Origin of the sequence: Halogeometricum rufum (genome assembly GCF_900112175.1) — an archaeon.
Classification (GTDB): domain Archaea; phylum Halobacteriota; class Halobacteria; order Halobacteriales; family Haloferacaceae; genus Halogeometricum; species Halogeometricum rufum.
Window position 1 is genome coordinate 1,376,924 of sequence record NZ_FOYT01000001.1, and the last position, 57,509, is coordinate 1,434,432.

Sequence of the window (57,509 nt, forward strand, 5' to 3'; positions counted from 1 at the left end):
CGTCAGTAACGGGGGGTCTCGCGTGACGCGCGTCAGACATTCCCGCGTTCGGACAGGTTTTCCGGGGGATGCGCGCCTCGCGCGCGGACTAGTCGAGCAGGCGCGTCCCGACGGCGGCGACGGGCGCGAGCAACGCGGCGGCGACGGTGACGAGGGGAAGCGGTCCCGCGCCGACCCACGCGGCGAGTGCGCCGTGCCACGCCATCCACCCGGCGAACGCGGCGACGAGGACGAGCGAGAACTCCAGGCCGAAGACGAAGGCGCGGCGAACCGACGGGGCGACGACGCCGAGGAGGACGCCGGCGGCGACGATGCCGGTCCAGTGGACCGCACTCGCGGCGAGTCCGACGACGAACACGACGCCGACGGCCGCCTCCCCGGTCCGGCCGGACCTGAGCGCGTCTCTCACGCCGCGGCACCTCCGGACTCGAAGACGATGTCGGGGTCGCCGCCGGGCGAGGAGAGCGTCAGCGGCTTGTACTCGCCCGCCGCCCACTCGTCCAGTTGGTCGTGGTAGTGGTCAGACCAGAAGACGCCGCTCTGGCCGCCGGGGATGACGCCCCGCGCGGTGTCCTCGGCGGGCGTCTCCCCGAAGGCGACGACCATCCGCCAACTGCTGCCGAACTGCTCTCCCTCGCCGCCGCGGAAGTTCGACACCGTGAACGCCGACCCGTCCATCGGTCGCTCCGGCCAGCCGAGGAACTCGCGGTCGAACGGGTGGTTCAGGTCGAGGCGGTTCAGGTCGCCGTACGTCTCGTAGCCGCGTCTGTCGATGCGGTCGGCGGTCCGTTCGAGTGCCTCGCGGGCCACGTCCCCGCGCGTCTCCGTCGCCGCCGTCTCCCTGTCGTCGAACCACCGCGAGTCCGCCGGAAGCGTCTGCGTGACGTACGGGTTCGGGTAGTACGCCGCGTCCAGTCCCGCGTCGGCGAACTCGTCTTCGAACGTCGCCGCGCGGAACTCGTCTCTGAACAGGCGAGCGACGAGGGCGCCGCGGGAGTCCGCGCGCATCTCGCCGTCCCACGATTCGAGCGTCGCGGCGAGTTCGCGGGCGTCGGGCGACAGGTCGCCCGTCGCGTCGCGAGCGATGTCGGCGTACGCGACGCCGGCCCGCGAGCGCACGTCTCGTTGGACGGCCAGCACGTCCGCCACCGTCGCGCCGTCCGACGCGCGCGCGTCGAGCATCTCGTAGATGCGCGCGCCGCGGTAGGGTTCCGAGTAGGTCGCACTCGTCCCCACGTAGAACGGCGGGTCGTCGACGGTGCGCTGGTTCGCCGTGGCGAGGACGGCCGGGTCGTCGACGTGCGGAATCGACGCGTACGGGACGAACCCGGACCACGACGAGGTGCCGTACGGCGTGTAGCCGGGCCACTCGCCCTCGCCCGCCGACCCGTCGAATATCCGGTCGCCGCGGACGACTTCCCCGTCGGTCACGCGGAGCGGATACCGACCGGCCGGGTAGTACAGCGTCTCGCCCGCGCGCGTGGCGGCGACGAAGTTCTGCGCGGGCACGTCCCAGATTCGGAGGGCCGACCGCACGTCGGCCATCGACTCGGCGCGGTTGAGGCGGTAGACGCCGAGCGACTCGTTCGTCGCGGAGAACCCCGGCCACGCGACGCCGACGGTGCGCCCGCCGCGTTCGACGACCGGACCGTGGACCGTCTTCCGCACGGTCACGGTCACGTCCGGCGCGTCGGCGACGGGGATGGTCTCCTGCGTCGTCTCGAAGTCGCGGTACTCGCCGTCGTACAGGTACTGGCCGTCGCGCGTCTCGTACGTGTACTCGTCGGTGAAGTCGCCGCCGACGTTCGTCACGCCCCACGCCACGTCCGCCGTCCGGCCGATGATGACGAACGGGATGCCCGGGAACGTGACGCCGCGGGCGTCCACCGACTCGCCGACGGCGGTGTGCATCTCGTACCAGACGCCCGGCACCGTCAGCGAGAGGTGCGGGTCGTTGGCCAGCACGGGCTTGCCGCTCTCGGTGGCCTCGCCCGACAGCACCCAGTTGTTCGACCCGACGACGCGCTTCGTCTCGAACGGCGCGACGGCGTCGTACACCGCGGCGAAGTCGCCGGAGGCGTTCGCGCCGCCGGCCGCGGCACTCCCCGAGTCGTTCGCCGCCGCCGACGCGGCCACGCCCGCGGCCGTCGCGGGGTCGAACGGCGCGGCGTCGGACGCCCCGCGGACGATGGGCACGTCGTGCGCCATCGCGTCGGGGTAGAGTTCGGCCGTCGCCTCGGGGCCGAGGCGCGCCCGGACCGTCGCGCGGCGCAGGTCGGCGAAGTTGCCCGAGAGGCGCCACGCGATGAGTTTGCCGACGAGCAGCGTGTCCGTCGGCTCCCACCGCGTCGGTTCGTAGCCGAGGAGGGCGAACTCCGGCGGCCGTTCGCCGGCGTCGATGTAGCGGTTCACGCCGGCCGAGTAGGCTTCGAGGGCGGGGCCGGCGTCGGTGTCGCGGAGTTCGGCCCACGACGCCTCGGCGGCAGCCTGAAAGTCCATCTTCCGGTAGAAGCGGTCCGACTCGACGGCGCGTTCGCCGAACGCGGCCGAGAGGTTGCCGCCGACGAGTCGGCGCTGGAGGTCCATCTGGAACAGTCGGTCCCGGGCCTGCACGTAGCCGACGGCGTAGTAGAGGGCCTCTTCGTTCTCGGCGGAGACGTGCGGCACGCCCGCCTCGTCGTACCGGACGGTCGCATGCCCGTACGGACTCTCGACCCGTTCCGCGCCGACGGCCGGTTCCTGTGCGACGCTCTCGAAGGCGTCGCCCGAGAGGGGGGCCGCGAGTCCGAGGAACGACCCGCCGGCGACGGTGGCGGCGACGACGAGGGCGGCGCACGCGACGGCCCCGGCGACGCGAAGAGACGCGTTCATCGTCGTACAGTCGGAACAGCCGCGAATAAATATTGCGTCGGTTGTTCGTTTTCGCGGGCCGCTCAGCGCCCCAGCACCGTCAGGACGGCGAGGAAGGCGAGGTAGGTGAGGAGTCCCGCGGCGAGAACCGTCGCGGCCGCCGGGCCGACGAGGGCGACGCCGACGGCGGCGAGGGCGAGTCCGGCGACGACGGCGACGAGTTGGACGGCCGGCCGTTCCCACACGGCCCGCACGCGGACCGCACGCGCGGACAGGACCGCTTCGACCGCGAGTGCGCCCGCCGCCCCCGCGACGACGGCGACGGGCGTCACGGGCGCGTCGAGGGCGAGGACGGCGGCGACGGCGGGGAGAGCGACGGCGAGTGCGAGGAGTGCGTCGCGACGGCGGCCCATGCGTGACCGAGGGACGGCGACCTTTTATCCCTCGGGGGTCCACCGGGAGGACGTATGGTCGATGGGCCTGCCGAAACGCTCTCCGATGCGAAACGTCGGTTGCTGCTGTTCCTCGTCGGAGTGGCCGCCCTGATGCTCGCGTACGCGGCGCTGTATCGGTGGGGGATGGCGACGTTCGAGGGTATCTCCGTCTCCTACGTCGACGCACTGCACGTCGTCGTCGAGACGTTCACCACCACGGGGTACGGCGAGGACGCCGCCCAGTGGACGACGGACGCGATGAAACTCATCACCATCCCGATGATGCTGTCGGGCGTGACGGCCATCTTCCTCACGCTCCCTCTGTTCGTCGTCCCGTTGGTGGAGGAGGCGTTGCGGACCGCGCCGCCGACGGCGACGGCGCGGACGGACCACGTCATCATCTGCTCGTTCACCTCGCGGGGCGACACGCTGGTGGAGGAACTGGAGTCCCGCGGCGTCCCCTACGTCGTCGTCGAGTCGGACCGCGAGACGGCCCAGCGACTCGACGCCGAGGCGTACGAAGTCGTCCACGGCAACCCCGAGTCGGTGGACACGCTGGAGGCCGCGAACGCGGGGGAGGCGATGGCGCTGGTCGCCGACGCCGACGACGAGACGAACGCCTCCATCATCCTCTCGGCGAAGCAGGCGGCGCCGGACCTGCGCGTCATCAGCCTCATCGAGGACGCCACGCTGTCGGACTACCACCGGTACGCCGGCGCCGACCAGGTGGTCTCGCCCCGCCGCATCCTCGGGAAGAGCCTCGCGCGCAAGGCCGCCTCACCCATCGCCGCCGACATCGACGACGCCGTCGAAATCGGCGACGACTTCGAAGTCGCGGAAGTGCTGGTCCAGCGCGGGTCGGCGCTCGAAGGCGACACCATCGCGGAGAGCGACATCGGTCGGCGGACGGGCGTGAACATCATCGGCGCGTGGTTCCGCGGCGAGTTCGTCACGCCGCCGGACCCCGAAGCCGTCGTCGACGAACACACCACCCTCCTCGTCACCGGCCGAGAGGAGCAGTTGGAGCGACTGAAGGAACTCACGCGCTCGGAGACGCGGCGGTTCCGCCGGGGGAAAGTCGTCGTCGCGGGCTACGGCGAGGTGGGCACGACGGCCGCCGACGCCCTCGTCTCGGGCAACGTGCCCAGCGTCGTCCTCGACCGAGAGGACAAGCCGGGCGTGGACGTCGTCGGCGACGCGACGAACAAGCAGTCGTTCCTGTCGGCCGACATCGACGACGCGCAGAGCGTCATCCTCGCCCTCGACAACGACACCACGGCCATCTTCGCCACCCTCGTCGTCAAGCAACTGGCGCCGGAGACGGAGGTCATCGCCCGCGCCAACGACGCCGAGAGCATCACCAAACTGTACCGCGCGGGCGCGGAGTACGTCCTCGCGCTCTCGACGGTCAGCGGTCGCATCCTCGCGTCGAACCTGACCGAGGAGGAGGTCATCGCCCCGCAGTCGCAGGTCGAAATCGTCCGGACCACCGCCCCGCAGCTAGCGGGCCAGTCGCTCGCCGAGGCGGACGTGCGCGCCCGGACGAACTGTACCGTCATCGCCGTCGAACGCGACGGCGAACTGCTGACCGAAATCGGTCCCGACTTCGTCGTCCGCTCGAACGACGTGCTCGTCGTCGCCGGCACCGACGAGGACATCAACCGGTTCAACGTCCTCTGCGGCTGACTCGCCGCGCGCCCGACCTGATTCTCCGGCCGTCGCCCGCGTTCACTCCCGCGCCCGCATCGGGGCCGGGGGCGCGAGCGCCACCACCCACGTCGCGAGCGAGAGCGCGCCGATCAGTTCGGGGACGGCGACGCCCGGCCCGATGTCCGCGAGGAACCAGAGCGGCCACGCCGCCACCGAGACGGCGGCGAGGAGGAGCGACGCCCGCCCCGTCGTCGTCGCCCGCCGACGGACGCCGTCGAGTGCGAGCGTCGCGGCGAGGAGGACGAAGAAGGCGACGGCGACGGGGACGTGCGCCGCCGTGTCCGACGGGAAGGCCCCGACGCCGACCAGCGAGCACGCACAGAGCGCGTAGACGACGGCGACGGGGCGCGCCGAGCGCCGGAGCGCGCCCGCGTACCCGAGTGCGAGCAGTCCGCCGAGGACGAGGCCACCGTTGAACAGAAGCGCCGTCGGAGCCGCGACGCCGAGGTCCGAGAGCGCGCTCTCGCTCCACGAGAACGTCGGGGACACGGCGGTGGCGAGCAGGATGCCGCCGAGTGCGACGGCCGACCCGACGGCTCCGGCGAGGCGAGCGAGCGGCGAGGGGGCGGACTGATCAGTCACGGGTCGAGGCGGAGAGAAGCGACGAATCGTGACGAGAACGTCGGTCGGGGCGCGTTCAGAACGCGCCGGTGCCGAGTTCCGCGCCGACGTAGAGGACGACGACGAGGAAGATCCACACCACGTCCACGAAGTGCCAGTACATCGAAGCCGTCGTGACCGAGACGTGGCGTTCGGCGGAGTACTGCCCGGCCAGCGCGCGGACGAAGACGATGCCGAGGAGGACCGCGCCGAGGCTGACGTGCAGGCCGTGCAGGCCCGTCAGGCCGAAGAACGCCGAGCCGAACAGCCCGGAGGTGAACGTGAACTCCGAGTGGACGATGAACTCGTAGTACTCGTACACCTGTCCGCCGATGAACACCACGCCGAGCAGGAGCGTCAGCGCGAGTCCGCCGAGGAACTTCTTCCGGTCGTTCTTGCGGATTGCGACGTGCGCCCAGTGGAGCGTGAACGACGAGGCGATCAGGAGCGCGGTGTTGATGAGCACCAGCGACCCGACGAGTTCGGGGACGCCGACGAAGATGTCGGACCACTCGCCCGCCCTGATGTAGAAGTAGTAGCCGAACAGCGCGCCGAAGGTGCTGAGTTCGGAGCCGAGGAACGCGAGCATCCCCCAGCGGAGCTTGTTCGCGCCCTTCTCGGAGGCGTCGCGCGACCAGAAGTGACTCACGAACGCGTGGTACGTCCAGCCGTACAGTCCGGCGAGGAAGATGGCGATGCTCCCGACGAGGGCCCCCGGACCGACCATCGGACCGACGATGGCGTTGTCCCCGCGACTGAGGATGTAGAGACCCGCACCGGCGTAGATGCCGGCCGCGCCGACCGCAGTGACGAACGGCCACCAACTCGCCTCACCGAATCCGCGAGGCCAGTCCTCCACGGCGGGGAGGTGGTGCCCGTGGTCGTCGTGTGCTTCTTCGGTACCCATGGACGGGAGTAACCAGCGAACTACTAAAAATCCTCCCAAGTCGTGCCCGCCGGGGCGCGTCGCCCGTGGGGCACTCGGTGTCGTCGCCGGGGGTCGATTCGCGCACGACCGGCAGGCCGCCCCGGTCGCGTCAGTCCGCGCTCGTCGGGGCGCGGTGGTACGGTTGTGCGGCTATCTGCTCTCGCATCTCCCCGAGGGCCTCGCGCCCGCCGTCGCCGGACATCTCCGAGACGACGGCGAACACCTCCTTCCGGGAGACTTTCACGCCCGTCTTCGAGAGGGCGTCCTCGGGACGCGCCAGCAGTTCGCGGAGCGTTCCGACCGACAGCAGGAACGGCACGGCCCACGCCGCCAGCGTGTTGCCGTCCGTGGCGGGCACCGTCTCCAGGTACGTCTGCGCGTCGTCGAGGAACGACGAAGCGTGTTCGGCCGTCCGGCGAACGACCGAGGAGGCCGCCTCCTCGTGTTCGGGGGCGAGGACGTCCTCCTGCGGGACGCCCTCCGCGCGCAACCACTCCGCGGGCAGGTAGACGTTGTTCTCTGCGGTGTAGTCGTCGTACACGTCCTTCGAGATGTTGACGAGTTGCAGCAGGAGACCGAACTGCTCGGCGGTGTCGTAGAGGCGCCGGCGGCGGTCCGGGGCGATGTCGCCGCGGGTGACGAGGTTCGTGATGAGGTTGCCGACGGTGCCGGCGGCGTAGTAGCAGTACTCCTCGAGTTCCTCGCGCGACTGGATGCGCAGGCCGCCGGTGTCGTCGTAGCGTTCGACGAACTTCGCCATCCCTTGGACGAGTTCGCGCGCCGGCGGGAGAACCGCCTCGCGGACGTCGGCCGGGAGGCCTTCGAGGGTGCGAAGCGTTCGCGGGGCGTCGCGGACGACGCGCCAGTCTTCGTTCATCTCCTCGGGGAGGTGCGGTTCGACGTCGGTCACGAACTCCTCGACGTCGGTGTCGTCGTCGGGGTCGAGGACCGCGTCGTACGTGCGGAGGAGGTCCGCCTGCGCCGACGGCGAGATGTGCGAGGCGTCCTCGACGGTGTCTGCGATTCGGCAGACGAGGTACCCGACGCAGATGTAAGACGACATGGGTTCGTCGAGGACGTCCACGGTCAGTGCGAAAGTGCGAGAGACCCCCTGAACCGCCTCGTGACACCATTCGAGGTCGGTGCGGTCGACCTGGGGACGTTCATCCTGCTGAGACATTCGGAGTGTAACTCTCTACGGAATGGGGATTAAAAAGTCTCGTGGGGCAGTTCTCGCCGACGGAGAGACAACGTAAAGTGACGACGATGACAGACTCACGTATGGACTTCGCGCTCTCCGCAGAGCAGAGGCAGATTCGCGACATGGTGGCCGAGTTCGTCGACGAGGAGATTCGGCCCCGCGCCGCGGAGATAGACGAGACCGACGAGTTCCCCGCCGACCTGGTCGACGAGATGGCCGAGTTGGGGCTCATGGGGATGCCGTTCCCCGAGGAGTACGGCGGGGCCGGACTCGACTACCACTCCTACGCCATCGGTCTGGAGGAGATTTCCCGCGGGAGCGGCGGACTCGGCACCGTCGTCGCCGCCCACACCTCGCTGGCGGGCAACATGGTGTACGAGTTCGGGAACGAGGAGCAGAAGCGGGAGTACCTGACGCCCCTGAACACCGGCGAGGACGTCGGCGCGTTCGCCCTCTCGGAGGCGGGCGCCGGCAGCGACGTGCCCGCGATGGACACGACGGCGCGGAAGGAGGGCGACGAGTACGTCGTGAACGGCGGCAAACTGTGGATATCGAACGGCTCCGTCGCCGACACGGTGACGCTGTTCGCGAAGACGGACCCCGACGCCGACAACAAGGGTATCTCCTCGTTCGTCGTGCGCCCCGAGGAGGACGACGGGTTCGTCGTCGAGGGGACGGAGGACAAACTCGGCGACAAGGGCTGTCCGACCGCGGAACTCCGCTTCGACGAGATGCGCATCCCCGAAGACCGTCTCCTCGGCGAGGAGGGCGAGGGGTTCGTGCAGGCGCTGAAGACGCTGAACGGCGGGCGCATCACTATCGCCGCGCGCTCCATCGGCATCGCCCGCGCGGCCCTCGAAGACGCCGTCGATTACGCCGACGACCGAGAGCAGTTCGACCAGCCCATCGCGGAGTTCCAGTCGATAAAGCACAAACTCGCCGACATGGACACGAAGGTGCAGGCGGCGAAGCTGCTGATGCACAAGGCGGCCGACCTGAAGATTCGCGACGAGTCGTACATCAAGGAGGCCGCGCAGGCGAAACTCTACGCCTCCGAAATCAGCCGCGAGGTGGCCAACGAGGGCATCCAGATTCACGGCGGCTACGGCTACACGAAGGACTTCCCCGCCGAACGCTACTACCGCGACGCCAAACTCAACGAGATATACGAGGGGACGAGCGAGATTCTGCGCAACACCATCGGCGACCGACTGCGCAGCGAACGGTAACTACTCCGTTGCGTCGGCGTTCGCGTCGGCGCCGGCGCTCTCACCGTCGCGCCGCCGTTCGCCCCCTTCGACCCGTTCGGTCAACCAGTCGTAGTGCGCCTCGACGCCCGCCGCGCCGGGGTCGGTGAGTTCGTACACGTCGGCGATTCCCTCCGTTCTGCGGGCCAGATAGCCCTTCGAGACGAGGGCGTCGAGCGTCCCGTAGAACGACTGGGGGTCGAGTCGCGTCTCGTAGTGCGCCTCCAGTCGCGTCTTCAGTTTCTGCCCGCGGAGTTCGCCGGCGTCGTAGAGGATTGCGCAGAGGTCGCGGCGGCGACCGCTCTGGAACCACATACCGGGAGGTCGGCCGACGGGGTCACGTCACTTTCGTTCGCGGTCGGACGCGCCGGTCGGCGAACGCCCCCGCCGTCGGGACGGGCGCCGGCGACCGGCCCGTCGACGGTGTGGGGTCCTTCGTCCTCGCCGACTCCGCCCGTCTCCGAACCGATAGTTTCGATTACCGGCCCTCCCTAGAGGCCGTCATGACCGACAGCGAGGTGACGGCGAACGACATCACCGCCCGCTACTACGAGACCGGGACCGAACGCGTCCTCACGTTTGACAAGGGCGGGACCACCGCCGCCGTCGCGCAGAACCGCGAGGGCTACGCGATGCTGAAGGTGCGGCCGACCGCCGACGGCGACGAACTCGAACGCTACTACGGGTTCGACATGGCCTTGGACCACGCGGCCGAACTCCTCGGCGTCTCGCCGCACGACCTCCCGGTGCCCGAGGACGCCGAAGACATGGGGATGTAGGGGTCTCGAATCGCGCGGTACCTCCCCGGTGCAGGCGGTCCTCGGTCGACGGACGACAGATGCCATATCGGCCGTCTCGAGGGTGTGATACTCTTAATTACCGGCGATGCTAATACCGATGACATGAACGCATCGACGACCGGCACCGAAGCGGTTCAGGGACGGCACCGATGACCGAACACCCGGTGTTGCCCGCCGACGAGTCCGTACTGACCACCGTCGACGAAGCGGACCTGTACAAGGACAGCGGCAAGATCAAGAAGAAGCACTACAGGCGGGAACTCGAACGGCTTCAGGAAGAACTCGTCAAGCTCCAAATGTGGGTCAAAGACCAAGGTCTGCGGGTCGTCGTGCTGTTCGACGGCCGGGACGCGGCGGGCAAGGGCGGGACGATACACCGAATCACTCGCCGGACGAGTTCCCGGGTGGTGAAAGTCGTCGCACTCGGCAAACCCACCGAACGCGAGCAGAGCCAGTGGTACTTCCAGCGATACGTCGAACACCTCCCGGCGGCCGGTGAGATGGTGCTGTTCGACCGGAGTTGGTACAACCGCGCGACGGTCGAGCGCGTGATGGACTTCTGTACCGACGAAGAGTACCGCGAGTTCCTCCGCTCTGCGCCCGAGTTCGAGCGCATGCTGACTCGCTCGGGCATCATCCTCGTCAAGTACTGGTTCTCCATCAGCGACGAGGAACAGGAACGGCGCTTCCAGAAGCGCAGCAACGACCCGAAACGTCGCTGGAAGCTCAGCCCGATAGACCTCGAGGCCCGAGAGCGGTGGGTCGAGTACTCGCGGGCCAAGGACGCGATGTTCACCTACACGGACACGGACGGGTCGCCGTGGCACGTCATCAACGCCGACGTGAAGAAGCACGCCCGACTCAACTGCATCAGTCACCTCCTCACGCAGATCGAGTACGAGGACACCATGCCCGAACCGACCGAGTTGCCCGACAGACAGACGGACCCGAACTACGAGCGCCCGTCGATCGACAGCCAGAAGTGGGTCCCCGCGCTGTACGGGTCGAATCCTTCGGCGGCGGACGTCGAGCGGTCCTGAACCCGTCTCGACTACGTCCGGCACAGACGCGGCGACCGTCTCCCCTGTTCGACACGGGGTGCCCGCCGACTGTCGAGGGGGTCTGCGGAACCGACGTTTCAGTCGCGCCGCCAGTAGAACATCGGCCCGAGGAACAGGTACGCGAGGGCGAGAAACAGCAGTCCGAACGCGAATCCGCGGCCGAGGTCACCGACGAGGCGGCGACCGACCGGGCCGGTCAGGAGCACCGCGAGGGCCTGCACCACGCCCATCACGAGTGCGTCCTGCGCGTGCAGGTCGGGGTACGTTATCGTCGTCACCATCAGGGCCGCGAGGAGGTAGACGAGGGACACGAGGATCACGGGGTCGGTGAACCCCGCGAGGACGCCCGCCGAGAGGATGGTGGCCGCCAGCGTCGTCTGGACGCCCTCCGTCTCCGCGAGGTCGCTGTCGTAGGCGGTGTAGAGTCCGAGTCTGGTGACCGCCGCGGCGACGAACAGCGCCGACCCGAAGAGCGCGACGCCGACCCCGAGCGCGTCGAACGCCCGCGCCTCCCTGACCGCGACGGCGACGAGGAGGGCGGGGGCGACGCCGAAGGAGGCCACGTCGGCCAGCGAGTCGAGGTACTCGCCGACGGCCGTCCCGCCGCGCCGGCGGGCGACGACGCCGTCGAGGGCGTCGGCGATGGCCGCCAGCAGGATGAGACGCGCCGCGAGGGCGACGTCGACCGTCGCCGCGACGGCCGCGAGGAAGCCGAGGGCGGCGTTGGCGACGGTCACCGCGTCGGCCAGACCCATCTCGCCGACGAAGCGGGGCTTCATACTCTCGGCGTGGACGACCGACGCTTTACGTGTTTATATTCTGCCGCCGCCGACCGACCCGCGGTCGCACGGACCGCGACGAGTCCGCCCGTCGGTTTCGACGCGCCGACCGCGGCGCATTTAGCTCTCGACCCCCGAGGTTCGACCATGCAGGAACGGCAACGCGCCGACGGGCCGTCGCGGCGTCGGTTTCTCGCCGGTCTCGGCTCCGTCGCCACCGCGGGACTCGCCGGATGTGCCTCGGCCGCACAGGACGACTACGACGTGGGGATGACCGCAGTCGCGTTCACGCCGCCCTCGCTCACCGTCTCGGTGGGCGACACGGTCGTCTGGCGGAACACGAGTTCGCGCGGTCACACGGTCACCGCGTACGACGACGGCATCCCGGACGACGCCGAGTTCTTCGCGACCGGCGGGTACGAGGACACCCAGACGGCCCGCGACGCCTACCACAACGAACTCGGCGGCCTCATCGACAGCGGTGAGTCGTTCTCGCACACGTTCGAGGTGCCCGGCGAGTATCAGTACCTCTGCGTCCCCCACGAACCGCAGGGGATGGTCGGCACCGTCGTCGTCGAGGACGGCGGGAGCGAGACGGGAACCGAGTCGTAGCGAACCCGCCCCGCGTCTGTTCCGGGCCGGTCTCGCCTCTTCGCGCCTGTTTCGACTCTCGGTGCATCGGTTTCGACTCTCGGTGCACCGGCTTCGGCTCTCGGCTCGTCGGCTTCGACTCTCGGCGCGTCGGCTTCGACTCTTCTGGCCGACGCCGTCGCTACCGACGGTGAGAAATGGGAGAATCGGGTGTTCGAGCGTCGCGTCGATTACGCGTCGTCGACGGCGACGTCCTCTTCGTCCACGTCCACGGCGGCCTCCTCCTCGGCGGCGACCTCTTCGGGGCGCGCTTCGAGGGTGAACTTCTGGACCTCGACCCGGCGGAGCGGGTAGATGGTCTTGGCCTCGCCGTAGATGGCCGACGAGAGGTTCCCGCCGACGACGGCGCTGTCGACGAGTTCCTCGAACGTGCGGTCCTCGGCGGCGTCTTCGACGAAGTCGATCATGACTCGGCGAATCGCCTGTTCCTGGCTGCGGTCGGCCTTCTTCGTCGTGAACGCCACGGGCTGAATCTGGACGCGGTAGTCGTCCTTCGTCAGCACCGTGATGCTGGCCGAAATCTTCGACGCGCCGCGGCGGACGAGACTACGGAGGTAGTCCCGTGCGAGTTCGTGCTTGACGAACTCGGTGTACGCCGAGTCGCTGGCCACGTCGTTCACCTTGAAGGTGAGCTTCGTGTTGTTCGCGCCCTGGTCGCCGGTGAGGTCACCCAGCGTGACCTCGATGGTGCGACCGTCGACTTTCTCCGGTTCGTCAGCCATGGTCTCACCCAGTTCCTGCCGGTCGAACTGCTCCGGCGCGATAAGGGTGTACCATCGCTTGCCGCGTTTCTGCTTCGAGACTTGTCGTTCGCTCATATGTTGTGGGTTCGTGCTGTGTCGATGACGGCGTCGGCCACCGTCAGGTTGACCACGGTGTCGTCCACCGTGGACTGCAGCCCGCCGGTCGTCTCCCGTCCGATGGTCGTCACGAGGGTGTCGCCCTCGACGACCATCTCGATGGAGTCGGTGTTGTCCGGACGAAGCGCCGCCGCCACCCCGTCGGCGTCGGCGTGCGTCGTCCGCAGGCGGGCCGTGCGAGAGGGGGACGCGTCGGTCCCGGTGCCGTCTCGCTCGTTGTCGTCCGTCACGTCGATACCTCCCTGACAGCCGCGATTAGCTCGGCCTCCGGTGCGTCCGCGTCGAACCTGACGACCGCTCGCTCGGCGTCGCCCGTCCACGCGCCGTCGTCACCGCCGAAGTCGTCGGCGAGGGCCGACGCCGCGTCCGCCGCGCCGCGTTCGACCGCCGCGACGGCCGCCACGCCCTCGCCGACGACGAGCGTCGTCGGTTCCGGCGCGCGGAAGTCCCGGCAGAGTCGGGCGACGGTGTCGAGACGTCCCGGGTGCGTCGCCACCTCGTCGGCGGCGCGGACCACGTACACGCCGTCGTAGCGTCCCGTGTGGCCCTCGCGGAGCGTGCGGTGCGCGGCGGCGGCGTGGTCGCGCCACGCCGCCAGCGCGGGCGTCCGCGCGTCGTGGCCGAGTGCGAGTGCGACGCCGGTTCCGGGTCGCTCCCGAGCGACGGCGTCCAGCACGTCGGCGTAGCCGCCGAGCGTCGCGAACGGCGCGTCGGGCGTCGCGTACGGCCTGAGCGCGCGTTCGACCGACTCCGCGGCGCGCGCGGTGGCGTCGTCGTCGCCGGCCACGTCCAGTGCGACCAGCGACGCGAGCGTCCGGTGCGCCGCCGCGTCGAGTTCGGCGGGCAGGTCGAGTTCCGCGACGGCGGCGGTGGCCGCCTCCCGGTCGCCCGAGAACGACGCGTGCGCGAGCGTCGTGTGCGCGAGCCCGTCGGCCACGTCGGCGACGGGTGCGGCGACGCCGGGGCGTCGGTCGACCGCGCCCGTCTCCTCGGCGACGGCGAGCAGGCCGCCGTCCGTCGCGCCCGGGTGGTCGCCGGCGGCGACGACGCCCGCGAGTGCGAGCACCGGATCCGGTCCCGGTTCGCCCGCCGGCGTCAACGCCTCGGCGACGTCGTACGCGCGGCGACTCGTCGGCCCGTCGGTCGCGCGGAGCGTCGCGTCCGCGCCCGGGACGTCGCTTCCGACCGCGAGGACGACCCCGTCGTCGTCCGGCGCGCCTCCCGTCGCGGGGAAGGCGCCGGCGCGAACGTGGAACGGAACGCCCGCGCGTCGGAGTGCGCGAGCGAGCAGTCCCCCGGCGGCGAGTGCGTCGCCGTCGGCGCGACAGACGACGCGAACGAACGCGGCGTCGGCGAGCGCGGACGCGACGCTCTCGGCGGGGGCGTCCGGGGTCTGCGTCGGGTCGGGTCGTGCGGACATTCGGATTCGAGTCGGCGGCTTATTCGAGGAGTTCGACGGCGACGTCGTAGCTGTAGGTGAAGTCCTCGTCGAGTTCGTCGCCGCGGTAGTAGTTCACCAGACGGCGAATCTTCGACTCGGTGTTCTGGAGCGCCCGCTTGTTCTGCTTGTCCTGCGGGTTCTCCTCCATGTGCTCGCGGAGTCGGATGGCGCGCTCCATCAGGTTCCGGAGGTCCTCCGGCAGTTCGGGCGCGGCGTCGTTCTCCTCGAGGATGGTGGTGACTTTCTTCCCGGTCGCCAGTTTGACGTCCGGGACGGGCGTCCCCTTGACGCCCTCGTCACGGAGCTTCAGACCGATCTGACTGGGCTCGTGGCCCTGCTCCGCGAGTTCGACGACGCGGGACTCGATGTCGTCTGCGTCGACGTCGCTCCACTCCGGGGGTTCGTCTGCCACGGGCCTGTCCGAACCGGACTGGCCGCGGCGGCGGGTGTGCATTCGTGCCATTGGTAGAGATTGGAACGGCACAGACCGCAGAAAGGCGTGACTGGCGACCACGGTGGTCGCGCACTTCCGCAATCCCAAGCCGCCCGAGGCGGCGAGTCAGATTTGCGGCCGTGCTGTTCCCGTGTGTATCCACCCCCGACCGAGTGAAAAGGGTTGCGACACTGGCCGTGAGAAAACCGAGTCGAAGGCCTTAATACCGACACCGCGGAACGATTGGATGCGTTCGCGGGCTCGTAGATCAGTGGTAGATCACTCCCTTGGCATGGGAGAGGCCCCGGGTTCAAATCCCGGCGAGTCCACTCCGATTCTTCCGCCGTACCCAGGGAACACGACCGCACGGTACGTTCTCTGAGGCGGCTGGATTCGCCATTTCTGGCTTAGAGATTACTCCCTCACAGAAGGGAGTTCAACAGAATTTCAAGTGCGGGCCGCCGCCTGCTTGCGATTTTGTGAGGGAACGGAGGTGGTCGACGTGACCGTCCACGAGGACGCGAGCTACTGCCTGCGTCCCATCTGTGAGTTCTGCGGCTGTGAATTCGACCGTCCGGAGAAGCGCTGCGCGGCGCTCGAGGATGGGAGGTGTCAGCCGTGATTCGAAGGCCCCCAAAGAGGGTCCGTCACTGTTCCAAGGCAGTGACCCTCTTTGGCGCGCCGCTCCCGGCCTCGGGAGCTCCCAGACCACCAGAGGTGGTCCGGCGTGTGTGACCACTCGGTTAGACGCATTGAGCGTTACGACGCCGAGATGAGTTCGGCTAGGGACTCTGTCAACGAGACTTTGGAACATCTCGGTCACCAACAGAGTCGAAACCGCTTCAGGAACTACCGTAGGGTAGCAGTCGGAATCCTCTTGGCACGGTTCATCACCTCGAAGGAAACTGGAGGTGCTCAGCGGTGAGCCAGATCGATGTCGATGAACGACTTGCTGAGCTCACCGAGCGCCTTGATGCCCTCGAAGAGGAAAACGCGGAGCTTCGCGAAGAGCTGCACGAGAAAGACCAGCGCATAGAGCGTATTGAGGAGAACAATCAATGGCTCACGCAGTATGTCGCCGGTCTCGAAGAGGAAGTATTCGGTGACTGGACTGCTGGAACACTTCTCGCTGAACTGGGAGGTGATTCACTCGGTGACGTCGTTGCCGACCTAGTCGATGATGTCGAGGCCGTTCACGATACCGCCACACAAGAGACTCTCGAACGTAAGGTCGGACTGCTCCGGTCTGAGCACGGGGCCATGTTACGGAAGCTCGCCGAAGAGAGCGGCGTTGACCTCGGAATTACTCACGGGGACATCATCACAAAGGTCCGCGAGGAAGGTATCGATTCGGCTGGCATCGGACATCGGGTCTACAAGAAGCACCGTCGCGCCGAGATCGTCCTCTCGAACATCGAAGACTGGGGGAAGACACGGACTGTCAACGGCATAACCACGTACCGACTCGAACGGCCAGACGTCCGTCGGTTCCTCAATTCCCAGCCCGACGTCGACATCACCCTTCAGTCGAAGAACGTCGGTGATGTCTTCGACGCAATTGAGGAACTCGCTGAGGGCTCACCTCGATACGTCTCACGGAGAAAGGAAGACGGCACCGACACGCTGTACGTCGGTTGGATCACCAACCGAGGCGAGTCCCAATGACTGTAATGTATATTACGCCCGTCGTAAGGTCGGCTCAACGGAGTCCAGTAAGCCGCACCGTTCTCGCTCATCCTAAACCACCACCAAACTAAATCTCACCCCTACTGCACCGCAACCGCACTTGTACTAGCTCCTTTCGTTAGCTGTAAGGCTGCCGACTAACTCGCCGCTAACTCGCTTGTCGCGGCGAGTTAGCTGTTCGACTATCTTACGACGGGTGTAAGATGAGAACCCTATCCCATTTCGTCGTTATCGAGTTGTATGCTGGTTTTATGTATCTCGAATAGAAGTTCCCCTCAATGACCACCCTCAAGCAGATCACGAAAGATGATATTGCGGGATGGGAGACCCTCAAGGATGTCGCATCTACCTTCGAGAAGCGCGGGCTGAAAGTTCGTGAGACCCTCGGCGAGGACAACGAACTCGTCCTCCAGCTCACCGACCGTGAGTTCATCGTTCTCGTCGAAGCGGGGCCAGGGGAATCAGCCTCAGACTTCAAACCCGACGACCGGCGGCGCCGAACCAACCTCGTCGCTACCAACGACTACGAGGAGTTCACGTTCCTCACCCGCATTCGAGCGCTCGACGGACAACAACACGGGCGCATCAAACACCAAAAGCTCTCGTTCACGAAGGAGCAGATGACCAGCAAGGGAGGCGAGAAGAACACCATCCTCCAGAAGCTCAACAGCCTCGAGTACGGATCTGCGGCAGCGATCTACGACGACCTCTACGATACCAAGCAGGTCGTCAAAGAGTTCTACCAGCAGTTCGAGACGCTTCGCACCGACCTCGTCCAGGAGGTCGCCGGCATCCCCGACGACCGCGGTGACGCGAAGCAACGGTACGTGCAGGTGACGCTCGACCGGATGATCTTCCTCTACTTCATCCAAGAGAAGCGCCTGCTCGACCGCGACCCGAACTACCTCCACGACCACCACAAACAACGCGTGGATGACGGCGAGGACGTCTACGAAGAATTCTACGAGCCGCTGTTCTTCGACTTCCTCGCCGAGAACAAGAAGAGCACCGAGTTCGGCGCACTCCCGTACCTCAACGGTGGGTTGTTCTCGAAGAACCCTATCGAGGAGGAGTTCGAAGACGCTCGCCTCGGTGAGACGACCAAGCAGACCAACGAGCTGTTCGGAGACATCCTCGACTTCCTCTCGGACTGGAACTGGAACGTGGACGAGCGGCTCGACATCGTCGATCCGAAGAACCTCTCGCCGGCCATCCTCGGGCACATCTTCGAGCAGACGGTCAACCAGAAGGAGATGGGGGCGTACTACACTCCTGAGGAGATCACCGGGTTCATGTCCCGCCGGACGATTCACCCGTACCTCCTCGACCAGCTGAACGAGGAAGTCGGTGCCAACTACGAGGAGATTGACGACGTCTTCGGGTTCCCCGCTCCGGACGCTGAGAGCGGTGTGGAGGCGCTAGCCGACGGCGGGGCAGTCACGGCACAAGTCCCGACAGAAAACGTCGAGACACGGCATGTGGAGACGTTATACCACGACTTCCTGAAGGAGGTTCGCGTCCTCGACCCTGCCGTTGGTAGCGGGGCATTTCTGCTCGCCGCTCAGGAAGTGTTGCTGGACATCTACATGCAGTGCATCGAGTTCTTCCAGCAGGTTGAAGACGAGGGGAGAGCGTGGAAACTGGAGGAGCGCACAGTTGAGGAACTGGAACGAATCGAAGAAGGGCGAGGGAATCCCTCGTTATACGCCAAGCAGTCAATTATACTGAACAATCTTTACGGAGTAGACATCGACGAAGGAGCCGTTGAGATTTGTAAGCTCAGATTGTGGCTGTCGATGGTCGCAGACATAGAGGACGAACCGAACGAAGTCGAGCCTCTACCAAACATCGATTTCAACATAAGGGAAGGCAACTCATTGATGGGGTTCACAGACCTCGTCGAAGTCAACGATGATGGCGACGCTCCACTCTCAAACTGGGGGGGTGGCGTTGGTGAAGGCGTACGTGAGATGTATGATGATGTTATTGATGCTGTGAAGTCTCATCGGAGTGCGTCCTCATCAACTGAGGCATCAGAGGCCCGAAGACGGGCTGAAGCACTGATTGATGAGCACCAGAAAAAGCTGAACGAAAAGATACTGGAAAGGTTCAAGGATGCCAATATCAGTGAGATCAGTGCAGACAACTTGGAGCAATTCAAGCCATTCCACTGGGTTCTTGAATTCGCTGTGGTTTACGAGTCTGGTGGGTTTGATATCCTTATAGGTAACCCACCGTGGCGAGCGTTAACCCCCGACAGAAATCGATACTTCACTCAATTCGATCCAGGGTTTCGAACACTCCCTGCGAGCCAAAAAGAAGACCGTATAGAAGAGCTCTGCGAGGACGAAACAATCGCTGAAGGATGGCAGCAGCACGAGGAAGATATTGACCGTCTCAGAGCCTATTATGGTGAGAACCCAGACTACCAACTCCAGAGTCCGGAAGTTGGAGGGCAAGGGACAACAGACCTTTCAATGCTCTTTTTAGAAAGAGCATTCCAGCTGAACTCAAACGAGGGGTACACCACATTCGTACTCCCCGGGAAGCTCTTTACCGGAATGTCTTCTGGAGACATCCGTGAACACCTGCTAACCAAGACACGGCTAGACTACATCATTGGATTCGAAAACAAGGGTATCTTTGACATTGACGACAGGTACAAGTTTGGTATTGTCTCATTCAAAAACTCTGGAACTACCGAACAACTGCGAGCAAAGTTCCTACAACGAGACCTTTCGGTTCTTGAAGACACGGACAGCTTGCTAAGTATCCCAGCCGAGGTTTTAAGAGATTACTCCCCTCGAGCGACCATTTTCCCACAAATTTCGAATGGCCGCGAGTTGTCTGTCATGAATACGATTGTCGATCACGCCCCAATTAGTCAAAAGCTGGATGACAAATGGGATATAGACATCTACGGTGAAGAACTCCATCGGACACGCGATTCGGAATACTTTGTGGAGTCTCCTGAAGAAGGCGATTACCCCGTTTACGGTGGCGGGAACTTCTGGTTGTTCGCGTACGACAATACGTTCGTAGACGATCTTGCAGACATCGAATATTGGGGTGTTGATGAAACACGAACAGACCACCCAAGTGCCAAATCCCGTGTCAGAGGCAAGAACGAAAAGCGTCTCAAGAAAGCAATCTTCGAGGCCTTCAATGGGACAGGTTCTCAGATTGGGTTTGTAAATGACCTGCTGGAACGCCACAGGGGAGATGGGCTCAAAGAGGACGATGTCCTACTAGACTGTACTACCCATCGGATCGCTTTCCGAGACGTTTCAAATAACACCAACGAGCGGAGTATGGTCGCTGCAATACTTCCAAAGGGAGCTGTTTGTCACAACAAAGCACCTACCATTCGGCCATACAGCATCGAGCCAAAGAAGGAGGATTTGTCTAAAGAAAATCTGCACGACATGTATGCCAGGAAATTCACTAACTCTGAACTATTCGCCGCTCTGGGCCTTCTTAATAGTATCCCATTCGACTATATTGTTCGGACAAAGCTGGATACCACAATGAGTGTCAATGCTATTGAAGAGTCTCAAGCTCCACGATTGTCTGAAGGGAACGACTGGTTCAATTACATCGCAGAACGGTCGGCTAGACTGAACGCGTATGGTGAGGAGTTCACTGATGCTAGAAAAGAAATGGGGGGTATTGAGCCTGCAACTCAAGAAGAGACTCGAGACGAGATTCAGGCGGAGGTTGATGCTGCTGCATTCCACGCCTACGGTTTCGAAAGGCGAGATGTAGAGTTCGTTCTTGAGAACTTCCATAGGGTTTCGAGTCCACGCATCATGACTGAGGAGTACTTCGACATGGTGTTTGAGAAGTTCGACCTGTTAGAGGCGGAAGGGCCCTTCAATTAACACCGGAATCATCCTGTCCACAAGCAATGGTGTACCACGTCAACGACAAAGGTGTCACCGCACTCGAACCCACCAGCTTCGATGCCCTCGACCTGACCGAGGCTGACATCGAAGAGTGGATCATCGAGACACCCTCGATACTCGACGAAGACCTACTCGTGGTCGCCTCCTAGTACGCCAAGTTCGACCGAACTGCCGAACGTCCCGACGTGTTGGCACTCGACCCCGATGGGAAGCTCGTGGTCATCGAACTGAAACGGGATAGCGCCGACAAGACGACCGACCTCCAGGCCATCAAGTACGCGAGCTACTGCTCGACTATCAGTGCCGAGGAACTCCAGCAGGACTACCGAGCGTTCTGGAACAACCGCCGCGACGAGGATGACCAGCTCACACCCGAAGCGGTCGGCGAGCAGTTCAGCGAGTTCCTCGGCGAGGACGTCGCCACTACTGAGGACGGCTACGCCGATTTCGTCCTAGACGACCGGCCACGGATCTTGCTCGCCGCAGGAAGCTTCGCCCCGGAGATTACCACGCCCGTCGTCTGGCTGGAACGCGAGTACGGGATGGACATCACATGCATCGAACTAGACGTCCACCAACGCGACGAGGAGGTGTTCGTCAGTGCGCGGCAGGTGCTTCCGATTCCAGAGGCCGAGGAATACATGGCCAAACGGCGGCAGAAGGAACGACAACAGAGTCGGTCGTCGAGCCGGGCAGATCGGGCGATCACTGTCTTGTTAGAGGCGGGACTCGTCGCGGAGGGGGACATAGTCCTCTTCGACGACGAAAGCCTACCAGACGACGCTGAGCGCGAGTACGGCCCGGACGACGACTTCTGGCGTGGTCGAATCACGGGGAAGACTGGTCGGAGTGACAACGTCGAGTGGTTGGAGAACGGTGCAGAGTACTCATTCACCGCCCTTGCCCAAGAGGTGCTTGAACGGGCGACTGGTCGTGAGTTCAACGTCAATGGCTATCCCTACTGGATACACCCTGAGCATGAGATGAGCCTGTCCGATCTCCGACGGTCGAAGGTTGGTGACATCGATTGGTGAGGTTGTGAATGAAGAGCGTTGAGCCTGGAGATAGAGCCCGCATCGACATCCCCCAATTGAGATGACCCAGACTTCCAGTATCGCGGCGAGTTATCGAAGTACTCGGGTGTGATGGGGCGCAACCACTGGTGACGAGCAAGACTCGTTTATCTACCGAATTCGGCTAGATTCAGGTGGCCAAGTGGATGTGAGGTGGCGTGACCTACGTCCCTGACCCGAGAAATTCGCGAGCTTCTGCAGAGAGTCTCAAAGCACAAGGCAGCGGTTTGCTGTGATGTTGGAGTTAGTGTATGATCCCGCCAGAGCTATCGATTACACTTTCCTCCAACAACGAGCGCAATCTTCATCATGTAGGAAGAAGAGAATATATCATGGTAGAGGTAGTGAAGGAGGGGTTCTTGAATGAAGATATTCGGGAACGCAAGTCATCTCGGATGTTCCCTGAGGACGAATATGAACGAATACTCTCAGCTGTCGAGGATGCGCCAGATAGTGTATTTGAGACAGATCAACGGACTCTGGACAGCCACGTAGCAGATGCAATCCCCGACTATTACTTCGAAGAAGATGCGGCGTCAGGCCGGAATTCGAAGTGCAAATTGTGGACTCCAGACTTCGACCATAGTGTAGACCTATATCACCCAGAAGAACGGATTGCCATTGAGATTGAAAAGAGCCAACAGAAACGCGTGAGCGATGACATACTAAAGTTCGTCAAGGGGGGGAAGACGCAACGGAACAACCGTAAGAAGGTCGAGTTTGGATGTCTGATTGTCCCTGTGAATTGGGGGAGCAAAAATAACAATCTCTACAACGAAGCCATGCAGTGTATGCGGTTCATCAGGAGCGTGCTACACGTTGAGGATATCGCAGTAATCGGATATCGAATTCAATAAGTGTGAATCACTGGCCGATAACGCCCCAACAGATGAGGCGAGCCTGCACAGCACTCTCGCCCACCAGCGTCGTCTGGTACTCGGCAGATGCTTCGATGTTGTTCTCAATGAACGCTTCCAGTTCGACAAGGAACTCCTCAACGGGCCAGTCACCAAGTGATGTGTAATCAGGGTGTTCGCGGAACGTCTCTCGCAACACGCGGTCTTCGTCCGAGTGTTCGAGTTTCACCTTATCCAGTTGGTCGAACAGTGCGTTCGTCCAATCACTAACCGTATCGTATCCGTCTACAGGTGCTGGCTGGTTTCCATATTGTGGAAGGATCCGCATCTGCATCATGTCGAGCAGCATTTCCTGTGTGGCTGACTGCCCTCCACCACTGAATACCTCCTCAACCTGCCCTTCACGTATCTCCTCTAACCGCTCGGAGAGATGCTCCTCGATAGACTCTCTGTTCGCAACCACTCTGTCTGTATTCCCCGAGAGCTGCTCCCCCTGGGTATCGGGGGTGATGGATAGGGCACCGACTGGTCGCTCTTTGAGGTCACCGCTAAATGGTTTGTAGTAGAATGCCCGCCGTACCCGTCCAAGCGGTGCATCCTCAGGTTCACCCGTCTCTTCGTTCTCGAACCACAGATGTACAAGGCCGAACACACCCGGACGCGGGCCACTATCGTGGCCAACGGCGTTCGTATAGAGGAAGTCACGTTCGTCGGTCGGCTCCTCGAAGTAGTCCTCCGCGAACTCGAAGTCGTCCGAAGACAAGCCGTAGTCGTCGTTCAGTTCCTCCTTGAGCAGCACGCGCTCGAACGCTGCGTTCTCGTCGCTCCCTGCGTTCCGTAGTAGTGGATTCTTCGAGGTGTCGTCCAGCTCGTTGTAGTCCGTCACCTCACGAGATTCCCGAATCGACGACTCGATCTCCTCGATCTCGAGTTCTCCGATGGTCTTCTCAGTCTCAACACCAGCCTTCTCAAGCACCGCATCCTCGTTCGGGTCGAGGATGTTGTTCTCCTTGCCGACGATGAGCGCGATGTCGTTGATCTTCGCCTGCAAGCGCTGGAGGAGCTTGATCGCCGCCTCAATGTCACCGTCGGGATAGAAGTTGTGTACGTACTTGTCCGCTGTCGAACCGATGCGGTCGATGCGACCGACACGCTGGACAATCCGCATGGGATTCCACGGCAGGTCGTAGTTGACGACGACAGAGATGTCTTGGAGGTTCACACCTTCACTGAGAGTGTCCGTCGCGACGACGTACTGCAACTCTGTCTCGTCACTCTCGGCTAGCGTCTGCTGGTATCCCGACGCCTCTGGAGCGAACCGTTTGATGACGTCTTGCTTGTTCTCGTCGCCACCTTTGACGACCGCACTGTTCTCCATCGTCATGGGTGACGACTCGTTCTCGACGAGTGTCCGATGGACGTAGTCCGCAGTCGCGCGGTACTGCGTGAAGATGAGCACCTTCTGGTCGTACCCGTTCAGAACGTCGGCTAACCGGTCGATCTTGGGGTCACGGAACTCGCGGAGAGCAAACACTGCTTGGTAGAAGTCCAAGGTAGCGGTGTCGGCTTCACTCAGATCATGTCGGGGATAGAGGGTGGGGTTGGGGTCGTCTTCAGGCACGTCTGGGAGAACTGCTGCACCGTGATCGGCGAGCCACTGCTCCAGTTCGACCTCCATGTCCGCTATCGCCCCCGAGTCTCGAGCCACACGCCCGATGAATCGTGAGAGGAAGTACGCGAGGAGGGTGAGGTCTTCGCGAATGTACGTCTTCACCTCTCCGACCGTGGCATCGGCTAGCTCGTCGTCCGCATCACCCCCATCGGCTCGAAGCGCACCACTGTCGAAGCCGAACTCCTCGAGTGTTTGTTCCAGGTCTTCAACTGCGTCTGCTCCCTCGACGAAGTCATCCAGTGTCGAACCAGCCTCGTCGGTGTCGAATGTGCGTAGGACGTCGATGTCTTCGTCCTCTGGTAACCCCTCAAGGAACCCAAGGAGCGCCCGTTCACTCTCGTGGAGGGTCTGCACCGACTGGACGAATGCATAGGTAGACGACTCTAGCCGTTTCAGCAGGTTGAGTTTGTAAAGCGCTTTCAGTGTGCTCCCTGCTTTGGGATTCTTGATTGTGATGTGTGGGAGGTGGAGGGCGTCCATCACGTCAGGCAGCATCCGATAGATTGGCTGGTATGCAGGGGGGAGCGAGTACTGCTCCTTGTTGAGCTCTGGCGGCTTGAAGCTCATCTCGAACTCGTCCTGATCGGTCAGGGTGTCCTTGACGTGCTTCCGAGTCCGAAGCACCATCACCTCGTTGAGGATTTTGGAAATCTCCTGTGAGTGGCGCTTGAGTTGCTCGGTGATTTGGCGTTGGTCTTCCTCGGAGGCTTCCTCTTTACCAGCGGCAATTCGCTTGCGCTCGGCTGCGAGGTCAATGTAGTCGTCGAAGGCGCTGAACTTCAGCGACGCCTTGTTCATGAGTTCGTTTTCGTCGGTAAACAACCCGATGAGGTTCTTGAGGTCGCTCGCCGAGTTGTTGATCGGCGTCGCAGTCAGCATGATCATCGTGTTGTTCCGGAGAAGCCGAACGTTCGCGTGTCGTCGAGTTCCCTTGTAATCGTCGTCGTCAACCGGGTTCGGTCGCCACTTTCCGTGGTTCCGGAACCGATGTGCCTCGTCGATGAGCACAACCTCGAATCGGTTATCGAGGGCGTTCACCTCCTCATACGTGAGGTTCTGGAACTTGCTGATACTCATCACCTGCAAGTGTTCACCGTCAACTTCGAGACCAAAGAATGGTTCTCCGTCTTCGTCAGTAGCGTCTTGGAGGAGATCACGCCACTGATCAGTTAGGTTGGCTGGGACGAGGAGAAGGCAGCGGTCACCTTGCTCACGGTAGTCGTAGAGGAGTTCGCCCCCGATGAACGACTTGCCAAGGCCGACGGAGTCTGAGATGATACAACCGTTATACTGTGAGAGTTTTGTTTTTGCACTCTCATACCCGAGCGTCTGGAAGTAGTAGAGAGGACTATCTCGAACACTGACGTTGCCGTTCAGCTCGTCATAGGCTAGGAGCTTGTACATCTCGAAAGGCTCCAGGTATGTACCGTACTCCTCGTCAACGTCGTCATCATCATCCTGCTTCCCTTTCCAATCTTGGTACCGTCCACTGTTTTCAATGACCGTAACAATCTCTTCGCTAAACTCCTCAGCCTTCGACCACTGATCGTCGAACCATCGCTCGAACTCCCTTGCGTCACCCTGTTCTTGACTGGTCAGGTTGAGCTCGACGTTGTGACGGTGACCACTCTGTGAGAAGTTAGATGACCCAACAATGGTCGCAGCCGCGCGACGGTCTTTTTCACCCTCACGTGTCTTTGGATCCTCCGGAACAGCCCGGAAACAAGCTCCCTTCGCGTGGAAGTATCCTTGCTCTGGGTTCCGAACCCGAACGTCAACCTGGCCACTTGCGATATAATCCTTGAGATTGTCCAAGCGTTCCACCTGAGCGTTATTTAGACCCGAGATGTCTTCCTTTAGCTCCTCACGAAACTGTTCACGGAGCGTCTGGCCCTCTTCTATCTCGTCAGAGGTACGCTGGTCTGTTTGCCGTCCCATGAGGATGCGGAAGGGAGCTCGCTCCATCTGCTCTGGATCACGGAGATTTGCAAGGTCTTCCTTGACAAGGTCGAATCCAGAGAGGTAGAAGTACCCAGTTGCGACACGAATTTCTTCGCACTGAGGGATGACCTTCTTGTAGACGTCCTCCAGCGTCGAGTCAGTGTTGTCGACGAGTGGATCGAGAGAAAGCATTGGATGATCTCGCATCAGCATACTGACTAAAGAAAATATCCATTGAATTCGCCATCCACGACCGCGTATTCATCTAGTTGCGAGGCGGTACTACTCAGCAGTCCCTCCCGCTCTCATTGCTTCACCAATTCTCGTTTCTGTTGGTTCCGCAAGATACGGCTCAATTGCTGAGTAGTCAGACCAACCCCCGATACTCATCATCGTCCGCACATCGACTTGGCGCTCTACGAGGTGATAGGTTGCCCACGAGCGGCGGAGGTCGTGGGACGATACTGATTGCCAGCGCGGTTCACTGAGGTCGTTGAAAACTTCGTGAGCAGCTTCCTTCACCCAACGTCGTACTGATGGAGTGCTTACGTCCACCCAAGAGTCAGAGGAGTTCATTCCCTTTTCTCGGCTGTATTTGTGGATATCCTCGGCGACGTGATCGGGCATCCAGGCATCACGGATCTTTCGGTGACCTCCTTTGGTATTCTTCCCGCGAATCTCGAATAACCATATATCTCCCTCTTCAGAGTATCTAAGATGTCTGTCGCTGGGATAGCTCACCTCAGATGCTCGCAGGCCACATCTTCCCATCAGCTGTAATGCAATCTCTCGCTTCCACCCGTCTTCGCCGGCTGCACTCTCAAGAAGATTCAATTCATTCGGAGAGAGCCAGCATTTCGTTATGTCGTCGGCATCGTCGACGCGAACCATAATCGAGTATTGCAGACAACTCGACTAGTTCTTTCGGTGGACCCACTTCGATTGGAGCTGAAACAGGGCTAATTTCCAACCACGTAATCGGGTTTTACAATAAAGCGTTCACACAATGACGAGCGATCTCACCGGCGGATTCTAGTGAATCTCTCCATCCACCTTCCTAGCAGTCCACAACTGAATACAGTTAGCGGTTCGAATAGGGGGTACGGATTATCTGAAGGGGGCACAGAGAGAGGAATAGTTCGCGTCGAGGAGTTCACGATTTCGTCCGCCATCTCCTTTCCCTGCTAATCTCCAATGCTCACTCCCGTTCTTATCTTGGACGGGCATATAGAAGTCACCGCTGTGGAGTTCCTTGTCAGGGACGACGTAGTATTCCTGAGCCTTCGCGCCGAGGAACGCGTGAACCAACGCGGGCCCACGTATGCGTAACTCGTCATTCTTCCGTACGGACCCTCCCCAGAAGTTGAACGCCTTGCTGTAGTGCATCCACACGAGTGCGTCGCCGGACTCGGTTCGCGCTGTGCAAACGTTTCGTTTCTGTCCGTCTGTCACGGTGTTGATGTCGTTGCACTCCCGCAATTGTTTCTTGAATTCCTCACGTCGCTTATGCTGGCCCATTACACGGTTTTGCTGTGTTTCGGTCACGGACGCTGGCTCATCGTCGTCTTTACTGAAGTCGTCAAGACCCATTGACCCACTAAACACGAGTTACCGTAAACGGTTAAATTTTGCCTCACAGACCCTCTAGAGCGTATTCTACTAGCGTCTAGCGCCTAGTTCTCCAGTACACTAGAGAGGTGGCAGGCTGGTTGCCTATCAGTATCAAACGATATTTCCTAGTGGCCGCTCAGGCGAGACTCGTACCATTCAACCTTACAACTAGGTCATGATCGACAGATAATGCTATCCAAATTTGATGATATTAACAAATTTGTACGACAGCTAAGTGATTGATTCGCGTGTTATACTCAAATCGGCCACGAACAAGTTTTCATCGAGTGGTGGTTTCAACTCGCTCAATCCTCGACCGGGGAAGTCTTCCGGTCGTATCGGTCTATTAGCAGAGAGAGCTTGTCATCTGCAGACAACTTCGAGATGTCTACGTTGATTGTTCCTTGTAGTGCGTTATCGATTCGTGCGACCGTTCTTGGGTCAAGACGAGGGTATTCGTCAGGCCGATCCTGAGAACTTTGGTCCGTCTCTCCTCGTTTTCTGGAATCAAACCCCATACAGGGGTTTCACAGGCCCTATACATGTATTCTACCACCTCCGTGATGGTGAATTAACCGCGTAACGCGGGTCAGACACGACAAGATAGATTTGGAAGGCCTTGTTGAAACCCTCTACTTGTGATAGGTTTCAACAGTCCTCCTGAATACACAGCGCGAGTCGGCTGGAGCCGAGCGGGGGACTACGGTGGGCGGAAAAGTCACCGGCAGACCACCGGACACCGAACCGGTTTTCTTACTGCCAGGCCGGCCTTGGGCCATGGCATCGGACGACGAAGCGGAGTCGTCGATGGACGAGGAGCGGTTCGCTCTCGGCATCTCGCTCGGGGTGTCGCTGGGCGTTTCGTACGGCATCATGTCCGACAACTTCGGCCTGGGTATCAGTCTTGGCCTGGCCGTCGGCGTCTCGCTGGGGCTGCTGTGGGGGCAGGCCGCCGAGAGCGAGTAGAGGAGTAACGGGTGACAGCTCGGCGTGCCAAGTGCATTGTTTGTCAACAAACAGGAGCAACCGCGATTTTCGGAGGGCTTCCATCCAATCAGGCTACTGGACGTACCTGTAACTTCCCGAGGATTTCAACAGAGCCATTTTGGAATTATTATTGGAACCAAGTGCTTTATAGGCTGGGCTTGACCTGCGGCCCAGATTTCTCGGCCTGGGTCTGACCTGCTCTTGAACTGGTTCAGACCTGCTCTTGAACTGGTTCTGACCTGATCCGTTTGTTGTAGTGCGTTTCCGGATGTGGGGCAGCCCTTGCTAGCAGCTACGAAACCCAATCCCGGGCACCAGGGATCTCACGATCCTGTACCGAGGCCCCAAATACCTCGGAAGATCAGTTGCTCACTCGAACCCACGATTGTCGTGTTGGTTATCAGACGCTCTTGAGTCTTCACTCCGGTGTCTCGATTCATCCCGAACGAATTCCACCATCTCCTCAAAACTAATTCTACGGCAATGAATCAGATATTCAACTTCCTTGTTTGAAAGTGGCTTATCGGATCTGAACTTTGACTCTAATCGGTCAAGGTTTACATCGGGATCAGACACCGTGATGTTAACATCGACATCCCGAACCGTGCCGATGCTACCATATGCATCTTCAAGTCCCTCCTCAACGAGACTCTGGATAATCTCTACCGAGTGTACGTCTTCTGATTCAAAGAAATCAAGACCCTCAAGGGACTCAAACAGGCATTGATAGCAGAACGCGTGCATACTTCTAAATCCGCCAGTCATTATCGGAGGCACGTCTTCGTTGACTTCGACGATATCCCACTCTAATTCCGGAGGTCCTAGCTCCTCCCCTTGATGATGCCTCATTATGGGTGATCGGCCATCCGAGGACAGCATTACCTGAAGTCGGTCTTTTGGCTCCATGTGTGCAAACAGAAGTGAGAAATCGGTAATTGCACTACGGACACGTTTTCTTATCCGCATGCGTTGATTTCGATTTGCTGCGTCGCTTTTAGATGAGTTTCCTCGGAGGTATTCGATGTCACCGTTAGTTAGAATCCCGGCAGTTCTATCTGACATAGGTGCGTAACAATGCTCTGTTACGAAACCAATCCCTATTATCCCTCCCGGCACTGTATCAAATGATGCCCACTGAATCATCCATCCCCTGTTCAAAAGGAACTCGCGACTCTGTCAGGGCCCTGAAACGGGGTGGGCAAACGTATGACGAACTGTTGCAGCTAATGGTCACACAGTATGACCCAGACGCTCCAGCATAGTACTCTCTAAGAGCAGCCCGAACGGTTGTTCCGGTCTCATGTTCACTGGTTCCGGGTTCCGTTCGAACCACTCAGCAAGGTCGGAGCAGCAACGGACGTGCTCCTATCCAAAGATTAGTCTTTGGGAGTAAGAGCATTTGGGTCCGTTGTCTGCACTTCCGATTCGCGGTCAAATTAGCAATACACCAAGATAATGGTTCAGACACCTGCTGCCCAAAAATGCACCCAACAGAATAGCTCAGATGACTCGTTTCATTCGCAGATCACTTCTCGTGCTGCGCAGATCGAATCAGGGTGGTCCGATTGAGCGGATCAGATGAGCGTCGAAGCACATTTCGTGAAGCAACGCCACCACAAAATCGGGGTTCCATGAGTGACGGACTTACACCCACGATGCCTGCCGAGGCCGTGGAGTGGTACCTCGCCGAGCGAGAGCCCGAACTCTCGGAGAAGACGTTGCAGAACCAGCGATATCGACTCGAACAGTTCCTCGCGTTCTGCACCGAACACGAGATGGACAACATGAGCGCGATCACGGGACGGGACATTCACCGTTTCCGTGTCTGGGCAAGCGAAGACATTCAGCCAGTCACGCTGCGTGGCTATCTCCAGACGTTCCGTGTCTTCCTCGAGTTCTGTGCGGCTATTGAGGCCGTCGAACCGGGGATGCGCGAACGCGTCCAGATCCCAGAAGTCGAACCGGAAGACGAGGCGCGTGACGAGCACATCGCGGCAGACAGAGCAAGAGACCTGCTCGAGCATCTCGAGAGATTCTCTTACGCTAGCCGCGACCACGTCGTCCTCGCTCTCTTCTGGCACACGGGGATTCGACTCGGGAGTCTTCGCTCGTTCGACGTCGGGGACTTCGACAGAGACACGATGTGTCTCGACCTCCGACACCGTCCGGAGACTGGCACGCCGCTGAAGAATAAGAAGGCCGCAGAGCGGTCTGTCGCAGTCGGTTCCCACTACTGCGACGTGATCGCGGACTACATCGAGCACAACCGGCACGAAGTCACCGACGACCACGGCCGCAGTCCGCTCATTACGAGTTCGCGAGGTCGGCTCTGCGACGGAGCCGTCAGAGAGGCGATCTATCGGATAACCCAGCCGTGTGAGACTGGCGGCTGTCCGCACGACAAGGATCCGGCAACTTGCGAGTACCGACGACACGGTAAGCGCGCTGGTTGCCCATCGTCACGATCGCCTCACGGCATTCGTCGTGGATCGATCACCGACCATCTGCGCAACGGTACGCCGCAGGAGGTCGTCTCCGAGCGGTCGGACGTCTCGAAGGACATCCTCGACCTGCACTACGACGAGCGCACCGAGCGAGAGAAGATGGAACTTCGACGCGAGTTCCTCGAGGGATAACGCATGACGAACTCCACTCCACGACCGATGGGTCGACGTTCTACCAGAGCCTCGGCAGGCAACCGTATTGACCAAGGCCCGGCGAGTCCACTCGGTTTCTACAGAACTAAATTGGACAGCCAGCGCCGTATCTACCACTGAATACGACCACGACCGAAGGGCAGTTGCTACCTGAAATCGGCAAGCGCGTCCGAAGGCATTTGCACCCTCTCGAACGGTCGTACCCGTGCCGGTCATGGGTTTCACTCAGGGCTGCAATTCTACGATAGTAATCTTTGCCCCCGGCCTCCTCGGATGATGACTCGATTAGACAGATGACGTCGAGATTGTGCGCTCAGGTACTGGTCGGTCCAATCGTGAACGAGGGGCGGCCGGTGATTCAGCTCTGTAGAACGTCTCAGACTTCGATAGAAGAGACGTGCTGAATAGAGAGAACATATTTAGCAGAGCCGATGACGAGAGGTTACGTTCTCCGAATACGTATGTGGATGTGAAACTGCTTGGACAGCGGAGCCAACGTGTTCACTCGAATAATCAGTATTCTCCTCCGTGTGAAGTCGTCTCCGATTTATGCCCCGCGGCGTCGTGCGACTATGTACCATGCCACTATACATGGACATCCACAGAGGTGTTGATGGAAGCGCTGAAGACGTTATTGAGGCGCACAAGAAAGACGTCGAAACCCAACAAAAACACGGTGTGAAATATCTGAATTACTGGTTTTCCGACGACGAAGACGCTGTCTTCTGTCTGTTCGAAGGCCCAAGCAAAGAAGCGGGTGAGAAAGTTCACAAAGAAGCTCACGGGCTCACCGCAGACGAGATATTCGAAGTCGAACAGGGCGAATAACTCGAACTGACGGGAAACACGCCTTTTTGAAGAATGATAGAGCTTGTAGGCGTGTGCCTTCCGCCGTACCTAAGCAACACGACCGCGAGGTACGTTCTCTGAAACGGCTGGATTCGCCACTTTTGGCTTCGAGAACGCTCCCTCGCAGAAGAGCGTTCGACAGGATTCCAGGAGCGGGCCACCGCCCCCTTGCCGTTCCGTGACGGAACGGGGATGGTCGGTCGTGTCTACTCTACCGTCGCAGACGCGCTTACGGGTCGATGCCGAACTCGTCCATCACGGCACGAACGATGTTCGCTTCCGCCTTCTGTAGATGGTCGCTGGCCGTCGACGGTGCACAGTCGAGTTCGGCGGCGACGTCTTCGTGAGTCGCTCCGCGGGGCTGCTCGTAGTAGCCGAGTTCGAGTGCGACGACGACTGCCTCGCGCTGTCTGTCGCTCAGCCAGGCCACCGGATCGTCGGCGTGATTCTGGAGACGGCCGATTTCGTCGATCCGTACTTCGACACCATCGGGTGCTGCTTCGAGCGCGCGTTGGAGTGCCGCAGCGTCGCCGACCACGCGAGCAGACATGGCCCCGTCGCGGTAGACGATGGGTTTGCGGACGACGACGCCCGTCTGTTCGCTCGCTCGATGAACGGCGGCGAACAGGGGGGTCTCTCGCGGTCGCATCACGACCAACACGTAGGTCAGACGCTGGACCGTCTCGGACAGTTCCACCGAATCGATCCCAGCGGTCTCGGTCGCCCGCGCTGCGAAGGTCGCTGGGTCGCCGTCGATGGTGTACAACAGCGTCGACTGTTCGTCCGCCGCCATGCTCCAATCGATCAAACGAGCCTCCGAGACGTCAGGCGAATCGGCCAACAGCTCGAAAAACGCCGGTGCGCGGTCCTCGTCGACGTCGACGGTGAGTCGGAGGTGTTTCACGGCCCGTCTATCGACCGAGGCGCGGATAAACCCCACATGCATACCTCACAGAACCTCCATTCCACGAGCGGTCGTAACGCGAAATAGCGATGGAACCCGAGGCGCGGTCCGACAGTCGAAGACAGAGCACCGACGAGAGAGGGGAAAGAACCCTCTCGACTGGTCGCCCGCTCGTCGACGGAACCCCCGTCGACGGGCCGACACTCGAACTGGATCCTGACGGTGCTTCGGGCGTCCGCTTGAGACAGTCGCCTCACCCACTCGTGTCCGACCCGGCCAGTAAGACGTGGGCGACACTGCTGGAGCGTCCGGACTCGGGGGAGACCGATCGGCCAGTCCTCGTCCAGTGGGTGTCCCCGGACTCGCCCGAACCTCCGGTCCACCACCACCCGAAGACGGAGACGTTCAGGACGATCGAGGGGGAGGTCACCGTGGTTCGTGAGGGAGATTCGATTCGACTCGGTCCTGGAGAATCACTGACCGTCGAACCGGGGCGAGAGCACACGTTCCGCAACGATACCGACGACGTCGTCGCGTTCGAGGCCGAACTTCCCTCTCTTCGAACGGCGAAGGGGCTCTACACGGCCTGGGGGGTAGCTCACGAACGCGGCCGCGACGAGGACGGCGACTATCCCGGCCCGGGACTGGTGGAATCACTCGCGGTCGCGGCGGATCTCTCCGGCGAGACGACGATGGCGGCGGTCCCCCTGCCGGGACGGCGACTCCTCTGGGCCACCGTCGGGCGAGTCGCTCGGCTGTCGGGTGCGACCGGCATCGACGATGCGTATCTCGACGACTCGTTTTGGAATCAGCACGTCGAGCAGCCAGCGTGGGAGTAACTCGGCTCTTCTGAAACCCGCTGCGATACGAAACTGTGAGAGGAGAAGAACGGGCTCGACACCGTCCCGGCGTGGTGATCGAGACCGCGATTCACGAACTGTCGACGACGTGTGCGGCGCTCCGGGAGATTCGTCGGCCCCCTCCCGGTGTCAGCGGAAGAGCCGCTGTCGAATCGACCGGGGGTGCGGCCGTTCGGCCAGCAACACGGTCGTGTCGAGGTCGTCGAGGACGGACAGCGTCAGCGACCCGCCGACGATGCGGGACACGAGGCCGCGCTCCGTGGCCCCGACGATGACGAGCGACTTGCCGGCCGCGGCGTCCCCGATGGCGTCCTCGACGTCGCCCGTCTCGACCAGCAGTTCCGCTCCTTCGAGGCCGTGGTCGTCGACCCACTGCTCGAGGAACTCCCGGCCGGCCGTCGGGTCGTCGGCCACGTGCAGCACCGAGACGCGCGCGTCGTTCGTCTCGCGCAGCGCTCGCGCGACGTCCGCGGAGAGGTCCGAGGAGTGCCCGCCGGCGGTCGGCAGGAGAATCTCGCTCGGGTCGAACCCGCGCTCGTCGAGGACGAGCACGTCACACGGGAGGTCGTGCGTCAGTTCGTCGAGCGGACCCTCGACGCGCCCGCCGGCGAGTCGCGTCCCGCTGTGACCCATGACCAACCGCTCGATGCCGTGTTCGCGAGCGAGGTCGAATACTTCGCCGAGGCCCTCGTGCGAGAGGACCGTCCGCGTCTCGACCGACACGTCCAGCCGCTCCGCGTCGCGTCGCGCGTCGGCCACGAGACGCTTGGACGTCTTCGAGATGCGGTCGCGCTGGGCGGCGGCGGCCTCCAGTGAGGTCTGGTCCGGCACCTGAATCACGTGCGTCGCGAGGACGCGCCCGCCCTCGTGTTTCGCGAGTGCGGCGCCGAGGGTGACGAGCGACCGCTCGGTTCGGGGGTTCGAGAGCGCGACCATGGTCGTCGGGGCGTCCGCCTCGCGACCCGAGCCGTTCGGCGCGACGGTGGCCGCCGCACCGACGACCGAGGGCGGCAGGTCGCCGTCCCGGTCGAGGACGTACTGGCCGAGCAGCCCCTGTCTGGTCGTGTTCGTGCGCGCGTAGGCGAAGTACCAGACGACGGCACCGACGACGAAGAGGCCCGACAGGAGGAGTTCCTGTCCGCCGACGAACCCCAGCAGTCCGAGCGACAGCACGATGCCGACCAGCGGCGTGACCGGATAGAGCGGGACGGTGAACGCCGGGTCGTACTCCGGGTCCGTCTCCCTGAAGACGATGAGCGCGGCGTTCATGAGCGCGTAGACGACGAGGTGGAGGACGCTCGCCGCCTTCGCGAGGACCTCGATGTCTCGCCCGAGCGCGGCGATGAAGACGACGATGACCGCCCCCGTGACGACGATAGAGCGGTACGGGGTCGCGTACTTCGGGTGGATCTCGTTGAGCCAGTTCGTGACGATGCGGTCGCGGCCCATCGCGAAGTTGATTCGAGCCGACGCAAGGATGGACGCGTTCGCGCTGGAGGCGGTCGCCAGCAACGCACCCAGCGTCACGATGGTGACCGCCACTCCCGCGAGACCGACGGGGAACGCGACCTGCGTCGCCTGCGTGAGCGGGGCGCTCTGGCTGAGTTCCGTCCACGGCACCACGCCGAGCATGATGCTCACCAGAATCGCGTAGAGGACGGTGACGATGGCGACGCTGCCGATGATCGCCAGCGGGAGGTTCCGGCCGGGGTTCTTCAGTTCCTCGGCGACGGTCGCGATCTTCGCGTAGCCGAGGAACGAGACGAACACCAGCGCCGTCCCCGGGAGGATAGCGCCGTATCCGAGCGGCGCGACGCCGCCGTCTCCGAGGACCGTCGCGAGGTCGAACGACAGCCAGCCCTGGACGGCGAACAGGGCGAGAATCGCCAGCAGGATGGTGACGATGACCGTCTGCACGCCGCCGGTCTCCTTGGCACCGATGTAGTTGACGCCGACGAAGACGGCGCCGGCGACGAGCGCACCGACCTGCACGTCGGTGAGGAACAGCACGTCCGGCATCGGGACGAGCGTGGCGAGGTACTGCCCGAAGCCGATGCTGTAGAACGCGCTCGCGAACGCCAGTCCCATCCAGTCGCCGAGGCCCGCGATGGAGCCGAACAGCGGGCCCAGGGCGCGGTTGACGTAGTAGTAGCCCCCGCCCGCCTTCGGCATCGCCGTCCCGAGTTCGGAGACCGAGAGCGCGTTCACCAGCGCGATGAGACCGCCGACGACGAACGAGACGACCACGATGGGACCCGCGGCGCTGGCCGCCACGCCGGGCAACACGAAGATGCCCGCTCCGATCATCGTCCCGATACCGATGGTCAGCGCCGACAGGAGGCCGAGGTCCTTCGCCAGTTCCTCGTCGCTCATCCGCCGACCTCGGTGTCGCTCTCTCGCGTTCGAGCGTCCGGCGACGAACTGGTGTCACGACCCGGGGTGAGCGAGACGACCGGGAGTGCGGGGGCCGACACGAGTCGGGCGGCGGTGTCGCCCGAGAGGAACCGGGCGAGGCGACTCCCGCCGCGGGGGCAGAAGGCGATAGCCGTCGCGTCGGCGTCGAGGGCCGTCTCGACGACGGTCTCGGCGACGTTCGTTCCGAACGCCACGCGCGTCTCGACGGTCACCGCGTCCCCGAGTCGTGATTCGACGGCGGCGAGAATCTCGGCCGCGTCCGCCCGCCGTTTCGCCATGGGTGCTTTGTCGGCCACTCCGCCGCCCTTCTCGATGACGTGAACCGCGACGACGGACTGAACGTCGTCCAGATGCCGCGACAACGCGGTCACGGTCGCGACGGCGTCGCGTTCGTCTGCGACGGGGACGACGACGCGTTCGAGAAGCGACATCCTGTCAGCCACCTCCGGGAGTCGGCGACGAGAGCGGGTACTGAACCGTCCGGTTCCCGGTTGCTGCCGGCTCTCGTGGGGGTGTCCGCCCCCGAACGTCTCGGCGTGTGGTGGGTGTCGGCTCGTCGTCGACGGATGCGCCGCCGTCGGTGGTCCACGTGTTCATATGCGCCCCCGAAGTTGCGAGATGGCATAAACACTCCGCCTCAAATTTCGATATAAAAAATTAGTGGCCCTTGATTTTCTATATCGATACTACACGGAGACTCGAACGGTGTGCGTCGACCGGGCGCGCTCTGTGACGACGGGGACGGCGAGACGCGGCGACGCCGTCTCGTCCCGGTCCGAGCGCCCATCCCGTCGGCCGCATCCGCCGGCCGACGCCTCTGAATGACTCGGGCCGTCGCGTGACGGACCGCTTCCGTATCGAAAAACTCGGGGCGGCCAGGAAACCGTTATGTGAGTATAGCCGGTATTCGATTCGGAAATCGAAAATCCGCCCCACCCGACATGCCCCACGACAACACCGACTACCGACTCGACGAGATCGACCGACGCATCATCCACGCGCTCATGGACGACGCGCGCAACACGTCCGCCAGCACACTCGCGGCGGAGGCCGGCGTCTCGGGCGCGACCGTCCGAAATCGCATCCACAACCTCGAAGACGCCGGGATAATCCGCGGCTACACCGCTCAGGTCGACTTCGAGTTGGCCGGCGGGAAACTCACCAACCTCTACCTCTGCGACGTTCCCGTCACCGAACGCGAGGCCATCGCGCACGAGGCGCGGACGATTCCGGGGGTGACCAACGTCCGCACGCTGATGACCGGCCGTCGCAACGTCCACGTCCTCGCGGTCGGCGAGAGCACGAGCGACCTCCGACGCGTCGCGCGGCGACTCACGGACATCGGCATCCACATCGAGGACGAAGACCTCGTCGAAGAGGAACTGTTCGCCCCGTACGGTCCGTTCGACCCCGACGACGGCGAACGGGCACCCGAGGCGAACGACTTCATCAGCCTCACCGGGACCGCGAGCGTCGTGGAAGTCACCGTCCAGTCCGAGGCACCCATCGCCAACCTCACACTCGAAGCCGCGGCGGACCGGGGAATTCTGGACGGAGAGACGCTCGTCATCGCCATCGAACGCGGCGACCGCGAACTCACGCCGCACGGCGACACGGTCGTCCAACCGGACGACATCGTGACCGTCCTCTCCAGGGCCGGCGAGGACGCGAACGCGCTGTCGGCGTTCCGCGAACCGCAGTCGGAATCGGAGTCGACCGCCCGGTAGCGGCGTCCGACCGCTGGACGACGGCGGCGAGGTTCGGTCGGTCGTCGCCTCAGTCGCTCGTCTCGGCGGCGTCCGACTCGTCGTCCCGTTCGAGCAGACCGCTGTACGGGCAGACGTACTCGTCTCTGATGATCTGTTCGTCCACGATGTCGAGTCCGAGTTCGTCGAGTTCCTCCGCGATTCGGTTGAGGTCGTCGTGGCTCTCGCCGATGGCGTTCACGTACACGTTTCGCTTCCCGGTCATGATCTCTCGGACGGCCGTGACGCCGTCGACGCCCCGCGCCTGCTTCGAGAGGGTACCGCGCCGCGTCACCGGCGCCGTACAGATTATCTTGGTGTACAGCGGGTAGCCGGCCAGGTCGTAGTCGATGTCGACGTGGTAGCCCCGGATGATACCGCTCTCTTCGAGTTTGTTGAGCCGAGTCCGAACCGTACTCGAGGACAGGTCGAGTTCCGCGGCGATGTCGCTGGACGACGTTCGTCGAGCGTCCTGCTGGAGGTAGTAGAGGATGGATCTGTCGACCGAGTCCAGTTCTCCGTCTTTCATCTCTCGGCCGGTTCGTCGCCCCGCGTCTTAGTCTGCCCGTTCGCGCGTCGTCGGCCCGAACGGGCGGCCGTCGCCTCCGAGCGTCGACGGACCGCTCTCCCGGTCGGCGACGACCGAATTTGAGGACAGTATCCGTGTATAACGATTATATTTTGACGACCCGTCAAAGATATCGTCTGATTTATGGTGTTCTGTCTGCGAATGTGGGTATGTCGCGAAGAGACTCTGCGGAGCGTGAGCCGGCACTCGCCGACGGAACCGCGAGGGCCGGGCGGTATCGACAGCGAGTACGATCATCCGACGGAAGCGGGGCGACGAACGACACGTGCGGCGGCGAACGCGCGGCGTTCGTCGTCGCCGACGTCGGGCGTGAACCGACCGCGTTCTCGGAGGGACGCGTGAGAGGGCCGAACGGCACTACTTCCGGCCGCGACGACACCGCATGAAGGAACTGGAACGAGACCTCGGGCTGCCGTCCGTCCTCGCCATCAGCATCGGCGCGATGATCGGGAGCGGCATCTTCATCCTCCCCGCACTCGCGCTGGAAATCGCCGGCCCCGCGGTGATCGTCGCCTATCTGCTCGCGGGACTGCTCGTGATACCCGCGGCGCTCTCGAAGTCGGAGATGGCGACCGCCATGCCCGAGGCCGGAGGGACGTACGTCTACATCGAGCGCGGGATGGGACCGCTGCTCGGAACGGTCGCGGGCGTGGGGACGTGGTTCTCGCTGTCGTTCAAGGGCGCACTCGCCCTCGTCGGCGGCGTGCCGTACCTGCTGTTGCTGTTCGACCTCCCGCTGAAACCGGTCGCGCTGGCGCTGGCCGGCCTCCTCATCCTGGTGAACGTCGTCGGAGCCAAGCAGACGGGGCGGCTCCAACTCGCCATCGTGGTCGTCATGCTGGGGGCTCTCGGCTGGTTCGCCGCCGGGAGCGCCCCGAGCGTCCAGTCCGCGAACTACGCCGAGTTCTTCGGTTCCGGCGTCGGCGGACTCTTGGCCGCCACCGGTCTCGTGTTCGTCTCGTACGCGGGCGTCACGAAGGTCGCGAGCGTCGCCGAGGAGGTGGAGAATCCGGGTCGCAACATCCCGCTGGGCATCCTCGGTTCGCTCGCGTTCACGACGGTGCTGTACGTCGGTATCGTCGCGGTGCTGGTCGGGATAACCGAACCCGGGAGCGTCGCCGGGTCGCTGACGCCCGTCGCCGTCGCCGCCGAGGTGACGCTCGGCCGCGCGGGCGTCGTCGCCGTCATCCTCGCCGCGATTCTCGCCTTGATCTCGACGGCCAACGCCGGCATCCTCTCGTCCTCGCGGTACCCGTTCGCGATGAGCCGAGACAGCCTCGCGCCGCCGTCGCTGTCGGCCGTCAGCGACCGGTTCGGGACGCCGGTGACCTCCATCACCCTCACGGGCGCCGTGCTGTTGGTGCTCATCGCGTTCGTCCCGGTTCTGGACATCGCGAAGCTCGCGAGCGCCTTCCAGATTCTGGTGTTCGTCCTCGTGAACGTCGCCGTCGTCGCCTTCCGGAACGGGAGCGTGCCGTACGAACCGGAGTTCACCTCGCCGCTGTACCCGTGGATGCAGGGCTTCGGCGTGGTCGCCGGACTGCTCTTGCTCACGCAGATGGGGACCGTCGCGCTCGGCGGCGCGGCCGTCATCACGGTCGCCAGCGTCGTCTGGTACCTCCTGTACGTCCGACCGCGGGTGGACCGCGAGGGCGCCGCGACCGACGCCGTCCGGCGGCAGGTCGGCAGAGACGCCCTCGAACAGGTGGAGATAGCCGCGTCCCAGAACGCCCACGAGGTGCTCGTCGCCCTCACGAAGAACGTGAGCGAAGAGCGCGAGCGCTCGCTCGTCGCGTTCGCCGCCGACGTCGTTCGCCCCGACGACGGCCGCGTGGTCGCCGTTCGGTTCGAGGAGGTGCCCGACCAGGTACCGCTCACCGAACAGGTGACGGTCCAGTCCGACGCCGACCGCTCCTTCGAGCGGCGAGTCGAGGCGCTCTCCGAGGAGTTCGGCGTCGCCGTTGAGGCCGACGAAATCGTGAGCCACGACACGAAACACGCCATCGTCAACCTCGCGGCCGACCGCGGCGTCGACGCCGTCGTCGCGGAACACGAACCGCTCCGACTCCGGTCCCGACTGTTCGGTGACCCCGTCGACTGGGTCGTCCGGCACGCCCCCTGTGACGTGCTCCTCGTGGACAACCTCGGGTACGGCCGCCCGGAGCGGGTGGTCCTCTCCGGCGAGAACGGACCGTACCACCCGCTGGCCGTCGGCGTCGCCGAGAGCGTCGTCGCCGCGAACGACGGCCAGTTGTCGCTCTGGTACCCCGCGGACGCGACCGGCAGCGACGAGGGCGCTCGGACGATAGACGACTACCAGTCCGAACTGAGCCGACTGCTGTCGGTCCCCGTCAGCGCGGAGACGGTTCGAACCGACGGCGGGCGACGGTCTCCGCCCGACCTGTTGGTGCGCCGGGGGTCGTCAGACGCCGTTCGCGACGCCCTGTTCGACGACCGACCCGCGTTCCCCAGTCCGGGGTGTACCACGGTCACCGTCTACCCGCACGAGTCGCGACGGCCGGGGTTCGTTCGGCGGTTCCTCGAACGCGCCACCTTCTGACCGACCCGTCCGCAGGCCCGCCTGCGAAGGCGGTCTCCCGCCCGAGTCCGCGTCTCAGGCGTTCGACTGCCTCATCCGCTCCCGTCCGCCGTCTGCGTCTCTGTCTTCGTCGCCGTCTCCGTCGCTGTCTGCGTCTCTGTCTCTGTCTCTGTCGTCGTCTGCGTCTCTGTCTCTGTCGTCGTCTGCGTCTCTGTCTCTGTCGTCGTCTCCGTCGTCGTCTCTGTCTCTGTTGCCGTCTCTGTCAGCGTCGTCGTCGGCGTCTGGGTCTCCGTCGCCGTCGCCGTCGCGGTTCGGGTCTGTGTTTCGGCCGTCGTCGCTGTGTCCGTCGCCGTCGGAGTTCGCGTCTCGGTGGGCGTCGACGCGTCCGTCGGTACCGGCGTCGGCGTCGCGGTCGGTACTGCGGTGGGCGTCGCCGTCTCGGCGGGCGTCGACGCGTCCGTCGCCGTCGGCGCGGCGGTCGCAGTCGTCGCGGGCGCGTCGCTCTCGGACGCGGTCGCCGTCGATACCGCCGTGCTGACGTCCGTAATCGTCTCGCCGGACCCGCTGTCGGGACCGACGCCGGTGCAACCCGAGAGGACGACCAGAAGTAGTACGACGAGAGGAGCCAAGCGTGTCATCTACTGGCTCCGGTGACGGACTGGACCCCGAATGTTATGCGGTCTGTATCGACAGGTCGCTATCAGGTCTCGGCGGTGTCGAGACCGGTCGCCGTCGGCCGGTACCGCCGGTCAGGGCGCGGACGCCGAACGCCGAGTCAGTTCCCCGCCGTCCGTTCGGCGGTCACGTCGTCTCCGCTCGGACCATCTCCTCGAACCGCGCCAGTCCCGTCTCGATGCGCGCCCCGTCGTTGGCGAAACTGAATCGCAGGTACCCCTCGCCGGCGTCGCCGAACGCGCTTCCCGGCGCGGCGACGACGTCGTACTCGTAGAGGAGTCGCTCCGCGACGTCCATGCTCGTCCCCGGGAGGTCGCTCACGTCCACGAAGGCGTAGAAGGCCCCCTCGGGACGGGCCATCGAGACGCCGGGAATCTCGCCCATTCGCTCCACGAACAGGTCGCGCCGTCGCTCGAACGCCGCCTTCATCTCCCGGACGGGCGCTTCGGGGCCGGTGAGCGCCGCGAGGGCGGCGTACTGGGCGGGCGTGTTCACGCAGGAGGTGGTGCTCTCGTGAATCTTCGTCACCGCCGCCGTCACCGCCTCCGGACCGCTGAGCCACCCGACGCGCCACCCCGTCATCGCGTACGTCTTCGAGCAGGAGTCGACGGTGACGACGCGTTCGGGGTGGTCGGTCACGGCCGCGAGACTCGGCTGGGACCCCTCGTAGACGAGTTCGTGGTACACCTCGTCGGCGACGACGACGGCGTCGTGGTCGGCGGCGGCCTCGACGACCCGTTCCATCTCGTCCGTGTCGAACACGCGGCCGGTCGGGTTCGACGGCGAGGTGAGGACGACGGCGCCGGTGCGGTCCGTGACGGCGTCGACGACCCGGTCCGCGTCGAACGCGAAGCCCTCGTCGGCCGGCAGGGCGACTTCGACCGGCGTCGCCCCCGCGAGTTCCGTCTGCGAGAGCGGGTTCGGCCACGCGGGCGTCGGCACGACCACCTCGTCGCCGGGGTCGGTCACCGTCAGGAGGGTCAGATAGAGCGCTTCGACGCCGCCCGTCGTGACCACGACCCGGTCGGCGTCGGCGGCCACGTCGCGGCCGCGCAGTCGGTCGGCGATGGCCTCGCGAAGGGGAGCGATGCCCGCGTTCGCCGTGTAGTTCGTCTCGCCGTCCCGCGCCGCCGTCGCCGCCGCCTCGACGACGTGGTCGGGCGTCCGGAAGTCGGGTTCGCCGACTTCGAGGTGGACGACGTCGTCGCCGTCGTGCGCGGCCGCGAGGTCGAACAGCCGCCGTATCTGCTGCGGTTCTATCTCCGCCACCCGGTTCGAGACGGTCGGGTCGGTCATCGGTTCTCCTGCGTCGTCGGGGGCCTTGGCTGTTGGGTCGCCGGCGGCCGTCGTTCGCTCCCCGTTCGCACTCCCGTGCGCCCCCGGTCAGCCTTCGTCGGCCGTAAGAAAGTCCACGCGACCCCGAAAACGCCGAGGGGAGACACGATGAGTTCCGAAACGTCCGACCCGTCCGGCGCGTCGCTCTCGTACCGGCACATCCTCGAACGCGAGATGGAGAACGCGCTACAGGAGATACACCGCCCGCCGGGCGGCGTCTTCCTCTCGGCGTTCGCCGCCGGTCTCAACCTGAGTTTCGGGGCGCTGTTCATGGCGATGGCGCTGACGTTCTCGGGCGGGTTCGACTCCACGCTCGTCCAGCAGGCGGTGTTGGCCGGCGTCTCCGCCGTCGCCTTCCTGTTCGTCGTCGTCGGCCAGACGGAACTGTTCACCGCGCACTCGACGATGGCCGTCCTCCCCGTCCTCGACGGGCGCGCGTCGCTCGCGGACCTCGCGCGCGTCTGGGGCGTGACGTACGCGGGGAACCTCCTCGGCTGTGCGGCGTTCGCCGTCCTCGCCGCCACACTCGGGCCGGCGATGGGCGTCGTCGCGCCGCGGGCGTTCGGCACGCTGGCGTCCGCACTCCTCCCGTTCCCGTGGTGGGTGATTCTTCTCAGCGGCGTCGTCGCCGGCTGGCTGATGGGGCTCGTGACGTGGCTCTCGGCGGCCAGTCGCGACACCGTCGGCCGAGTGCTGTTCGTCCTCCTCGGCACCGCGACGATCGGCTTCGGCCCGTTCCACCACAGCATCCTCGGGACGACGGAGGTGCTGACGGCGGCGATACTCCTCGGGGACGTCGGCGTCGACGGCTTCGCGCACTTCCTCGTGTGGACGACGCTCGGCAACGTCGTCGGCGGGTCCGTCTTCGTCGGCCTGCTCAACTACGGCCACGTCGCGCTGGCGGGCGAGGAACACGACGTGGAGTTCGAGTGACGACGCGCGTCGACGGCCGTCGCGTCGCGGCGGCGCGCGTTCGCCGGACGCTCACCACCGGTCTTCGAGGTGGTCGCGCGACCCCTCGCTTCGGGACCGGTCGTCGCGAGACCGGGTGCCGTCGGCGACCCGATGTCCGGTCTGGTCCGCTCTCCCCTCTAACGCGTCGGCGATGCGCTCGACGGAGTCGACGAGGCGGACGAACGCGCCGAGGAGGTAGTACGCGAGGAACAGGCCGTACACGAGGGCGCAGAACAGGACGCCGAGCAGAATCTGTCCGGCGACGACGACGCTGTACGCGAGGACGAGGAGGCAGAGTACCGCGACTCCTGCCTTGACGCCCCGGGACGGGGCGGACGGCTGGTCGGACATGACCGGGTGTTGCACCGTTCAGGGTATCAAGATTGTCCCCTCGACACTACACTTAATTACCCCCTCGATGAACGGTTCGACGTGCCTCTGCAGGGAGACAGTCGGGGGGTGAGCGACGTGCTGGGGTTCGTCCTCGTGTTCGGCCTCGTCGTCGCCTCCGTCGGAACGGTGTACGCCTTCGGGGTGGGGGAACTCCGAGACGCGCGCGACTACGAACGGGTAAACAACGCCGAACGCGCGTTCGAGGTGTTCGCCGACAACGTCGACGACGTGGCCCGCCGCGGCGCGCCGAGTCGCGGAACGGAACTCAAACTCGCCGACTCCACGCTCGGATACGGCGAGACGACGGTGAACGTCAGCCTCGACGCCACGCCGGCGACGCCCGCCGCGAACGCGAACAACTCGACGGGTGCCGTCTCGCTGTCGCCCGTCGTGATGACCCTCGGCGACGCCGGCGAGGTGCGGTACGCGACGGGGGCCGTCCTGCGGACGGACGGGGACGGCCCGCCGCGGATGGTCCACGAACCCGACTTCGTCTTCGACGAGGACCGCGTCGTCGTCCAACTCGTGCGGTCGGTTCCTCAGGGGACCACGCAGGTGGGGGGCGAGCGAATCGCCCGCATCCGGACCGTCGAGACGTCCCGGACGACGCTCCTGACGCGGACCGACGCGTCAGTGACGCTCCGGTTCAACGTCTCGTCGCCGTACGCGCCGGCGTGGGGCGACTACTTCGAGTCGGAAGGGTTCTCCTGCGACGCCTACACCGACAGTTCGACCGAGGTGTCCTGCAGTCTCGACGACGTGTCGCGCGTCTCCGTCGTCCGCGCCACCGTCCAGACGGCGTTCGAGTGACGCCAGGCGGCGTTCGAGTGATGCAGAGGGCGACGCGAGCGGGGTCACAACCGACGTGGTTCGACCCGGCGGCGGTGCTCGGTCACTCCAGTTCGACCGTGACGTTGTTCTCCGTCACGTGGAGAAACGTGATGTATCGGGAGGAGGTGGTGGTGTCGTACCGGAGTTCGCCCGTCGAATCGTCCACGTCGAGTCGGGCTTTCCCGCTGTTTCCGGGGCCGTGCCAGACGCTCAGGTCGAACTCCGGCGCGAAGAAACTGAGGTAGTGTCTGGTGAGGTGGCCGGCCGTCGTCTCCTCGCCCGGCGTGAACGTGGTGTTCTCGCCGTCGGCACCCGAGTGGTTGAACTGCGCCTCCGAGGCGAGGGGAGCGTCCCACGTCAGCGACGTCTCGTCCGTCGCCCCGGGGCCGCCGTAGGTCATCGACATGGGACTCGTGTAGTTCACCGAGATGGTCTCCGTCGAGCAGTCGATGCTGACCGGGCCGGTTCCGGCGGGGATGCTGTCGTTCGTCCAGACGTGCTGGCTCCCGCTCCCGTTGCGGTAGTAGACGGCCATCGTCATGTCCGCGTCCTTCCCGTTCTTGCAGTAGTTCCCGATTCCCTTCGGGACGTGGACCACCGTCTCGTACGCCTGCGCCCCCTTCGTCGCGTAGAACGAGAAGTCCATGTTGTTGTTGCCGCCGTTGGACTTCGCGAGCGACACCTCGAACTGCCTGATGGGGTGTTTCGAGGCCATCCCGCGAATCTCGACGCCCTCGTTCTTCGCCGGGAGGGCGAACGACCCGACCATCCCCACGGTGGCGAGTTCCAGCGTCGCGGTCCGGTTCGCGTGGTCGAGGGTGACGTTCCCGGTGGTGCGCGTGCGGAAGTACTCCGCCCATCCGCGGTAGAACTCGCTCTGGACGGTGACGTTCACCGACCCGTTGCGGACCGGATTGCGGTACGGCGTCGTCCCGTCGGCGTACGTCTCCCACCCCGGGCCGGACGCGTCCGGTTTCGGGTAGACGCGCGCCACCTCGTCGCGCCGCGAGACCACCGCTCGCACCCGGCCCGACCCGGAGTCGGCGTTCCGAACGCGGACCACGGGGAGCGTGAGCGTCGCGTCGCGGTAGTGGAACTCCGGCGGCGACACCATCGACGTGCCGCCCTCGCTCTGCCGCCAGACGCCGCCGCCCTGGTACGTCACGTCGGTCGTCTCGGTTCGGTAGGTGACCGACCCGAGCGAGGCGTTGTAGACCACTTCGTCGCTGTCGGCGGAGTAGTTGTAGTGGGTGATGCGTATCCACCCGTCGTCGGGCGAGACGGCGTACTGGCCGTCCGAGGAACTCCGCAGCGACACCGACTCGCGTCCGGTCTGTCCCAACCCCACCATCGCGGTGACGGCGTCGAACTGCGTCATCGACTGCTCGGCGCGTTCGACGTCCACCGACTGCTGGGTCGCGGACATCGCCGACGACCCGACGCCGACGATGATGCCCGTCCCCAGGAGCGTCATCCCGAGGAGGAGGACGACGGCGACGGTGGAGGAGACGGCGCGCCGGTCGGGGGCGACCGATCGCATCAGGCGCCACCCCCAGGTGCGGCGGCGAACGCCGACGGCGGCGCGACGGCGGGCGAGACGTCGTCGCCGGACTCGAACGACAGCGTGTCGGCCGCCGGGTCGTAGACGACGACGACGCTCCCGCCGGCGAGACTGGCCGACTCGACGTCGACGCCGGTGCGAACCGTCACGGTCACCGACTCTCCCGTCCGACCGGTCGAGAGGGTGATGTCGTGCGTCCGCGGCGTCGTCACCGACGGTTCGCTCACCTCGATTCGGTAGGGCGTCCCGGCGACGGTCCGCGGGAGGTCCACGCTCACGCGGACGGCGTTCGCGCCGTCGCCGGCGCGGACCATCCGGTCGACGTCCACGGTGCGGGCGGCGACGCGTTCGGAGAGCACCGACAGTTCCCGCTCTGCGACCTGACTACGCTGGTCGTCGACGTACTGGCCCGTCCCGACCAACAGCACCGAGACGAGAACCGCGGTGATGGACAGCGTCAGGACGTATCCGAGCGTCGTGGAGACGCCGCGGTCGGCCTCACGCGCCCGCATTCGGCACCTCCACCGTGGCGTTGTAGTGCGTCTGCGGACTGCGGTAGATAACGGTCACGTCCGCGGTGTAGACGGCCGCCGTGTAGAACGGCGTCCCGGCGTCGCGCGACAGCGAGGGAAACGCCCCACCGTCGGCCCGCCGGTCGACGGCCACCGAGTACGTCCCGGCGGCCGCGTTCGAGGAGACGAACGTCACGTCGAACGGGTCGTCGGTCGTCGCGAACGCCCCGAGGGCCGGACAGGACTCGCCCGCCAGCGTCGCCGCCCGCGCGTCGAGCGTCACCCGCCCGTCGTCGGGCGCGCGGCACGTCCGGACGGTGCCGTCCGGTTCGCGGACGGTCACGCCCACGTGCCCGTCGTTCCGTTCGTAGACGAACAGCGACCGGTTCTCGCCGTCCGTCTCGGTGAGGTTCACCCGGAACGCGCCGTCCGCGACGAGTTGGCTCACGTCGTCGCCGTCGTCGGCCACGGGGGCGAGCGCCGACGTAGAGAGGTTCATCGTCGGCCCGCGGACGCCCGTCGCGCCGGTGACCGCCGTCCACTCCGTCGCGCCGCCCGGACTCGACAGGGCGCGCGCGGCGTCCGTCTGTGCGACCCGCGACCCGTTCCGGACAGTCACGACGCGCGTCTCCGTCCCGGTTCCCGAGAGCGCGCCGTGGGCGGCGGCGTCGTCACTCCAGTTGGCGACCCCGCGGCGCAGCGACTCGTTCAACGCCCGATAGGCCCCGTCGACGCCGACGGCGCTCGAATCGTTGTCGTGGCGGTTGACGTACGCGACCGTCCGTTCGGCGGCGACGACGGCCTCGGTGCGGTAGTTGACGACCTCTGTGGACTCGCTCACGTCCGACCGGGTGGCGACGTTGCCGGTGTAGATGGTCGTGTTCACGAGGAGCGAGAGGACGACGAACAGCGTCGCCATGGCGAGGGCGGTGACGAGGATGAGCTGTCCACGGTCCCCGTCGGTCACATCCGCCACGTCACCACCTCCACGACGACGACGTTCCGGACGGGACCGTCGGGCTCCACGTCCGGGGCGAAGTACGCGTCCCCGGCGTCGGCCAGCGTCGTCGCCGTCGGATTGCCGTCTCGGTCCCGGAGCCTGTCGTCGTCGTACAGCGTGACGGTCCACGTCGCGGTGGAGGCGTGGTCGCTCGGTTCGCCGAGGTAGACGACCTGCTCGCGGATTCGCTGGTCGTTCCGCCAGAAGTAGACGTTCAGGTTGTACGCGACGCCTCTGTCGAGGAGGGCCTCGTTCAACGCCCGGCCCAGCGCGGTGTCGTCGGGCGCGCCGTCGTGGTAGCCGTCCCACGGGGCCCCGTGCCACTGCCGCTTCGAGTCGTTCCAGTACAGCAGGCCCGCCCGGAGCGTGCCGTTGGCCGCCTGCGTCGCGAGGACGTCCTCGGCGACGGTGGCCTGGTGGTCCTCGATGCGTTGGTTCGACGTGCTGCCGGTCAACGGCGTCACCGCCGTCACTTGAAGCGCGAAGGCGACGCTGGAGAGGAGCAGGATGCCCGCGGCGATGGCCTCCAGCGTGTGGGCCTGTCCGCGACGGTCCGGCGTCACCACACCCTCACCACCAGTTGCCGCGTCCGGTCGTCGACGAGGACGACGCGCCGCGTCGTCGCCACGCCCCGGTTGTCGGGCACGGGCGGCCCGGCGCGGAGTTCGCGGGTCGAACCGCCGATGCCGGGCGGTGCGTCGAGTTCGGCGACCGTCTCGCCGTCGTAGACGGTGACGTTCACGGCGACGTGCTCCGCGCCGAGCGTCGCCGCGACGGTGTCCGTGCTGGCGTCGAAGCCGCAGTCCACGCCGGTGTCAGTTCCCGTCTGCACCTGCCTGAAAAACGACCACGTGCACGTCGCGTTCAACGCGCCCGGCGTCGCCGGGTCGCCGAGAGCGTCGCCGGTCAGCGTCGCGGCGAGTCTGTCGCTCGTCTGCGTCCGGTCGGACGACGCGAACGGTTCGAAGATGCCGGGGACGAACGCGACGACGAAGACGACGACGAGGAGGAACACGCTGACGCCGACGACGAAGTCCATCGTCGTCTGGGCCCTGTCGTTCGGTCGCGAGCGAGGGTCGCGCACGCTCATCCGACCACCGCCCACACCGCCAGCGCGATGGTCTGGAGTATCACGACGAACTTGACGCCCGAGACGATGTCCGCGCTCCGGATGTAGCCGCTGATGAACCCCGAGAGCGTCGCCTGCAGCGTCACCGCGTGGAGGAAAAGCAGCGAGAGCATCGCCGTGTCCACGGACCCGCCGAAACTCGGCCCGCCCTGAACCGCCTGCGACCCCGAACTGCTCGCACTCGCCTGCGAGGTGAGTCCGGCCATCACGTCGAGGAACTGCGTCTTCAGGATGGCCATCACGGCCAGCAGCGTCAGGTACGTCATCAGGATGATGGCCACCTGCATCCGCGTCCGCGACTTCCGCTCGCGTTCGATGTCGTCCTGGTTCTCCGACGCCTGCGCCGCCGTCGTCAGCACGTCCGTTATCTGGCTCGACGCCTCCTGCGCCTTCGAGATGAGCTTCACCGTCCGGGCGAGGCGGGGGATGTGGTACTTGTTGTTGAACTCGACGAGCGCCGACCGGAGACTCATCCCGTAGTTCACCTTCGCGTGCATCACGTCGAACTCGTCGGCGAGTTTGCCCGAGGAGGTGTCCGAGACGGTCTTGACGGATTCCAAGAGCGTCTGGCCGGTGTCGTTGGCGCTCGACAGTTTGCGGAGGTTCTCCGACAGTTTGCCGACGACGGCCTGTCGAGAGCGGTTGTTCCAGCCGTGGAAGAACGCCAGCGGGATGCCGACGACGTAGACGGGGACGTACCACCAGACGAACGTCCCCCAGATGGGGTTCTCCAACATGCCGTCCCACGAGAGGGGGGCGGCCTCGCCGACGACGGCCGTCAGCACGAGGACGGACGCGGCCGGGACGGTGAGCACGAGCGTGTAGAGCGGGTGGTCCCTGAAGAAGAGGTGCGGGCGTTCGAGCAGCCGTTTCGTCTTGTACGTCCCCTCACGGGAGCGAACCCGGTCGAAGAGGCGGGAGTCGCCGACGAAGCTCTCGACGAGTCCCATGTGAATCAGCCCCTCCCGGTGGCTCTGTTCGAGGCGGTCGGAGGCGCCGTCGGGTCTGAGGTAGCCGTCCCCCGGTTCGTCCTGCTTCACCGTCGAGACGAGGACGAGGAAGCCGACGCCGGTGAGCGGAATCAGGCCGTACACCGTCGCGTACAGCAGCGACTGCTGGGCCTGCCCCAGCATGCTCATGATGACGAGGATGATGATGAGAAGCAGGGGGAACAGCGAGAGCGTCATGTACATCTCGCCGAACAGTTCCAGCGTCTCCAGCGTCATCTCCTGCTCCTGTTTCGCGGTGCGGAGGTGCTTCTCCTTCTTGTCGTCGAGGAAGCGCTCCATGTTGCCGCCGGAGTTGACGATGGAGAGCATGTCGGTCAGGAACTGCGCCAGTTCGTCCGACGGCGTCACCATCGCCTGGTCGCGGATGGCGTTCCGGTAGTCGGTGCCGAAGTACTCCGTCTCTTGGACGATGCTCTGGAACTCGCGGGCGACTTCGCCGTACGTGTCCTCGGCGCGACCCATCGCCTCCAGAATCTCCAGTTGGTTCAGCCCGCCCACCGAGAGGGCGTACATGAACGAGATGGCGTCGGGGAGGAGCATGTTTATCTCCCGCTTCCGACTCGACGCCTTCGAGAACGGGACGGCGACCAGCGTGCCGAACCCGGCGCCGAAGCCGATGCCGCCGAAGACGAGGCCGGAGACGAGGACGGCGAACGGCATCGTCAGCGACTCCAGCAGTTCGGCCGTCCGCGCGTCGGGCGTCGGGAGACCGATGCTGACCGTCTCCGCGGTGACGACGCCGAACGCGAACAGCGAGTAGCCGAGCAGCGACCCCAAGAGCCAGAGCGTCCCGCCCGCGAGAGCGCCGACGGCGAGGGCGCGCGCGAGGTACAACTCCACCGTCGCGGGCATCCGGGCCTGTTCGAGTTTCCGCTCGACGTCGTCCACGAAGTCGCCGTCCTCGTCGAACAGGAGGCGGAACAGCGGGTAGAACGCGTCGCCGAGCGTGTCGGTGTCCCGGTCGAAGCCGCCGGTTCCGGGCGAGTCGAGGCTCATCTACGCGCCTCCCTCGGTTCCCCCGTCTCCGTCGGCGTCCGCGGTGTCTTCGTCGTCGCCGTTTCGGCCGCCGTCCGCGGTGTCTTCGTCGTCCTCGTCGGCTGCGGCGGCGTCCGTCTCGGCGTCGTCCCCGTCGGCGTCCGGGTCGACCACACCGTCCCCGTCGGCCTCGTCGGAACCGGTGTCGTCGCCGAGGGCGTCTTCGGGGTCGGCGTTCTCGAACTCGCCGAAACCCCACCCCTCCTTCTCCAACTCCTCGGAGGCGTCCTCGCCGAGGAGTTCCTCGATGAACTCCTCCTCCGAGGCGTCGGTGCCGCCCGCGGGTCGGTCGGAGTCGTCGCCGTCGTCCGTCTCGGGCGTCGCCGTCGCGTCCGCGTCGTCTCCCCCTTCGTCCGCGGACTCGCCGTCTCCGCCTTCGCCGGCGTCCAACGGAGGCGCGCCGCCGTCTTCCAGTTCGCCCGGTCCGTCGTCGTCGCTCGCGTCCAGTTCCGACGGGCCGTCCTCGCCCGCGTCGAGTTCGGGGTCCTGCCGCGTCGCCTCGTCCAGGGCGTCGAGGGCCGTTCGGTCCTCGTACCGCGCGCTCACGTCGGGTTCGTCCGCGATGTGCCGGAGGGCGTCGGCCACCTCGTCGGCGTCGCGGCCGCGGTAGTCGGGGAACAGTTCCTCCTCGGCGCGGGCGAGAATCTCCCGGCAGAGTTCGAGGACCTCCTCGGGCGGGTCCGGCCGCGGGACCATCTCCTCCTTCTTGGGGTCGACGTTGATGTGGACCGACTCCATCTCGCGGAGGTCTTCGAGGCTGCGTTCGAGGTCGTCCTCGGCCATCAGCGTGAGGATGGTCTCGGAGTCGTTGATGAACGCCTGCAGCGTCGCGGCCACCTGCGTGTACGTGTTGAGGCCGCGTTCGATGAGGTACGCGAGGACGACCTGCCGCACGAACAGTTCGTGCTGAAGCGTCTCCTCGGTCCACCCGCGGTCGAACCGAATCTCCTCCAACGTGTTCGAGGCGCCCATCTGCAGGAACTCGTCGGTCTCGGCCTGCCACTGGTAGACGTCCTGGACGTTTATCTCGTCGTTCTCGGCGTCGTAGTGGTTTATCTCGGTCAGGGACTTGTTCCGGCGGACCTTGTTCCCCTGCACCCGCGTCGACGTCTGGATGGACACCAGGTCGAGGGCGGAGAACATCGTCTTCGAGACGTTGATGGGGTCGGTCGTGAAGCGCTTCAGCACCTCGCCCACGCTGTCGGCGTGGAACGTCGTGTACGTCGTGTGCCCGGTGGACATCACCTGGAACAGCGTGCGCCCCTCCTCGCCCCGAATCTCTCCCATCACGATGTAGTCGGGTCGCTGTCGGAGTGCCGCTTCCAGCAGGTCGAACTCGTCCACGTCGCCCTTGTCGTCGTCGGAGAACGACGGCCGGGTGACGGAGGCGATCCAGTTTCGCTGCGGCAGTTCCACCTCCCGGGTGTCCTCGATGGAGACGATCTTCGAGTTCGAGGGGATGAAAAGCGACACCGCGTTCAGCGAGGTGGTCTTCCCCGAGGCCGTCCCGCCGGCGAAGATGAGCGACTTGTGGTTCTCGATGCAGAGCCACAGGAACGCCATCTCCTCCAGCGAGAACGTGTTCCAGTTCACGAGGTCGATGGGCGTGAACGGGACGTCCTTGAACTGCCGGATGGTGTAGTTGGTCCCGTGGTCGGACACCTCGCGGCCCAGCGTGAGTTGCGCGCGGGAGCCGTCCGGCAGCGTCGCGTCCACCTGCGGCCGCCGCTTGGAGATACCCTTCCCCGACCGCTGGGCGAGTTTCACGACGAAGTCGTCCAACTCGGTCTCCTCGTGGAGGACGTTCGTGATTATCTGCTCGTAGTCGGAGTGGTAGACGAACACCGGGGAGTTGTAGCCGTCGCAGGAGATGTCCTCGACGTTGATGTCGTGTTTGATGCCGTCGATTCGCTCGTAGCCGATGAAGTCCCGGCGGAGGTAGTAGAGCAGTTTCTCGACCTGATACTCCGTCAGCGTCTGGGCGTCGTCTTCGAGGACGGCCGGTTCGGGGCGGGCGGCGATGCCGTTCAGTCCGTCGTCCCGCCGCGACGGTTCGGCGAACAGGCCGCCGAGACGGCCGCCGAACGACGCCTCGTCCAGGCCGAGTCGGCGCGCGAACGACCCGAGCGACCCGTCGCGTGACTGCGACCCGCCGTCCGTCGCGGCACCGTCGTCCCCGAGTCCGAGACGGTCGAACAGACCGGCGACGGCGCCGGGGTCGGTCTCCTCGGTCGAACCATCGGGGCGGAACGAGAGCGAGAGTGCGTCCGAGTGGCCGTCGGGGCCGGGGTCGTACAGGTCGTACCGTTCCAACAGTTCGAGCGACTGTTGCTCGATGACGCGCCGGCGCGTCCCGTCGCCCGTCCCGATGCTGCTCTCGTCGTCGTACTTGATGGCCGTCCGCAACTTCCCGGTGAGAAACTCCGTGAGGTCCGTCTCGATGCGGTTCTGGTACGGTTCGACCACGTAGTACTTCTTCTCGTTCTCCTTGACCGAGTGGAAGAGGACGACGAACGAGTGGGGTTTGTTCACCCAGTACCGCTCGACTTCCCGAAAGTGGGTCTTCTTCTCCATCGGCACCGCCTTCTCGAGGTCGTAGCGGTTCGCCGCCGTCGTCCGGCCGCGTTCGTCCGAGAAGAAGGCGTCCTCGTCCAACTCCTCGTTCACGTCGACGGTTCGTTCCTCGACCACGTCGTCCAACTCCTCTGCGCGGTCTGCGCCGCGCGCGAGGGCGTTCTCGATAACGTCGGGGTCGAACCCGAGAGCGTCCTCGGCGTCGAAGCGGTCTATCTCGCCGTCGTCGTCGCGGGGACGACTGCCGTCGTCCTCGTAGTAGTACTCCCGCTTGTAGTGCTCCCACATCCACGTGTCTTTGACGACGGGCGTGGTCTCGGGGTCGCAGAACTCGTCGAACGCCGCCTGGATGCGCTTGGCCTCGCCCGCCGCGTCCGCGATTTCGTCCTCGGTGTCGACGGGGTGGTGGCCGAGATACTGCTCGTCGGTCGGGTCCAGTTCGACGTTCTGCCAGTCGTCTCGCGTCGGCCGCGTCGGAGTGGGTGGTTCGTCGGCGTCGGCGTCGTCCCATCGGGACCCGCCGGACCGGTCGTGACTCTCCCGCGGGTCTCGCCCCCGGTAGAGCGACTCGACGTCCCCTTCCTCGCCGTACTCGTCGAGGAAGTGCGCCCACGTGTACTCGCCGACGCTGACCGTCGAGTCGTCCGCCTCGGCGGTCGCGTCCCGGTGGTCCCCGTCGGTCGCCGCGTCCCCCGGTGCGACGTCACCTTCCAGGGCCGCCCGGTCGCCGCCGACCTCCCCCTCCAACGCGTCCTCGTCGTCGCCGTCCGAATCCCGTCGGACCGGCGAGGACGCGTCGTCGTCGGTAGCCATTGTTCCCCGGTGGTTGCCCCCCATCAAAAAGGCTTCTGGGGATTTAACGGTCTGTTTAGTGAGAATGCCAAGAGTTTGCACTCTGTACATTGTTGTATTTAATTTGGAAGTCGAGAATGCAACTCCCGTGGTGCTTTATACCTCGTTTAAGTCCCGTTTATCTAACATTCTTTTTTGCGATAACGTCGGACGTCGCCGCTCGGGTGTTCTGTCGCTTCTCGTAGGTCTAATACGAGATTAACTGACACGTTCGGCGGCTGTCGAGGTCGAATCGAGCGCCGAAGCTCGCACCCAGTCGGGCGAGTCGGTCGCGTCGCTGTGCTATCGGTGACGAGTCGTGAGCGGGAAGTCGCGAACGGTGCTCTCGGTCGGAGTCCGATGCGAGTGACGTGGCGGGACGCGAGCGTAACGAGTGGCGGGATTCGAACCGTGCCGAGACTCGCTTCGCTCGCCGGAAAACGGGCGTGGCGGGACTCCCGCGAGCGCAGCGAGTGGGAGTACGCCACGTCCGCGAGACCGAGCGAAGCGAGGTCGAAGCGGGCGTGGCGGGATTCGAACCCGCGATCGAGAGGTTAGGAACCTCTCGCCCTATCCGCTAGGCCACACGCCCCGGCGTCGCTACGGGTGCGTCCCCTATAATACGTCCGAGTCGTGCGATTCGACCGCGCCGCGCGGCCGACGGTCGAACGCAGTCGCTCGGCGTGTCGCGTCGTCCGAGAAAGCCGGAGTGGAGAGAGCCTTCAGTTGGTTTCCGACGACGTCGAGGTGGAGGTGGAGGTGGCCGTCGTCGTCTCCTCGTCCTCCTCGTCGTCTTCGTCGCCGTTCTCCATCTGCTTGAGCTCTTCTTCGATTTCGTTGCGTCCGCGCTGGAACTCGCCCATGGCCTGACCCGTGGACCGAGCGAGCTTCGGAATCTTGTTCGCCCCGAACAGCAGCACGAGGACGAGCAGCACGATGAGGAGCTCCGGCCCACCCGGGATCCCTGGGAACAGGGGTACTATGGTTGACATCGCTAACTGGGCCTAACCTACTCGTAACTATAGGCTTTTTGCATCTCTCAGTCTCCTCGGCGGGCGTCCGAGCGGGCGCGAAAAACCGTCTCCGGCACCGTGAGTGCCTCTCGACGCCGATATTCGGCGATAAAAGACAATCTGCGCAGACTGTCTTCGAATAGAACATTCTGTCGGAAAAAACCGCTATCGAACGACAAAGGGTCAGCGAAACCAGAGAGCCCCTCCCCGACCGTCAGGGTTTCTCGTCTTCTGGGCGTTCAGACGGACGCATGCTAAACCGTCTGCTGTTCGTCGTGGCGAGACTGGCGTTCGGCGCCAAGTTCGCTCGCGACGGTTACGACAACCTCTCGAACCGCGAAGACATGGTCGGCTACGCCGAGAGTGTCGGCGTCCCGTTCGCGGACGTGCTGGTCCCGGCGGCGAGCGGTCTGCTCCTCGTCGGCGGCGTCCTGCTCGCGGTCGGTCTCGCACCCCTGTTCGGCGTCGTCGCCATCGCCGCGTTCCTCCTCGGCGTGACGCCGCAGATGCACGACTTCTGGAACATGGAGGGCGACCGGCGGGCCGACGAGCTCGACGCCTTCCTCCGCAACGCCTCGTTCCTCGGCGCGGCCATCGCGTTCGCGGTGGCCATGCGCGAAGGCGGCGAAAACTGACTGCGTTCGGAACGTTCAACCGCAGTCTCCGACGAGGGAAGGGTATGCTCGAAATCGGAGACGAGGCCCCGGATTTCACCGCACCGCTCGCGAACGGCGACGTCGAGTCGTTCACGCTCTCTGACCGCCTCGACGAGGCCCCACTCGTCCTCGCGTTCTTCCCCGCCGCGTTCACGAGCACCTGCACGACGGAGATGTGCACGTTCCGCGACCGGATGGCGAACTTCGAGGACGTCGGCGCGGCGGTGTACGGCGTCAGCATCGACACGCCGTTCACGCTCAACGAGTTCCGCCGGCAGAACGACCTCAACTTCGCCCTCGTCAGCGACACGAACCGCGAGATAATCCACGACTACGACGTGTCGATGGACTTCGACTCGCTCGGCGTCCGGAACGTCGCAAAGCGCGCGGTGTTCGTCGTCGACGCCGACGAGACGGTGTCGTACGCGTGGGTGTCCGACGACCCCGGCGCGGAACCGGACTACGAGGAAGTCGCGGCGGCGGCGGAGTCGGCGCGGAACTGACCCCCCGACGACGGGCGACCGGGGATTCTTTCACCCCGCGGACGTAGTGTGCGACGGCATGGCCGAAGCAACAGACGACGTCACGGACAACGGCGGGCGGAAGTACGACCCCGAGGCGAGCCACAGTTTCCCGGACGAGAAACTCAACGAGATTCTCCCGACGCTCCTCGACGACCCCGAGGTGAACACGTACCTCAAGGCGCAGAACGTCA

At 64.3% G+C, this 57,509-nt stretch carries 52 protein-coding genes and 2 tRNA genes (1 of these 54 cut by a window edge); 22 read left to right on the forward strand and 32 right to left on the reverse strand.

What is annotated here, in order from left to right; genetic code table 11:
• Positions 1-88: 88 nt before the first annotated feature.
• The 3 genes from BM310_RS07215 to BM310_RS07225 form a co-directional block, all read right to left on the reverse strand.
• Positions 89-409 carry a hypothetical protein gene (locus BM310_RS07215; protein WP_089806002.1) on the reverse strand — a complete coding sequence of 107 codons (321 nt, stop codon included), beginning with the start codon at positions 407-409 and terminating at the stop codon, positions 89-91.
• The gene (locus tag BM310_RS07220; protein ID WP_089806004.1) at positions 406-2,871 is read right to left on the reverse strand and encodes a penicillin acylase family protein; all 2,466 of its coding nucleotides are present in this window, start codon (positions 2,869-2,871) and stop codon (positions 406-408) included. Before BM310_RS07220 ends, BM310_RS07215 begins: the two co-directional genes overlap by 4 nt.
• 62 nt (positions 2,872-2,933) lie before the next feature.
• Positions 2,934-3,263: a hypothetical protein gene (locus BM310_RS07225; protein ID WP_089806006.1), complete on the reverse strand. Its 330-nt coding sequence runs from the start codon at positions 3,261-3,263 to the stop codon at positions 2,934-2,936.
• 54 nt (positions 3,264-3,317) lie between these two features.
• Here BM310_RS07225 and BM310_RS07230 point away from each other — a divergent pair, with 54 nt between their 5' ends.
• On the forward strand, positions 3,318-4,970 hold the full coding sequence (locus BM310_RS07230) for a potassium channel family protein (protein WP_089806009.1): 1,653 nt from the start codon (positions 3,318-3,320) through the stop codon (positions 4,968-4,970).
• Positions 4,971-5,012: 42 nt separating this feature from the next.
• On the opposite strand, the gene BM310_RS07235 is transcribed toward BM310_RS07230, so the two are convergent.
• The 3 genes from BM310_RS07235 to BM310_RS07245 all read right to left on the reverse strand — a co-directional run bounded on the left by BM310_RS07235 (position 5,013) and on the right by BM310_RS07245 (position 7,702).
• The gene (locus BM310_RS07235) at positions 5,013-5,576 is read right to left on the reverse strand and encodes a DUF998 domain-containing protein (protein ID WP_177232552.1); all 564 of its coding nucleotides are present in this window, start codon (positions 5,574-5,576) and stop codon (positions 5,013-5,015) included.
• 55 nt (positions 5,577-5,631) lie between these two features.
• Positions 5,632-6,501, reverse strand: coding sequence for a cytochrome c oxidase subunit 3 (locus tag BM310_RS07240; protein WP_089806013.1), 870 nt, complete (start codon positions 6,499-6,501; stop codon positions 5,632-5,634).
• 130 nt (positions 6,502-6,631) lie between these two features.
• The gene (locus BM310_RS07245) at positions 6,632-7,702 is read right to left on the reverse strand and encodes a phytoene/squalene synthase family protein (protein ID WP_089806015.1); all 1,071 of its coding nucleotides are present in this window, start codon (positions 7,700-7,702) and stop codon (positions 6,632-6,634) included.
• 101 nt (positions 7,703-7,803) lie between these two features.
• Here BM310_RS07245 and BM310_RS07250 point away from each other — a divergent pair, with 101 nt between their 5' ends.
• On the forward strand, positions 7,804-8,952 hold the full coding sequence (locus BM310_RS07250) for an acyl-CoA dehydrogenase (RefSeq protein ID WP_089806017.1): 1,149 nt from the start codon (positions 7,804-7,806) through the stop codon (positions 8,950-8,952).
• On the opposite strand, the gene BM310_RS07255 is transcribed toward BM310_RS07250, so the two are convergent.
• On the reverse strand, positions 8,953-9,285 hold the full coding sequence (locus BM310_RS07255; protein ID WP_089806019.1) for a helix-turn-helix transcriptional regulator: 333 nt from the start codon (positions 9,283-9,285) through the stop codon (positions 8,953-8,955).
• Between the two features lie 188 nt (positions 9,286-9,473).
• Here BM310_RS07255 and BM310_RS07260 point away from each other — a divergent pair, with 188 nt between their 5' ends.
• Together BM310_RS07260 and ppk2 are read left to right on the forward strand one after the other, a co-directional pair.
• Positions 9,474-9,749 (forward strand): DUF7111 family protein, encoded by a 276-nt coding sequence (locus tag BM310_RS07260; RefSeq protein WP_089806021.1) that lies wholly within the window; start codon positions 9,474-9,476, stop codon positions 9,747-9,749.
• A 170-nt stretch (positions 9,750-9,919) separates the two neighbouring features.
• Positions 9,920-10,810 carry a polyphosphate kinase 2 gene (gene ppk2 / locus BM310_RS07265; RefSeq protein WP_089806023.1) on the forward strand — a complete coding sequence of 297 codons (891 nt, stop codon included), beginning with the start codon at positions 9,920-9,922 and terminating at the stop codon, positions 10,808-10,810.
• Positions 10,811-10,908: 98 nt separating this feature from the next.
• Here the strand turns inward: ppk2 and BM310_RS07270 are convergent, their stop codons facing one another.
• Positions 10,909-11,610, reverse strand: coding sequence for a protein sorting system archaetidylserine synthase (locus BM310_RS07270; RefSeq protein WP_089806025.1), 702 nt, complete (start codon positions 11,608-11,610; stop codon positions 10,909-10,911).
• A gap of 147 nt (positions 11,611-11,757) precedes the next feature.
• Between BM310_RS07270 and BM310_RS07275 the strand changes: the two genes are divergently transcribed.
• A complete protein-coding gene (locus tag BM310_RS07275; RefSeq protein WP_089806027.1) occupies positions 11,758-12,222 on the forward strand; it encodes a cupredoxin domain-containing protein in 465 nt (154 codons plus the stop codon).
• Positions 12,223-12,431: 209 nt separating this feature from the next.
• On the opposite strand, the gene BM310_RS07280 is transcribed toward BM310_RS07275, so the two are convergent.
• The 4 genes from BM310_RS07280 to BM310_RS07295 are packed head-to-tail and all read right to left on the reverse strand — an operon-like array spanning position 12,432 to position 15,025.
• Complete coding sequence (locus BM310_RS07280) at positions 12,432-13,079, reverse strand: 30S ribosomal protein S3ae (RefSeq protein ID WP_089806029.1); 648 nt, start codon at positions 13,077-13,079, stop codon at positions 12,432-12,434.
• Positions 13,076-13,351, reverse strand: coding sequence for a KEOPS complex subunit Pcc1 (locus tag BM310_RS07285; RefSeq protein WP_089806032.1), 276 nt, complete (start codon positions 13,349-13,351; stop codon positions 13,076-13,078). Before BM310_RS07285 ends, BM310_RS07280 begins: the two co-directional genes overlap by 4 nt.
• Complete coding sequence (locus BM310_RS07290) at positions 13,348-14,541, reverse strand: hypothetical protein (RefSeq protein WP_089806034.1); 1,194 nt, start codon at positions 14,539-14,541, stop codon at positions 13,348-13,350. Before BM310_RS07290 ends, BM310_RS07285 begins: the two co-directional genes overlap by 4 nt.
• A gap of 19 nt (positions 14,542-14,560) precedes the next feature.
• Entirely contained in the window at positions 14,561-15,025 is a 465-nt protein-coding gene (locus BM310_RS07295; RefSeq protein WP_089806036.1) for a 30S ribosomal protein S15, read from the reverse strand.
• Positions 15,026-15,252: 227 nt separating this feature from the next.
• On the opposite strand from BM310_RS07295, the gene BM310_RS07300 reads away from it, so the two are divergent.
• The 6 genes from BM310_RS07300 (at position 15,253) to BM310_RS07325 (ending at position 22,516) form a co-directional block, all read left to right on the forward strand.
• A tRNA-Ala gene (locus tag BM310_RS07300) sits at positions 15,253-15,324 on the forward strand.
• Positions 15,325-15,916: 592 nt separating this feature from the next.
• Positions 15,917-16,660: a hypothetical protein gene (locus BM310_RS20890; RefSeq protein WP_143105124.1), complete on the forward strand. Its 744-nt coding sequence runs from the start codon at positions 15,917-15,919 to the stop codon at positions 16,658-16,660.
• Between the two features lie 299 nt (positions 16,661-16,959).
• Positions 16,960-20,562: an Eco57I restriction-modification methylase domain-containing protein gene (locus BM310_RS07310; protein ID WP_089806041.1), complete on the forward strand. Its 3,603-nt coding sequence runs from the start codon at positions 16,960-16,962 to the stop codon at positions 20,560-20,562.
• A 26-nt stretch (positions 20,563-20,588) separates the two neighbouring features.
• The gene (locus BM310_RS21295) at positions 20,589-20,735 is read left to right on the forward strand and encodes a hypothetical protein (protein ID WP_177232553.1); all 147 of its coding nucleotides are present in this window, start codon (positions 20,589-20,591) and stop codon (positions 20,733-20,735) included.
• Positions 20,736-20,771: 36 nt separating this feature from the next.
• Positions 20,772-21,620 (forward strand): hypothetical protein, encoded by an 849-nt coding sequence (locus BM310_RS07315; protein WP_089806043.1) that lies wholly within the window; start codon positions 20,772-20,774, stop codon positions 21,618-21,620.
• A gap of 371 nt (positions 21,621-21,991) precedes the next feature.
• A complete protein-coding gene (locus tag BM310_RS07325) occupies positions 21,992-22,516 on the forward strand; it encodes a hypothetical protein (protein ID WP_089806045.1) in 525 nt (174 codons plus the stop codon).
• Positions 22,517-22,523: 7 nt separating this feature from the next.
• On the opposite strand, the gene BM310_RS07330 is transcribed toward BM310_RS07325, so the two are convergent.
• From BM310_RS07330 to BM310_RS20895, 3 genes are all read right to left on the reverse strand, one after another.
• Positions 22,524-26,321 carry a helicase-related protein gene (locus BM310_RS07330; RefSeq protein WP_245778438.1) on the reverse strand — a complete coding sequence of 1,266 codons (3,798 nt, stop codon included), beginning with the start codon at positions 26,319-26,321 and terminating at the stop codon, positions 22,524-22,526.
• A gap of 90 nt (positions 26,322-26,411) precedes the next feature.
• On the reverse strand, positions 26,412-27,020 hold the full coding sequence (locus BM310_RS07335; RefSeq protein ID WP_089806049.1) for a site-specific integrase: 609 nt from the start codon (positions 27,018-27,020) through the stop codon (positions 26,412-26,414).
• Positions 27,021-27,236: 216 nt separating this feature from the next.
• On the reverse strand, positions 27,237-27,719 hold the full coding sequence (locus BM310_RS20895) for a hypothetical protein (protein WP_143105125.1): 483 nt from the start codon (positions 27,717-27,719) through the stop codon (positions 27,237-27,239).
• 798 nt (positions 27,720-28,517) lie between these two features.
• On the opposite strand from BM310_RS20895, the gene BM310_RS07340 reads away from it, so the two are divergent.
• Positions 28,518-28,706, forward strand: a complete 189-nt coding sequence (locus BM310_RS07340) for a hypothetical protein (protein ID WP_089806052.1) — start codon at positions 28,518-28,520, stop codon at positions 28,704-28,706.
• A 390-nt stretch (positions 28,707-29,096) separates the two neighbouring features.
• On the opposite strand, the gene BM310_RS20900 is transcribed toward BM310_RS07340, so the two are convergent.
• The gene (locus BM310_RS20900) at positions 29,097-29,633 is read right to left on the reverse strand and encodes a hypothetical protein (protein ID WP_143105126.1); all 537 of its coding nucleotides are present in this window, start codon (positions 29,631-29,633) and stop codon (positions 29,097-29,099) included.
• Positions 29,634-30,358: 725 nt separating this feature from the next.
• On the opposite strand from BM310_RS20900, the gene BM310_RS07345 reads away from it, so the two are divergent.
• Positions 30,359-31,363 carry a tyrosine-type recombinase/integrase gene (locus tag BM310_RS07345; protein ID WP_089806053.1) on the forward strand — a complete coding sequence of 335 codons (1,005 nt, stop codon included), beginning with the start codon at positions 30,359-30,361 and terminating at the stop codon, positions 31,361-31,363.
• Positions 31,364-31,963: 600 nt separating this feature from the next.
• Complete coding sequence (locus tag BM310_RS07350) at positions 31,964-32,212, forward strand: DUF4242 domain-containing protein (protein WP_143105127.1); 249 nt, start codon at positions 31,964-31,966, stop codon at positions 32,210-32,212.
• 250 nt (positions 32,213-32,462) lie between these two features.
• On the opposite strand, the gene BM310_RS07355 is transcribed toward BM310_RS07350, so the two are convergent.
• Complete coding sequence (locus tag BM310_RS07355; protein ID WP_218156418.1) at positions 32,463-33,137, reverse strand: helix-turn-helix domain-containing protein; 675 nt, start codon at positions 33,135-33,137, stop codon at positions 32,463-32,465.
• A gap of 263 nt (positions 33,138-33,400) precedes the next feature.
• Here BM310_RS07355 and BM310_RS07360 point away from each other — a divergent pair, with 263 nt between their 5' ends.
• Positions 33,401-33,976 carry a cupin domain-containing protein gene (locus tag BM310_RS07360; RefSeq protein ID WP_218156419.1) on the forward strand — a complete coding sequence of 192 codons (576 nt, stop codon included), beginning with the start codon at positions 33,401-33,403 and terminating at the stop codon, positions 33,974-33,976.
• A gap of 150 nt (positions 33,977-34,126) precedes the next feature.
• On the opposite strand, the gene BM310_RS07365 is transcribed toward BM310_RS07360, so the two are convergent.
• Both BM310_RS07365 and BM310_RS07370 read right to left on the reverse strand, forming a co-directional pair.
• Positions 34,127-36,370 carry an amino acid permease gene (locus BM310_RS07365; protein WP_089806060.1) on the reverse strand — a complete coding sequence of 748 codons (2,244 nt, stop codon included), beginning with the start codon at positions 36,368-36,370 and terminating at the stop codon, positions 34,127-34,129.
• On the reverse strand, positions 36,367-36,855 hold the full coding sequence (locus BM310_RS07370; RefSeq protein WP_218156420.1) for a universal stress protein: 489 nt from the start codon (positions 36,853-36,855) through the stop codon (positions 36,367-36,369). The genes BM310_RS07365 and BM310_RS07370 overlap by 4 nt, the downstream gene beginning before the upstream one ends.
• 498 nt (positions 36,856-37,353) lie before the next feature.
• Between BM310_RS07370 and BM310_RS07375 the strand changes: the two genes are divergently transcribed.
• Entirely contained in the window at positions 37,354-38,139 is a 786-nt protein-coding gene (locus BM310_RS07375) for an Lrp/AsnC family transcriptional regulator (protein WP_089806064.1), read from the forward strand.
• Positions 38,140-38,188: 49 nt separating this feature from the next.
• Here BM310_RS07375 and BM310_RS07380 read toward each other — a convergent pair whose 3' ends face one another.
• Entirely contained in the window at positions 38,189-38,686 is a 498-nt protein-coding gene (locus BM310_RS07380) for an Lrp/AsnC family transcriptional regulator (protein ID WP_089806066.1), read from the reverse strand.
• Between the two features lie 442 nt (positions 38,687-39,128).
• Here BM310_RS07380 and BM310_RS07390 point away from each other — a divergent pair, with 442 nt between their 5' ends.
• On the forward strand, positions 39,129-41,306 hold the full coding sequence (locus tag BM310_RS07390) for an amino acid permease (RefSeq protein WP_089806070.1): 2,178 nt from the start codon (positions 39,129-39,131) through the stop codon (positions 41,304-41,306).
• 54 nt (positions 41,307-41,360) lie between these two features.
• Here BM310_RS07390 and BM310_RS07395 read toward each other — a convergent pair whose 3' ends face one another.
• Entirely contained in the window at positions 41,361-41,873 is a 513-nt protein-coding gene (locus tag BM310_RS07395) for a hypothetical protein (RefSeq protein WP_089806072.1), read from the reverse strand.
• 213 nt (positions 41,874-42,086) lie between these two features.
• Entirely contained in the window at positions 42,087-43,256 is a 1,170-nt protein-coding gene (locus tag BM310_RS07400; protein WP_089806074.1) for a pyridoxal phosphate-dependent aminotransferase, read from the reverse strand.
• Between the two features lie 147 nt (positions 43,257-43,403).
• On the opposite strand from BM310_RS07400, the gene BM310_RS07405 reads away from it, so the two are divergent.
• A complete protein-coding gene (locus tag BM310_RS07405) occupies positions 43,404-44,228 on the forward strand; it encodes a formate/nitrite transporter family protein (RefSeq protein ID WP_089806076.1) in 825 nt (274 codons plus the stop codon).
• A gap of 51 nt (positions 44,229-44,279) precedes the next feature.
• Here BM310_RS07405 and BM310_RS07410 read toward each other — a convergent pair whose 3' ends face one another.
• A complete protein-coding gene (locus BM310_RS07410; RefSeq protein WP_089806078.1) occupies positions 44,280-44,600 on the reverse strand; it encodes a hypothetical protein in 321 nt (106 codons plus the stop codon).
• Between the two features lie 81 nt (positions 44,601-44,681).
• Here BM310_RS07410 and BM310_RS07415 point away from each other — a divergent pair, with 81 nt between their 5' ends.
• A complete protein-coding gene (locus tag BM310_RS07415) occupies positions 44,682-45,452 on the forward strand; it encodes a DUF7289 family protein (RefSeq protein ID WP_089806079.1) in 771 nt (256 codons plus the stop codon).
• 82 nt (positions 45,453-45,534) lie between these two features.
• On the opposite strand, the gene BM310_RS07420 is transcribed toward BM310_RS07415, so the two are convergent.
• The 9 genes from BM310_RS07420 to BM310_RS07460 all read right to left on the reverse strand — a co-directional run bounded on the left by BM310_RS07420 (position 45,535) and on the right by BM310_RS07460 (position 56,117).
• Complete coding sequence (locus tag BM310_RS07420; protein WP_089806081.1) at positions 45,535-47,013, reverse strand: DUF7289 family protein; 1,479 nt, start codon at positions 47,011-47,013, stop codon at positions 45,535-45,537.
• Entirely contained in the window at positions 47,013-47,546 is a 534-nt protein-coding gene (locus BM310_RS07425) for a DUF7266 family protein (RefSeq protein ID WP_089806083.1), read from the reverse strand. The genes BM310_RS07420 and BM310_RS07425 overlap by 1 nt, the downstream gene beginning before the upstream one ends.
• On the reverse strand, positions 47,533-48,513 hold the full coding sequence (locus BM310_RS07430; RefSeq protein WP_245778440.1) for a hypothetical protein: 981 nt from the start codon (positions 48,511-48,513) through the stop codon (positions 47,533-47,535). Before BM310_RS07430 ends, BM310_RS07425 begins: the two co-directional genes overlap by 14 nt.
• Entirely contained in the window at positions 48,510-49,112 is a 603-nt protein-coding gene (locus BM310_RS07435; RefSeq protein ID WP_089806085.1) for a DUF7288 family protein, read from the reverse strand. The genes BM310_RS07430 and BM310_RS07435 overlap by 4 nt, the downstream gene beginning before the upstream one ends.
• Positions 49,106-49,636: a DUF7287 family protein gene (locus BM310_RS07440; protein ID WP_089807076.1), complete on the reverse strand. Its 531-nt coding sequence runs from the start codon at positions 49,634-49,636 to the stop codon at positions 49,106-49,108. Before BM310_RS07440 ends, BM310_RS07435 begins: the two co-directional genes overlap by 7 nt.
• Positions 49,633-51,681: a type II secretion system F family protein gene (locus tag BM310_RS07445; protein WP_089806087.1), complete on the reverse strand. Its 2,049-nt coding sequence runs from the start codon at positions 51,679-51,681 to the stop codon at positions 49,633-49,635. Before BM310_RS07445 ends, BM310_RS07440 begins: the two co-directional genes overlap by 4 nt.
• Positions 51,682-55,107 (reverse strand): ATPase, T2SS/T4P/T4SS family, encoded by a 3,426-nt coding sequence (locus BM310_RS07450; protein WP_089806089.1) that lies wholly within the window; start codon positions 55,105-55,107, stop codon positions 51,682-51,684.
• 537 nt (positions 55,108-55,644) lie between these two features.
• Positions 55,645-55,717 (reverse strand) — tRNA-Arg (locus BM310_RS07455).
• Between the two features lie 130 nt (positions 55,718-55,847).
• On the reverse strand, positions 55,848-56,117 hold the full coding sequence (locus BM310_RS07460; RefSeq protein ID WP_089806091.1) for a Sec-independent protein translocase subunit TatA/TatB: 270 nt from the start codon (positions 56,115-56,117) through the stop codon (positions 55,848-55,850).
• A 272-nt stretch (positions 56,118-56,389) separates the two neighbouring features.
• Here BM310_RS07460 and BM310_RS07465 point away from each other — a divergent pair, with 272 nt between their 5' ends.
• The 3 genes in view from BM310_RS07465 to BM310_RS07475 are tightly spaced (at most 58 nt apart) and all read left to right on the forward strand, a layout consistent with a single transcriptional unit that may run on beyond the window.
• Positions 56,390-56,773: a DoxX family membrane protein gene (locus BM310_RS07465; RefSeq protein WP_089806093.1), complete on the forward strand. Its 384-nt coding sequence runs from the start codon at positions 56,390-56,392 to the stop codon at positions 56,771-56,773.
• 44 nt (positions 56,774-56,817) lie between these two features.
• On the forward strand, positions 56,818-57,297 hold the full coding sequence (locus BM310_RS07470) for a redoxin domain-containing protein (protein WP_089806095.1): 480 nt from the start codon (positions 56,818-56,820) through the stop codon (positions 57,295-57,297).
• A 58-nt stretch (positions 57,298-57,355) separates the two neighbouring features.
• Positions 57,356-57,509 carry the start of an HD domain-containing protein gene (locus BM310_RS07475; protein WP_089806097.1) on the forward strand. Its footprint extends 665 nt past the window's final position, so only the first 154 of its 819 coding nucleotides appear in the window; its start codon is at positions 57,356-57,358; its stop codon lies beyond the right edge, outside the window.

Coding starts and splice junctions, on each gene's coding strand:
- BM310_RS07220 (WP_089806004.1), bottom strand. CDS start 2,871: ATGAACGCGTCTCTTCGCGTCGCCGGGGCCGTCGCGTGCGCCGCCCTC.
- BM310_RS07225 (WP_089806006.1), bottom strand. CDS start 3,263: ATGGGCCGCCGTCGCGACGCACTCCTCGCACTCGCCGTCGCTCTCCCC.
- BM310_RS07230 (WP_089806009.1), top strand. CDS start 3,318: ATGGTCGATGGGCCTGCCGAAACGCTCTCCGATGCGAAACGTCGGTTG.
- BM310_RS07240 (WP_089806013.1), bottom strand. CDS start 6,501: ATGGGTACCGAAGAAGCACACGACGACCACGGGCACCACCTCCCCGCC.
- BM310_RS07245 (WP_089806015.1), bottom strand. CDS start 7,702: ATGTCTCAGCAGGATGAACGTCCCCAGGTCGACCGCACCGACCTCGAA.
- BM310_RS07250 (WP_089806017.1), top strand. CDS start 7,804: ATGGACTTCGCGCTCTCCGCAGAGCAGAGGCAGATTCGCGACATGGTG.
- BM310_RS07255 (WP_089806019.1), bottom strand. CDS start 9,285: ATGTGGTTCCAGAGCGGTCGCCGCCGCGACCTCTGCGCAATCCTCTAC.
- BM310_RS07260 (WP_089806021.1), top strand. CDS start 9,474: ATGACCGACAGCGAGGTGACGGCGAACGACATCACCGCCCGCTACTAC.
- ppk2 (WP_089806023.1), top strand. CDS start 9,920: ATGACCGAACACCCGGTGTTGCCCGCCGACGAGTCCGTACTGACCACC.
- BM310_RS07270 (WP_089806025.1), bottom strand. CDS start 11,610: ATGAAGCCCCGCTTCGTCGGCGAGATGGGTCTGGCCGACGCGGTGACC.
- BM310_RS07275 (WP_089806027.1), top strand. CDS start 11,758: ATGCAGGAACGGCAACGCGCCGACGGGCCGTCGCGGCGTCGGTTTCTC.
- BM310_RS07280 (WP_089806029.1), bottom strand. CDS start 13,079: ATGAGCGAACGACAAGTCTCGAAGCAGAAACGCGGCAAGCGATGGTAC.
- BM310_RS07290 (WP_089806034.1), bottom strand. CDS start 14,541: ATGTCCGCACGACCCGACCCGACGCAGACCCCGGACGCCCCCGCCGAG.
- BM310_RS07295 (WP_089806036.1), bottom strand. CDS start 15,025: ATGGCACGAATGCACACCCGCCGCCGCGGCCAGTCCGGTTCGGACAGG.
- BM310_RS07310 (WP_089806041.1), top strand. CDS start 16,960: ATGACCACCCTCAAGCAGATCACGAAAGATGATATTGCGGGATGGGAG.
- BM310_RS21295 (WP_177232553.1), top strand. CDS start 20,589: ATGGTGTACCACGTCAACGACAAAGGTGTCACCGCACTCGAACCCACC.
- BM310_RS07325 (WP_089806045.1), top strand. CDS start 21,992: ATGGTAGAGGTAGTGAAGGAGGGGTTCTTGAATGAAGATATTCGGGAA.
- BM310_RS07330 (WP_245778438.1), bottom strand. CDS start 26,321: ATGCTTTCTCTCGATCCACTCGTCGACAACACTGACTCGACGCTGGAG.
- BM310_RS07335 (WP_089806049.1), bottom strand. CDS start 27,020: ATGGTTCGCGTCGACGATGCCGACGACATAACGAAATGCTGGCTCTCT.
- BM310_RS20895 (WP_143105125.1), bottom strand. CDS start 27,719: ATGGGTCTTGACGACTTCAGTAAAGACGACGATGAGCCAGCGTCCGTG.
- BM310_RS07340 (WP_089806052.1), top strand. CDS start 28,518: ATGGCATCGGACGACGAAGCGGAGTCGTCGATGGACGAGGAGCGGTTC.
- BM310_RS20900 (WP_143105126.1), bottom strand. CDS start 29,633: ATGGAGCCAAAAGACCGACTTCAGGTAATGCTGTCCTCGGATGGCCGA.
- BM310_RS07345 (WP_089806053.1), top strand. CDS start 30,359: ATGAGTGACGGACTTACACCCACGATGCCTGCCGAGGCCGTGGAGTGG.
- BM310_RS07350 (WP_143105127.1), top strand. CDS start 31,964: ATGCCACTATACATGGACATCCACAGAGGTGTTGATGGAAGCGCTGAA.
- BM310_RS07365 (WP_089806060.1), bottom strand. CDS start 36,370: ATGAGCGACGAGGAACTGGCGAAGGACCTCGGCCTCCTGTCGGCGCTG.
- BM310_RS07375 (WP_089806064.1), top strand. CDS start 37,354: ATGCCCCACGACAACACCGACTACCGACTCGACGAGATCGACCGACGC.
- BM310_RS07380 (WP_089806066.1), bottom strand. CDS start 38,686: ATGAAAGACGGAGAACTGGACTCGGTCGACAGATCCATCCTCTACTAC.
- BM310_RS07390 (WP_089806070.1), top strand. CDS start 39,129: ATGAAGGAACTGGAACGAGACCTCGGGCTGCCGTCCGTCCTCGCCATC.
- BM310_RS07400 (WP_089806074.1), bottom strand. CDS start 43,256: ATGACCGACCCGACCGTCTCGAACCGGGTGGCGGAGATAGAACCGCAG.
- BM310_RS07405 (WP_089806076.1), top strand. CDS start 43,404: ATGAGTTCCGAAACGTCCGACCCGTCCGGCGCGTCGCTCTCGTACCGG.
- BM310_RS07410 (WP_089806078.1), bottom strand. CDS start 44,600: ATGTCCGACCAGCCGTCCGCCCCGTCCCGGGGCGTCAAGGCAGGAGTC.
- BM310_RS07420 (WP_089806081.1), bottom strand. CDS start 47,013: ATGCGATCGGTCGCCCCCGACCGGCGCGCCGTCTCCTCCACCGTCGCC.
- BM310_RS07425 (WP_089806083.1), bottom strand. CDS start 47,546: ATGCGGGCGCGTGAGGCCGACCGCGGCGTCTCCACGACGCTCGGATAC.
- BM310_RS07440 (WP_089807076.1), bottom strand. CDS start 49,636: ATGAGCGTGCGCGACCCTCGCTCGCGACCGAACGACAGGGCCCAGACG.
- BM310_RS07445 (WP_089806087.1), bottom strand. CDS start 51,681: ATGAGCCTCGACTCGCCCGGAACCGGCGGCTTCGACCGGGACACCGAC.
- BM310_RS07450 (WP_089806089.1), bottom strand. CDS start 55,107: ATGGCTACCGACGACGACGCGTCCTCGCCGGTCCGACGGGATTCGGAC.
- BM310_RS07460 (WP_089806091.1), bottom strand. CDS start 56,117: ATGTCAACCATAGTACCCCTGTTCCCAGGGATCCCGGGTGGGCCGGAG.
- BM310_RS07465 (WP_089806093.1), top strand. CDS start 56,390: ATGCTAAACCGTCTGCTGTTCGTCGTGGCGAGACTGGCGTTCGGCGCC.
- BM310_RS07470 (WP_089806095.1), top strand. CDS start 56,818: ATGCTCGAAATCGGAGACGAGGCCCCGGATTTCACCGCACCGCTCGCG.